Source organism: Shewanella sp. BF02_Schw, from assembly GCF_014596695.2.
Classification (GTDB): Bacteria; Pseudomonadota; Gammaproteobacteria; order Enterobacterales; family Shewanellaceae; genus Shewanella.
Genome location: NZ_JABKAW020000004.1, coordinates 115,343 through 173,013, shown reverse-complemented (window position 1 = coordinate 173,013; position 57,671 = coordinate 115,343). Strand labels below are relative to the sequence as shown.

The window sequence follows — 57,671 nt, the reverse complement described above, 5'->3', positions numbered from 1 at the left end:
TCTAATTGCTCAATGCGTATTGGACAAATTTCTGAGCACGACAAAAAGCCTAAAAATAAGTAGGTATATGTTCCCGCGGACGCAGGGTACTGGTGAACTTGTTGATTAACGTCTTGCCACCGAAAATGAATCTGTTGGCCGTCATTTCCGGTAATGCCATAAGCCTCTGTCTCTGAAGCCCACTGATTGATCAGCATCAATATAGGCATAAGACTCAAAGCGAGCAAGATTAATACTGACGCGATGACAATTTTTCTGAGTTTCATAAAAAATAAATGACAGCATGACGGCTTTTCAACGATAAACCCGTAGGCTTTTGTTAATGAAACTACATTTTTGAAAAGTAAAATTGGCATCAATCTAGATACTGGTTGTACTAATTATACGCAGTAAATACTTTTTTGGATTAATAAAATAACAACAAAACACAAAATAAAAAAACGCTTAATGAACCTTTAAATGTCAAAGGCTCATTAAGCGTTAAGTATGCGAATTCGTGGCGTTATCTAAACATCGATAAAATGATTAGAGTGCTATTGCATCAATATCAAGCTTAGCTTGGCTAATACCTGCTTCGGCTGCATCTGGGCCCATATTTAATGATTCAGCATAAATGGTTTCGACGTTGTTAATTCCAATGAAGCCCAACACAGTTGTTAAGTAAGGTACAACATGATCTGTAGACCCGCCTTTATGCGCTCCACCACGAGTCGTCACAATAATGGCACGCTTACCTTTGATTAATCCAACGGGTCCTGTATCGGTGTAAGTAAACGTTACACCGGCACGAGCAATAAAATCGATCCAATTTTTTAACGTTGTCGGTATGCCAAAGTTGTACATCGGCGCTGCGATAACAATGGTGTCATGATCGTTAATTTCAGCGACTAATTCATTCGATAGTGCCACTGCAGATAATTGGCGTTCGGAAAGATTATCGCCGCCACGTAAACCAGAAGCTAGCTCACCATCTAACATTGGCAAGGTATTTTCACCTAAATCACGCACTGTAATTTGTGCATCTTTACTGCTCCATTGCTGATTTAAATAATCAACTAATGCTGAAGACTGTGAATAACTGCCTAGAATGCTTGATTTTAAAATTAATACTTTTGCCATTGTTAAGTCTCACCCATATGTTTGTTGGGTCATATGCTATGTGCCTGACCAATGCAGCTAGTATATTGACCTATAAAAAAGAATAATAGCGCAATAATTATGCAATTATATTCGATAAAATCGAAATATATTCACTTGTTCAACGCGAATATGTTAATCAACGCGACCATTTTTTGGCGGTAAAGACACAAATTGGCCGGTAAACGTAGCACACATAATGTCATCACAATATAACGCCACTTCTAAGGTGATTTTGACTCGCCGGCCTCGGTTTAATGGGTTCAAATCAGTATAGGGCCAAATAACTTTGGCATAGGGCTGTTTAGTCACCGGTTTTAAATACCTGACTTTTGCATCAGCTAATACAATATCACCATGGGCTTGTGACAATTGCTGCTGTAACCACACCATTCCCCAGCCTGTTAATGTCATTAAGGTATAAATACTGCCAGCAAACATGGTGTGATGTAAGTTAACGTTGGGCTCTAAAGGTGCAGTGACTTGTAGGCTATCTCCATTAAACAACGCTGGTTTAATGGCCATAAATTGACTAACAGGAATCGTACTATGCCAAGTTTCACACAAGGTCTGCAGTAAAGCATTGACCTTGACATCTGATTGCGCTTCTGTGAATGAAATATCAAACATAACGGCATCCCTCCGATGATGACTGGTTAACCTCTACTGACAATAATAGAATGGTAATAAATTAAGGCCTTATACCTGCAGATTAAAGGTCACTGGGCCATCATTGACCAACTCGACCTGCATATCTGCACCAAATTGTCCTGTCTGTGTCATAACCCCTTGTTGGCGACAATATTCGACAAAAGCCAGATAAAGGCGATCGGCTTGTTCAGGAGTAGCTGCGCTCGAAAAACTGGGTCTTAAGCCTTTGCCGGTATCTGCTGCTAAGGTAAATTGTGACACCACCAATAATTGTCCACCGACTTGAGCCAGATTAAGATTCATTTTTCCGTTTTCATCACTAAACACCCGATAATTAATGACTTTTGTAGCTAACTTAACCATTTTATCAATATTATCTTCGCGCTCTATGCCTAGTAATACTAACAAGCCTTGGTCAATTTTGCCGACTATTGTATTGTCGACCGCCACTGACGCGCGTTTAACTCGTTGAATTAATGCAATCATAACTGCCTTAAACTATGCTATTTGGTGATGCTTATTGAAGAAAATAAAACAAACCCAACTGAGAGACCACAGGTAGCAACATAACTTGCTACCTGTGGCCCATACAGACTAGTTGTTACTGAATACATTGGCGTAGAACACCAATGCCACTTAAGATTTATCAGACGACGAAATGGATTTATCGATCACTAGAGGATCGTGCACATTATTGAGATTCTGGCTTTTAGTCTCAGTCTCTGTAAAAATTTCAGCTTTAAGATCATCCGCGATGACCGCTAAACTTTCCAGATACTCTGGCAGTGCGGCAGTAATTTCTGCACCGAGTAATACAATCATCCACGATAAATATACCCATACAAATAAAATCGGCACTACTGCCAGTGCACCATAAATGGCTTCATAACTCGGAAATTGGGTCACATAAAACGCAAAACCCTTTTTGCCTGCTTCAAATAATACCGCTGCTACAATCGCTCCCAATAGAGCATGTAAAAAATGGATTTTCTTGTTAGGCACGACCATATACAACAGTAATATAGATGCCACAGAAAACAGCAATGGTAGACGCTCAACAATCCACGGGACTAATCCAGACAACTCACTGCCTGTTACCACCTCTAATGAAACAACATAAGAGGTGGCCACTAGACTTGCACCAATGAGTACAGGACCTAGAGTTAACACCATCCAGTACATCGAAAATGACACCACGTAAGAGCGCTTTTCGGTAATTCGCCAAATGTTATTCAATGCTTTATCGATAGCTGAAATCAGCATAATGGCAACAAACACTAACGCAACAATACCGACAAAGGTGCCTTTAGATGCATTAGCGACAAACTCGTTGATATGCACTTGCACCGTATCACCCGCTGCAGGTATAAAATTATTATATATAAAGCCTTCAATATTGCCGCGAATACCTTTAAACACCGGAAAGGCCGATAACATCGACATGGTGACAGCCAACATAGGCACCAATGACAACAAGGTCACATAGGCCAAATGACCTGCTCGTATATTAATTTGGTCTTCAGCAAGCCGTTGTTTGAGATGGAGTAGAAACTGCCAAATCCCACTAAAAAAAGCCGCAATAGGGCTGTAATCAAACTTTTTGGGCATAATAATCCTTATTTCATACCACGTTAGTGGAGATAACATTTGTATTAAGTCACTAACTTCGTACAATGTTATAACATATTAGTCATCGAATAATGGAGCAAATTGATGTCACAACAAGGTTCGGCGGGTAATATACTCGCAGCTGTCGCGAGCTTATTTTTCCCAGGCCTAGGTCAGCTTTTACAAGGGCGCATATTAGCGGCTTTGTTATTCTTCTGCATTACTGCTGTTTGCTATTTCTTTTTTGTGTTGGTCATCCCAGCCATTATCGGTGGTTTATTCCATTTATGGAGCATCATCGACGCAGCAAAATTTAAATCAGGCAGTTAACTCATAAGGTAGTTAACCTCAACGAGGACACTTTTCGCCTCACACAATAAAAGAGACACATTGATGAAAAAATGGATATCACTGGCACTATTAAGTAGCAGTTTACTGTTGAGCGGTTGTCAAAGCGCCTATTACGGTGCAATGGAAAAAGTCGGCTACCACAAACGCGACATTATGGTCGATAGAGTTCAAGAGGCTAAAGAGTCGCAGGAAGAAGCACAAGAGCAATTTAGCTCTGCATTGGAAGAAATGCAGGCGCTTTTGGCATTTGATGGTGGCGATTTAGAAGATGCTTATAATAAAGCGAAAGATGAATATGAGTCAGCTCAATCTGCAGCAGATGAAGTGAGTCATCGCATCGAGAAAGTCGAAGATGTCGCGGATGCATTATTTGACGAATGGCAAACTGAAATCGAAGAAATCAGTAAAGCCAGTTTACGTCGTAACAGCACCAGCAAGCTCAATGAAACCAAGCGTTCATATAAAACGCTAGTGAGAAGCATGCGTCGTGCAGAAGCAAAAATGCCACCCATTCTAACTGCGATGAAAGATAATATGCTGTATTTAAAACATAACCTAAATGCGCAGGCTATTGGTGCAATTAAAGGTGAGTTTGCCAATTTACAGACTGATATCTCTAGCCTGATTAAAGAAATGAACAAATCGATTGCCGAATCGAACAAGTTTATTGCCTCAATGGAACAAGGTTAAACCTTACCTAACCTATCAACTTAACGCCCTTAGCGGTAACCTATGCTGTCATAGTCTATGACGGCCTAGGTGCTGCTTTTGGGTATTTATATGTGCCTATTTGCGTATTTGTGCTTATTCGATCGGTGACTGGTCCACTGGCAATGCCGTACGGCTAAATATTTGCTTCAAAACTACTGTAGTTTCAATGCTGGCGACAAACTTGAGGTTGCCGAGCGATTTTTTGATAAATTGCTCATAAGAAACCAAATCTTTGGCGACTATTTTGAGCATATAATCATAAGATCCAGTTACCACGGCGCATTCCATCACTTGAGGTAATTGTGCCATGGTTGACTCAAATAACGCTGTCGATTGATCAGTATGTTCCGTTAAGCGTATCGATGTATAAACCACAACATTAAGACCCACTTTAAAAGGGTCAACTTGGGCACCATAGCCTAAAATCACTTTATCTTGTTCAAGCTTTTTGACTCGTCGTAAACAAGGCGTATCCGACATATTAACCTTATCGGCTAATTCAGAAACAGCCATCCGGCCCTGACGTTGTAAAATTTCTAATAGCTTGAGGTCTTTCTTATCCATTGAACAAATCGCTTTTTAGTGAGTGATTAACGGTATAAATATCATATTCCTGAGTGAAATCCTCTACAAATTTACGTTAATCACAAATATTTCAAGCAAATGGGAGCCACAAAACAATAAATGCCATAAAGTTAACATGGCATTTGTCTAAAGAGGGTAATTTGAGGTGATACTCGCGAATAACAAGAGCACTTAACACTCGTCAATATCGACGACAACTAAAGGTGACTCTCCTGCAACTTGTGGCTGAGAGTATCTAATTTCACATTTATTCGCAGCATAATCCGCATTAGGACGAATACGTAACCCGCTTCGATTATTAACATCGTATGTTGTGATGTTAAATTCACCACCGCTACCGTTGTCGGCAATGTTAATCATCCTGATGATACCTGCTGAGGTATGACGCGGATATCCGTAAGCTAGAGTCACTGATTGGCCTTGTACTGTAATACTATTGCCCAAACCATTACTGGCTCCAGGGGCCGTTTCATCGCAACTGGCGCTTATCACGCAAGCTGAATAGACCAAAGTTTTACCGCTGTTAATTGCTGCTGCAACACCCTGCATACTGCTCGCGTAAGCATTACTTTTTAAATCGATAAATTTCGGAGCAACCACGACAGCAAGAATGCCTAAAATAATAATCACTACCACAAGTTCTATTAAGCTAAACCCTTGCGGCTTACGCCACGAAAAACAACCATGATTAAATGAGCATGTATGTATCAATTTAGACATCCTGCAGCCAAATAAAAAATAACATTAATCTCTATTCTAAAATATTAATCAGCCAGTATCACCTGACTTTTGCCGGCATGTTTAGCCTGATACATCGCAACATCAGCACGATGGATTAAGCTATCTGTATCGCTATCAACACCATTATAAATGGCAGCGCCAATACATGCACTAATGATTAAAGAATGTGAGCCTATTTGAAAAGGTTGTTTGATCAGTTTAAGAACACTGTTGGCAGTGGCCATAACAGCGTCACTGTCGATATCATTCGGTAAAAGTAATACAAACTCGTCACCACCATAACGCGCAAGAATTTCACTCGGAAACAAATGCTTACTTACCTGTTAACCAATTTTGACTAGCAAAGCATCGCCAATGCCGTGCCCGTAAGTATCATTAATGACTTTGAATCCATCGAGATCGATAAAAAGGATTGAGAACGGCTGTTTTTTATCCCGTAAACGCTCAGTTGCCTGCCTGTTCGACAACCGATTAGCGAGTCCAGTCACCACATCATGATTGGCTAAATGTAACGCTTTAGTTTTGGCAATAACTAAATCTGCAGTGCGATCTCTGACTCGTTGAGATAACTCTTCACGGCTGTTTATCACCTCTTCTGACATTTGCTGAAAACTATCATTCTCACCTCTTTTGAGCAAAAAAAAACCCGATAATCAATTATCGGGTTTTTTATTGGTTTGCTTGTTTAAGCAATTGTATTCAAGAATTACAAGCTGTAGTACATCTCAAACTCAAGTGGGTGAGTAGTACGTGCAACACGTTCTGCTTCAGCCGTTTTAAGTTGGATATAAGACTGGATAAAGTCTTCGCTGAATACGCCGCCTTTAGTCAAGAACTCATGGTCAGCTTGTAAATGTTCAAGTGCGTTTTCTAATGACGTTGCAACCTGTGGAATTTCAGCAGCTTCTTCAGGAGGTAAGTCATATAAATCTTTATCCATTGCTTCACCTGGGTGGATCTTGTTTTGAATACCATCAAGACCAGCCATAAGTAATGCTGAGAAACCTAAGTATGGGTTTGCATGTGGATCAGGGAAACGCGCTTCGATACGACGGCCTTTAGGGCTTGGTACCACTGGAATACGAATTGAAGCACTGCGGTTACGTGCAGAATATGCAAGCATTACAGGCGCTTCAAAATGTGGCACTAAACGCTTGTAAGAGTTAGTGCTTGGGTTAGTGAACGCATTCAATGCACGAGCATGCTTAATAATGCCGCCAATGTAATAAAGCGCTAAATCACTCAAACCAGCATACTTATCACCTGCGAATAAGTTTACGCCGTCTTTAGCTAAAGACTGATGCACGTGCATGCCGCTACCGTTGTCACCAACGATTGGTTTTGGCATAAATGTCGCTGTCTTACCATAAGCATGCGCCATGTTATGAACAACGTATTTTAGAATTTGAATTTCATCAGCTTTCTTAGTCAACGTGTTGAAACGTGTTGCGATTTCGTTTTGACCCGCTGTTGCTACTTCGTGGTGATGCGCTTCAACTACTTGACCCATTTCTTCAAGTACTAAACACATTGCCGAACGTAAATCTTGTGACGAATCAACTGGTGCAACTGGGAAATAACCACCTTTCACCATTGGACGGTGACCCGTGTTACCTTCTTCATAGCTCTTAGCTGAGTTCCATGATGCTTCTTTTGCGTCAATCTTAACAAAACAACCTGACATGTCGGTACCAAAACGGACATCGTCAAATAAGAAGAACTCTGGCTCTGGACCAATCAATACTGTGTCAGCAATACCAGTAGAAATTAGGTAAGCTTCAGCTTTTTTAGCAATTGAACGTGGGTCACGATCATAACCTGTCATAGTACCAGGTTCTAAAATATCACAACGAATAAGCGCTGTTGTTTCTTCTGTGAAAGGGTCTAATACGAAAGTGGTTGGATCTGGCATTAGCACCATGTCAGATTCATTAATGCCTTTCCAACCTGTAATTGAAGAGCCATCAAACATTTTACCGTCTTCAAAGAAATCTTCATTTACTTGATGAGAAGGAATAGAAACGTGCTGCTCTTTACCTTTAGTGTCGGTAAAGCGTAAGTCTACAAACTTAACTTCTAACTCTACAAGTTGTTTTAAAACTGATTCAACTGACATTCTCAAGCCTCCGGTAGGGTAAAGGGTTGTCCCTTAAATAATCTTGCTATTCGCCAGATGATGCACCTGGAAAACGAATCTTTTCATAATTATCAGCAATAAAGCGATATTCATGCCAGATCGCTAACTAATTGATTTTATGAAGATGAGAAAGTTTCCAAATCTTCTAAACCATAACCTTGCACCAACCTCGTGCATCACTATGTTTCATCATGGTGCAAAAGTCCATAATGGTGCGTCATGTTAATGTTGCTGTTTTAGCCAATGTCACAGTTTTGTCTTACACCATGGTTATGCTTCATATATATACGTTTTATGCTGTTTATTAATCCATAGCAAGCGATAGATTTACAAGTGTTCAAAAATAATCCTATCTACAAAAGCTGCTGTGAAGTAGAATGGCACGCTTTTTTACAGTAGCTATAATCTATAACTACTGTTAGATCCTTTTTTTTTATTTGCTGGTTTAGAGGTTTATCCGTGCTAGAGAATTTACGTAACATCGCCATTATTGCCCACGTTGACCATGGCAAAACAACCTTGGTTGACAAAATGTTGGCGCAGTCAGGAACCCTTGCATCTCGTGGAGAAGCTACTGAGCGGGTTATGGATTCTAACGATCTTGAAAAAGAACGTGGGATCACCATTCTGGCAAAGAACACTGCCATCCAGTGGAACGACTACCGTATTAATATCGTAGATACTCCTGGCCACGCCGATTTCGGTGGTGAAGTTGAACGCGTTCTATCTATGGTTGACTCAGTATTATTGTTGGTTGATGCAGTTGATGGCCCAATGCCACAAACTCGCTTTGTAACCAAGAAAGCATTCGCTCAAGGCCTTAAGCCAATTGTTGTTATCAACAAAATTGACCGTCCAAGTGCTCGTCCAGATTGGGTTATTGACCAAGTATTCGATTTATTCGTTAACTTAGGTGCCACTGACGAACAACTAGATTTCCCAATCGTTTATGCTTCGGCATTAAATGGTTTTGCAACGTTAGATCCAGATGTAGCAAGCGATGATATGACGCCGCTATTCCAAACTATCGTTGAGAAAGTAGCTTTCCCAGATGCTGATGCAGAAGCTCCATTCCAAATGCAAATTTCTCAAATCGATTATAACTCATACGTGGGTGTTATCGGTATTGGCCGTATTACTCGTGGTAGCGTTAAGACTAACCAACAAGTGACCATTATTGGCGCTGACGGTAAGACACGTAACGGTAAAATGGGCCAAGTATTAGGTTACATGGGTCTTGACCGTACTGAAGTGCCAATTGCAAATGCTGGTGACATCGTTGCTATTACAGGTTTAGGCGAGCTTAAAATCTCTGATACTATCTGTGCAGTGAATGCAGTAGAAGCAATGCCACCGTTAACTGTTGATGAACCAACACTAACGATGACATTCCAAGTAAACACTTCTCCGTTCGCGGGTAAAGAAGGTAAGTATGTTACTTCACGTAACATTCTTGAACGTTTACAGACTGAATTAGTTCACAACGTAGCACTTCGCGTTGAAGAAACAGAAAGTCCAGACCGTTTCCGCGTTTCAGGTCGTGGTGAATTACACTTATCGATTTTAATTGAAAACATGCGTCGTGAAGGTTATGAATTAGCCGTATCTCGTCCAGAAGTTATTCTAAAAACAATCGATGGTGAGCTACATGAACCATACGAAACTGTAACAGTTGACGTTGAAGAAGATCATCAAGGTACCGTAATTGAAAAATTAGGTGTTCGTAAAGGCGAAATGAAAGACATGCAGCTTGATGGTAAAGGTCGTGTACGTATCGACTTCGTTATCCCAAGCCGTGGCTTAATTGGTTTCCAAACCGAATTCTTAACAGCAACATCTGGTACTGGTCTAATTTATCATTCATTTGATCACTACGGTCCACACAAAGGTGGCGATATTGGTCAACGCGCTAACGGCGTATTGATTTCAAACGCAACAGGTAAAGCACTAACATTCGCTCTATTTGCTTTGCAAGACCGTGGTCGTATGTTTATTGGTCACGCTGCTGAAGTGTATGAAGGTCAAGTAGTGGGTATTCATGCTCGCTCTAACGATTTGACAGTAAACTGTTTGAAAGGTAAGCAGCTTACTAACATGCGCGCATCAGGTACTGATGAAGCACAAGTATTGACTACGCCTATCACATTGACTCTTGAGCAAGCTCTTGAATTCATCGATGATGATGAATTAGTTGAAGTAACTCCTAAGAACATCCGTGTTCGTAAGAGATTCTTAACTGAGAATGAGCGTAAGCGTAATAACCGCAGCTAATTACCATCAATGAGTGGCAACGTCTGCCACTCATTGAGACCTAAAAAGCCCAGATGCATGCATCTGGGCTTTTTGTTGTCTAGTCTATACAGGAGGCTAAAAATATTGGTAGCAAGCGGTGACGAGCGAAAGAGCCTAGGACGCTGCGCTGCTAGTACGCTCCGCGGCTAGAGGCTATAAAGTCAACAGCTTAGCAGCGAAGCTTTCTCTATCCCTGAGATGACAAGCGATGACGAGCCAAGAGCCTAGGTGCTAGACTGCACGCAGCGTTCGCTTATTATCGCTTGTTATCGTTTCTGAAGCTGTCTCTAGCAGCAAAGCGACTCTCGTGATACAACATGAAAACATTTAACTAGATATTTTACGTAAACGCAGATAGATTCAAACCAAGATCATTTTTAGGGAAAATATATGAGTATGTTGCAACAGGTAAGCGTCGCTAAAAAAGCCAATGTGTATTTTAACGGTAAAGTGATAAGCAGAAGCGTAGTATTAGCTGATGGTAGTAAACAAACTTTTGGTGTGGTATTGCCTGGTGAATATGAGTTTTCAACGGCTCAAGGTGAAATAATGCAGGTTATTTCTGGCAAATTTGACGTGTTATTACCGGGTAAAACTGAGTGGGTTGCATATGCTGAAGCAAGCCAGTTTGAGCTTGCACCAAATGTGAGCTTCAGTATCCGAACAGATCAAATTTCAGAATACTGCTGCCAATACATCTAGTGTTGTTGCACCTAAATAAACAATAGCGGTTTAATATCGCCGCTTCGATTCAGCTTAACTAAACAGTTTAAGCTGATTTTTTTTATAAAAACGTCTACTCTATTAAAACTGTCGTTTTATGGAGTACATCATGCGCCTTATCATACTTATTAGTTTGCTATTATTGAGCGCCCAAAGTGTTGCTACCGTATACCGTTGGGTAGATGAAAATGGCAAAGTTCATTACTCAGATGAACAAAAAAATAATGCCGAAGCTGTTGAATTAAATGAAAACACCCAAAACAACATGACGATTGACACCCCAACAAAAATCAATGTCATCCCAACAACAGAAGCATCAATTAACTACACGATTTCGATTACCTCTCCCCAAGAAGAAGCTACTGTGCGTGACAATAATGGCGCATTTACCGTGTCAGTGAGCGTCACCCCTCAATTACCTCGTGGCGTGCTAATGACATTATTAGTCGATGGTATTATCGCAGCCCCAGCTCAAGCATCGAATATATTCCAATTAACGGGCATTAATAGAGGTGAACACTCGTTGGTTGTTAACGCTGTAACACAAAGCGGCAAAGTCCTTGCATCAAGCTCTCCTAGAAAGATATTCCTTCACCAAGCATCTGTATTTGGACCTGCAAAAAAGTCTAAATGATTAAGATAAAAATCAGTTTATTCATTAGCTTATGAAATTTTGCGTGACTATTTATCTTACAAAGTGCTTGTGTGTTCCGGGTTGTGATATGCACCAAAGTGGTGCATTATAATGGTGCAACCCTATACTAGGACGGCTAATGGACACAAATAACCTTCTCAATCACTTAGTCACCGCAGTGCTTGTTATTAATAACGAGCTCAAGCCGAGCTATGCTAATGCCGCGGCCGCACAATTATTGGGAGTAGGTAACCATAAGCTACTCGAGCAAACGCTTCCTGAGCTTTATCAACTGATGGGGGTTGAGCCACAATTACTGCGCGATGCCATTAATGCCGCCCAGGGACTCACGGTCAATACCGCCGCATTAATAACCCTAGACGGCCAACATCACACCATTGATATCACCTTGATGCCAATTGAAAATGACAATAACCTCAGCATTTTAGAATTACGTCAAGTAGACCAACAACGTCGCATTCATCAGCAGCTTAATATGGACGCCCAACAACAAGCTGCACAGTTTTTGGTACGTAACTTAGCCCATGAAATTAAAAACCCACTGGGCGGCCTTAGAGGCGCTGCGCAGTTGTTATCGCGAGAGCTCGACTCGCCCGAATTAAAAGAATTTACCAGTCTTATTATCGAACAAGCAGATAGATTACGTAATTTAGTCGACCGTTTACTTGGCCCACAACGACCAACGCAGCATGCTGAACACAATATCCATCAAGTGATTCAAAAAGTGCTTAAGTTAGTCGAAATGGCACTGCCAGACAATATCTGCTTAAAACGAGATTATGATCCATCGATTCCAGATATTCAGATGGATCCAGATCAAATGCAGCAAGCTGTATTGAATATTGTCCAAAATGCGATACAAGCGTTAGAACATTGTGGTGGCGATATTGTCATTCGCACTCGCACTCAACATCAAGTCACCATTGGAACACAGCGCTATAAAGTGGTACTCGCCTTATCCATTATTGATAACGGCCCCGGTATTCCTGCTGAGTTAATGGATACCCTCTTCTACCCTATGGTCACCGGACGTGACGAGGGTTCAGGGTTAGGATTATCCATTGCGCATAACATTGCCCGATTACACGGCGGTCGCATTGATTGTGTTTCGGCACCAGGGCATACCGAATTTATTATTAACCTGCCATTACAATAACTAGCATGCCTTTGTAGGCAGAATGAGGTAGTAACATGAACATTAGTGAACAAGTTTGGATCCTCGATGATGATAGTTCGATCCGTTGGGTACTCGAAAAAGCCCTTAAAGGCGCATCACTGTCAACGGCTAGCTTTGCTGCTGCAGAATCCTTGTGGCAAGCTTTAGAAGCATCACAACCTCAAGTCATCGTTTCAGACATCCGCATGCCAGGTACTGATGGCTTAACCTTGCTTGATCGCTTACAACTGCATTATCCGCATATTCCAGTGATCATCATGACCGCCCACTCAGACTTAGACAGTGCCGTGAGCGCATATCAAGCAGGTGCATTTGAATACCTACCAAAACCATTTGATATTGATGAAGCCATTAATTTAGTTGAACGCGCACTCACACATGCAACAGAGCAAGCACCACAACCCGTTATTGATACCACCATAAAAACCCCTGAAATTATTGGTGAAGCCCCGGCAATGCAAGAAGTGTTTCGTGCCATAGGCCGATTATCTCGCTCATCTATCAGTGTGCTCATCAATGGCCAATCTGGTACTGGTAAAGAATTAGTCGCTGGTGCATTGCACAAACACAGCCCGCGTAAGGACAAACCCTTTATTGCATTAAATATGGCTGCCATCCCAAAAGATTTGATTGAATCTGAACTCTTTGGCCATGAAAAAGGCGCCTTTACTGGTGCCGCCAACGTGCGCCAAGGTCGTTTTGAACAAGCTAATGGTGGCACGCTATTTTTAGATGAAATTGGTGACATGCCAATCGATGTGCAAACGCGATTATTACGAGTCCTTGCCGACGGCCAGTTCTATCGTGTCGGCGGTCATCAAGCAGTGCAAGTTGATGTACGTATTATTGCTGCGACACATCAAAATCTTGAGGTGCAGGTGCAAAAAGGCACCTTCCGCGAAGATTTATTTCATCGCCTCAATGTGATCAGAGTACACTTACCGCCGTTATCGCAGCGCCGTGAAGACATTGCCCAACTCGCCAATCACTTTTTAAGCACCGCAGCGAAAGAGATTGGCGTTGAACCCAAAATACTCACTAAAGAAACCGCGGTAAAATTGGCTAACCTTCCTTGGCCGGGTAATGTTCGTCAACTTGAGAATACTTGTCGTTGGTTAACCGTAATGGCGTCCGGACAAGAAATTTTACCGCAAGATTTACCACCAGAATTGCTTAAAGACCCAGTAGCAACCCAGCAGAAACAAGCTGGAGCAAGTGACTGGCAAACCGCATTAACTGATTGGATTGATGAAAAGCTGGCTGCAGGTGAAAGTGATTTACTCACTGAAGTGCAACCTGAATTTGAACGTATTTTACTTGAAACAGCACTAAGACATACTCAAGGCCATAAACAAGAAGCCGCTAAACGTCTAGGTTGGGGTCGTAATACCCTAACGCGTAAATTAAAAGAGCTGTCGATGGACTAAAAACGAAACGACGCAGGGGAGCCATAATGATGTAATAACATTATGGCAATGACACTTTTATGAAAATGCTATGATCTTAACAACGGTAAGTGCGAAGATGATCTCATATTGCCGAGTTTACCCAGTTTACACATCACATCACATCAGGGTACAAATAACCAAAAGCGCTAGAATATTTATCGAGTAAAAATGCTACATTAAAATATAACATTCAAACAAGGAACGATTTTGGATTTTGATGCTCATTATGGTGTAGTTATTCATCAAGATTTTATACCACTTTATGCCGATGATAATTATGCAAAAATCTTCGGTTATAATACAGCTCAAGATATTTTAGCGCTAAAGAGTGTTCTAGAGTTAATCGATCCCGAACTACAGGATGTAGCCACACACACTTACTACGCATTAATGAGTGGTATAGAAAAACCTCAGGTACGCAGCTACGTTAACCGTAACCGTTTAGGTTTGAAACTCAATATATTAGCTATTGAACACATAGTTGAATGGCAAGGACGATCAGCCCTACAAATCACGATTGTGGATTTAACTGAATCTACAACACTTAAACAAGCTTTAGTACAAAGTGAAAGTCGCTATCAGCAATTAGTCAATGGATCTGTACAAGGCGTATTAGTACATCGCAACTTTAGCCCGCTATATTGCAATCAGACATTAGCACAACTATTCGGTTACCCTAATACCCAAAGTATTATGTCACTCGCCTCAATTTTGGATGTGATTGAACCAAGCTATCAAGAACAGCGCCTAGACGCTAACGCTGCGTTACTCGCGAATAAAGTTAAACCTCATCCTGTTGAAATCAAATGCCTACACCTTAGCGGTCGTATCATATGGGTGAAATTAATTGAGACGGTGATCAGTTGGGAGCAGCAACCCGCTATTCAAGTTACCATGATCGATGTCACCGAATCTTATTTATTAAAAGACAAACTCGATAAACAAATCTATGTTGATTACCTCACAAAAGCCCTTAATCGACGAGGGTTAATCCATTTTAGTCAGCAATTAATGACCCATAGCACCCTTGTGCATGAACACCTTTATTGTGTCTTAATGGGTATAGATGATTTAAAGCAAATTAACCATTTGTTTGGCCATGATATGGGTGATAAAGCGTTAATTCACTTTGCTCAGCATTGCCAAAGTAAGCTTGCTGAAACTGACTTAATCGCCCGTTGGAGCGGTGATGAATTTATTGCCATCATTCAAGCTAGCAGCAAAAATATTGCACTAAAAATAGCCGAGAGTATTCGTCATAGTATCGAACATACGGAGCTAATCGAACCAGAAAGCGGTAAGCACATTCGCTTTAGTGCCTGTGTCGGGTTATCTAACTGGCAAGCTGACGACACTATCGACCGCCTTATTTTGCGTGCAGATTCAGCGTTAGAACAAGCCCGATCACAAATCACTAGCCAGCTAGTGTTTGCATAACCTAGAGTCATAAATACACTAAATTAAGCCAATATTCTGGCTAACAAAATCCGCTATTGCGGCTTTGTTAGTATTAAAACGTCAATTCGTCACTGTTAATGATAACCGATTGATATTTAAAACAGTATGCTCAAGATACCAACAATGATAAAAGCTATGGTGCCGAGTAAAGTTTCCATCACTGTCCATGTTTTTAACGTGGTTTTCTCGTCCATTTCCATCAAACGCCCTACCAGCCAAAAACCGGAATCATTAAAGTGCGATAACACCGTTGAACCACCAGCAATGGCAATCACAATAAAACATAAATCAGCAGCGCTTAATCCAGCCGTTGCCGCAACCATGGGCGCAATTAATGCAGCTGTAGTGGTTAATGCCACAGTTGCAGAACCTTGCGCCACCCGCAAACAGGTGGCAATAACAAATGCGGCCACAATTAACGGCATACCGGTATCGGATAATGCATCCGCTAACGCTTGTCCTATACCACTGGCACGTAACACACCACCAAACATGCCACCAGCACCCGTGACTAATATCACCGCACAAATTGGCCCTAATGAATCGCCACACAGTTTTTCAAGCGGTTGCATGCCGTAGTCTTTAGCAAAGACCACCAAACACACTAATAAGGTAATCAGCAATGCGATGGGCGTCTTACCCAGCATTCGCAGTAATTGAACTAATGGCAACTTACCATCAATAACTCCTGCTACCGCTAAGGTATTTAATCCCGTATCCATAAAAATGAGTATCACAGGTAACACCAGAATCGACATCACTGTAGCAAACTTGGGGATCTTGTCGACATCGATAATAGGTGCGGTGCTGAAGAAAACTTTCGATACGGGAATATCAAATTTTTTGCCTGCATATAAACCAAATAAGTAAGCGCCGATATACCATGTAGGGATTGCTACCATCATGCCAACAAATAGCAATAAACCAATGTTGGCGCCAAGTAAGTCTGCAGCTGCTACCGGTCCAGGGTGTGGCGGTACAAAAGCATGCATCACCGCAAATGCACCCGCAGACGGTAAAGCATACTTAAGTGGTGAGTCGCCAAAGCGTTTAGCCACGCTAAAAATAATAGGCATCATTACCATTAAGCCAGCATCAAAAAATATTGGAAAACCAAACAACAGCGAAGCGATACCTAACGCTAGCGGCGCTTTATCTTCACCAAAGCGGCTAATCAAGGTATCGGCAAGCACTTTAGCACCGCCAGTGACCTCTAAAATCTTACCTATCATAGCGCCAAGGCCGACTAATAAGGCAACTGAAGCCAAGGTGCCACCAAAACCCGCCATCATAGTCGGCACTACTTGATCACTGCTAATGCCACTTGCCAGTGCAGTGGCCACGCAGACTAATGTTAACGATACAAAAGCATGCAATTTCATTTTAATAATCAGGATCAATAACGCGATAATGGCGAGTGCAGCTATCATCAACAAGTAGGTCGGGTCTGCGATTTGTACCATTGTGTCCATACTATATTCCAAAGTGATTAATGAGAGTGCTAATTCGAATTCACAAACCTTAATGAGATCAGTAAACTCAAGTTATAAACTGAGTTACGAAAAAATAAGCCTTTAATTATATAAGCTTATATTAAGGAATGGTAAGAGAATGACAGGAAAATGCATTATTGTAATGGGTGTGTGCGCATGTGGTAAAAGCAGCGTAGGTGAACTGTTAGCAAAAATGATGAATGCCACTTTTGTAGACGGTGACGATCTTCACCCCCAGGCCAACATAGAAAAAATGGCCCGAGGAGAACCTCTAAATGATGCTGATAGAGCACCTTGGTTATCGCGTATTGGTGATCTAGCTTTAGAATTTAACAACCAAAATAAAACCGTGATTATTGGTTGTTCTGCACTAAAAAAATCCTATCGGGATCTAATTCGGCAAGGTAATCAACAGGTCGGTTTTTTATATTTGCAGGGTAACTATGAATTGATTTTGGCACGCATAATGGCCAGAAAAGGTCACTTTATGAAACAAAACATGGTCGACAGCCAGTTTGCCACATTAGAAGAACCCACTAATGAGCCATTAGTGGTGACTGTCGATATTAACGCCAGTATTACAGACATAGTAAAGCAGGCTTTGGCGCAATTTAACGCTCTGGGATTTTAATCTCCATATCTAACCTGTGTCAGCTTAATCGCACGTATTGCTGAGCTGGCATTTGTCATCCCCATTCATCTCTATCACACCGGGTCTTGGTGAATAATCACTTCAGCATCATCAAACGCCGCTTTAATCGTCATACCCGCTTTATCTGCTATTTCATGAGCATCATGCAAAGACAAGTTACCGGCTAATTCCATGTGCAATTGAATAAATGTGGTTTTACCTGCTTGGCGAGTACGTAAATCGTGAATACCTTGAACCCGAGGGTCTTGCTTGGCCAAGGCTTTAATCTTGTCACGAGTCTCATTGTCTAACTCGCGGTCAAGTAAGCTCTGAATTGAACGATAACCTAAACCGAGTGCTTGATTACCAATAAACAACGCAATAAACACCGCAAACAAACCATCGGCCCACCACCAGCCATATTGCGCTAATATTAGCGCAAACAACACCGCTGCATTCAATAACAAGTCAGACTTATAATGCAATGAATCGGCTTCAACCAAAGAGCTATTGGTTTTTTTCAACGCATGTCGTTGCAGTAAAACGAGTGCAAATGTCAGCACAATGGCAATAATCGACACCACTATGCCACTCATCGCATTGGTGACTGCCACTGGATGAATAAGCTTTTCGCCGCCATACAATAATAATAACGACGCCGAACCTAAAATAAAGGCCGCTTGGGCTAACGTTGCTAATGGTTCAGCTTTGCCATGGCCATAACGATGATCTTTATCCGCGGGAACAATGGCATACCGAATAGCAATAAAGTTAACAATCGAAGCAAGTGCATCTGCAAATGAATCCGTTAATGAGCCCAACATACTGGCCGAGCCAGAGTACAACCAAGCGATTAACTTAATCACAATAAGACACAGCGCAGTAGCTACCGACGCGCGGCTAGCTAATTTGACCCAAAAGTCATATTCAGAAGAGGTACTCATATAAGAATTGTCGGCTCATTTAACTGATGATTTATCTGCTATTACTATAGCAAGTTCATTGCTCGATTAGGATAAAGTTTACTAAAGTCGCTGCTGGTCTTATGCAAAGTGTGACCATTAGCAAACTTGCATGAATAAAAAAGCCATTACCCCAAGGTAATGGCTTTTATCTATTTAACCTGATGTTGTATCAGTTAATCATTAACGGCGCGGTTTGTGGCCTTTGCCTAGCTTAAATTTATCTTGAAACGTTTGTTGCTGTTCAGGCGTTAATAATTGATAAATTTCGTTTTGCATTTTCAAATGCGTCAGCATCTTTTGTAAATGCTTTTGTTGCTGTGCTTCAGCCATTGCAGTTGCTTTTGCTTCGTCAAAACCAGCGGTAGTGATTAACGCTAACATTTCTGTACGGTGCTCAGCGCGCTGCTCTTTAGTTGGGCGCTCAGGACGGTTAGCTTTGTACTTATCGAAGATGGCTTTTACTTGAACTTTTTGGGCATCAGTTAAGTCCAGCTTACGAAGCATTTTATGCATGCTGCCTTTGTGACCATGATGTCGGTCACCTTTAGCGGCAACATTTTCAGTTTTTACAGTGTTATCAGCTGCATCAACTGCATATAACTGGCCAGCTAATAAAGACGAACTTGCCACTAAGGCAACTAAACTCGTTTTGATGATTGATGATGTTTTCATTGTTAAGTACCTCGGTATGAATGGGATTTATTTTCTGCCTTAGCAGATTTGATACTCAGTTTACCGAATGCAATGTCAATGAGGGTTAAGACTGAGTAAACCTATGTAAAGAACGTTTTCATAGCACTTTAGCGCCAGTAATTCATGATCAAGTTGGCATATTGAATGATAAAAATCGCAGTAATGCGAGCCAGTTAACGTAATTCAGACTTGATCCTTACAGTATTCATATTAGGGCATAAAATCTAACTATTAGCGCTTTAATGGAATACATTATGAACCGATTGATTGGCCAATTACTGTTACTTCTTTGTGTACTGATATTGGCACCCAGCTCAATAGCCAGTACCGCGGCCTCAACAGACGACTCACTTTGGTATACTCAGCAAAACCAGCAGCCTGTGGTTAAACTGCATTTCTTTTGGTCTAAAACCTGTCCTCATTGTCGTGAAGCGCATCCTTTTATTGATGCTTTAGGCGAACGTTTTGACTGGATAGAATTACACGACTACGCCATTAGCGAACCCGGCAATGTCGATAAACTCATGGAAATGGGCCAACACACTGGTGTTGAACCTAAATCGGTGCCCTACTTTGCCATTTGTGGCGAGGCCGTTGTTGGCTATAACAGCCATGATGTCACAGGGCGTTACATCCTAGAGCGCTTAGTTAACTGCTATCAACGCCAAGGTGGTAAAGCTGACATTGGTAATAAGCTCGATGATTTCTTAGGCGCTACGCCAGTGGTAAGCGCACCACTATTTGAAACCTGTAGTGACACAAGTGACGACCCAGAAGCCGAAGGTTCGTGTGGCATGTCATTTGACCAAGCCAGTGACATTACCCCTATACCAACTGTTCAGCCTGTCGACATTCCACTCATTGGTGCAGTGCACCCTGAAGAAATGTCATTGCCAGTGCTCACCTTAGTACTCGCTGGTGTCGATGCTTTTAATCCTTGCGCATTTTTCGTGTTGCTGTTTTTACTGAGCATCATGGTTAATGCAGGCAGCCGCAAACGTATGTTATTGGTAGGCGGTATTTTTGTATTCTTCTCAGGCTTTATCTACTTTATATTTATGAGCGCCTGGCTTAACTTATTCCAACTACTTGGCGGCGGTGATGGCGGTATCATTATCACTTGTGCGGGAGTATTGGCATTGATTGCAGCCATAGTGAATATAAAAGATTACTTTTACGGCCGCGGCGAGGTCAGCCTTTCAATGTCAGTTGAAAATCGTGGCTCGCTTATTAAGCGTATGGGCAAATTATCTAAAGCCAGCTCGTTACCGACAATGATTTTAGGCTCAACGATTCTGGCTATTTTAGCTAACACTTATGAACTGCTTTGCACCGCTGGTTTTCCAATGATTTACACCTCAGTGTTGTCGTTATCAGATCTCGATACCATGCAACGTTACTTATACCTCATCGCTTACAATGTGGTTTACGTTATTCCACTTGCCGCTATTGTGATTGTATTCTCAATGACCTTAGGTAAACGCAAACTGACCGAAAAAGAAGGCGAAGTACTTAAACTGATGTCAGGTATTATGATGTTAGGTTTAGGCAGCATGTTAGTGTTTAACCCTAACTCACTGCAAAATGCAGTCTTTTCTGTAGGTCTGATTTTGGGGTCTATTGTACTGACCTTTATTATTGCCAGAATTAAACGCTACATAGTGCAAAATAAAGCAGGATAAATGTAAAACTGTGCAATGTTGATATGATTTAATCTTGGCATAAGATAAGCTTAATTGATTGAAAAATCTGTATGTTAGCTTCAACATACAGATTTTCTTTGTGCCAGAGGAAAGTTATGAATCGTATTTTACTGATCGACGATGATATTGGTTTATCCGATCTACTCAGCCAATTACTTGAGTTGGAAGGCTTTGTATTAACCCAAGCTTATGATGGTGAGCAAGGGCTGATGATGGCGCAACAGCAAGACTTCGATTTAATCCTTCTTGACGTGATGCTGCCTAAACTGAATGGTTTTGAAGTCTTGCGTGCTTTACGCCAACGCAAGCAAACACCGGTATTAATGCTAACCGCTCGCGGTGATGAAATTGACCGGGTTGTCGGCCTTGAAATTGGTGCCGATGACTATTTGCCAAAACCCTTTAATGATCGCGAGTTAGTGGCTCGAATTAGAGCCATATTACGTCGAGCGCAAACCACTCAGCAAGATAGCCAAGCCAATGAAATGATGCAGTTTGGTGATTTACGTCTCGACCCTACCCGCCAAGAAACCTATTGCAATGAGCAACTAATCATTCTCACTGGCACCGAATTTTCACTGCTATTTCATTTAATCGAAAAGTCAGGCGAACTGGTCACCAAAGAATCATTAAGCGAAAACGTATTAGGCAAAAAGTTAATGCCATTTGATCGTAGCTTAGATATGCATTTGTCTAACTTACGCAAGAAACTACCAGAGCGCCAAGATGGCCGTCCACGCGTCAAAACCCTGCGCGGTAAAGGTTATATTTGGATACCGTAATGCTAAAGAACAATCCATTTAACGGGCTATTTTTTAAATTATTGTTAGGCTTTTGGCTATGCAGTTCATTGATTATTGCACTGGTGTCTTTATTGCCATTACTGCAACAAAACCATGATCGTTCGCCATTACCTGCCAGCCTTGAGCGAGTGCTTAAAAACGTTGCAGAACGGATACAAGAGCAACCTCAATTGCTCGAAGGTAAAAACCTTCAACGTCTGCACCGTAGCCGCAATAAAGAAGGTGATAGAAACCATAATGGCGGCCCATTGCGTTTATATTTAACTGATGGCGAAGGCCAAGTATTAAATACCAAACGAGTATCGCGTGGATTTAGACGTTTTCAACTCATGGCAGAAGAAGCAGACCAACCGATCAGCCATCAATTTAGAGATGAGCTTATTTTTGGCCCGTATTCTTTTGAAGTCAACAGCAAACCGTATCAATTATTTGGTCGTTTCCCCGATAATCATCCACGGCCGTGGTTCTTTTTCTTTGCCGACAATAAATTACTGACTGCAGGCTTAGCCATATTATTGTCAGGCTTATTATGCGGTTTACTCGCATGGTATTTGGGTAAGCCATTACGTTCGCTAAAACACAGTGCCAATGCCCTCGCTAGAGGTGATTTATCTAGCAGAGTTGATGCAGCTACCGCAAATCGTCGCGATGAAATGGGCCAATTGGCACAGGCTTTCAACGGCATGGCCGATGCCGTACAAACCATGATTAACAATCAGCAAAGATTAATGGGCGACATATCTCATGAACTGCGCACACCGCTCACTAGGCTGCAATTAGCCTTAGCGTTAGGTCGTAAAAAAGGGCTGCAAAGTGAAGAGCTAGAACGTATCGGCTATGAAGCACTACAACTTGAAGCGCTAATAAGCGAGTTGCTCACTCTATCTCGGGTAAGCTTGGCCAGCCATGAAAATAAAGTCGTACTCGAATTAGCAGAATCTTTAAGCCAAGTGTTAGATGACGCCGAATTTGAAGCCGAGCAGCAAGGAAAACTATTACAAATTGATATACCAGAGGCGCTGCTATTACCTTTTCACCCAAAGACACTCTCGCGCGCCATAGAAAATCTGCTGCGTAATGCGATTTACTATGCCAATAGTCAGATAACCATTAGTGCAGCCCAAGTTGGCAAGCACATATTGATAACGGTGGAAGACGACGGTCCAGGTATAGAGCCACAAGAACTCGAAGCTATATTTAAACCTTTCTATCGCCCCGACACTGCCAGAGATAGGCAAAGCGGCGGTTGGGGTTTGGGCTTGGCAATCACTCAAGCCGCCATTACGTTACACCAAGGCAGTATAGTGGCAGAAAACCTTATCGGCCCAACAGGAAAGCGCGAAGGCCTTAAGCTCAGTATCAGTTTACCGGTTAGCTAGTCGATATAAAAAGATAAACTTCAACCACTTATATTCTAATCGGACTGAGTAATGGCATTGTCCATAACCCCTGCATACGCAGGGAATAAACGAGTATCAATAAACAGCTAGCTCAGCTTAATAGACGACACAGCGTAAAGCACATTATTGATAAACATGTCATTACTAGGTAAAAATTACCCCTAACTGGCAACATTTTCCGATAAATGTGAGCAGCCTGAGCCGCTTCACCATTAGGGATAATCATCTTGGCAGCCACTAGCGCTTAGCAATCACCCATACCGCGTGCACTATCCCAGGAATGTAGCCTAGCAAGGTTAAAATTATATTTAATAATAAGGTCTTACTTAGCCCCACTTGCAGGAAAACCCCAAGAGGTGGTAGTAAGATTGCGATTAAAATACGTAATAAATCCATGATATTCTCCATTTTGAATGTGTTGAGGTTAGCAATTACCCCAGCGTGTATGAACTGATTTGTATTCACTTTCATAATATACAAAGCAATTACCAGACCACTATTTCTAATGTTGCTGTTCTAGATCTTAATCAGCATCGGTTTTTAAGCAACTACACGACCCCATATATTGACCTATTAGTATGCCTTTAGAAGTGAAAAAAGCCCTTTTTGCATACTCTAAAAACATTAGCAGATAACACTCACAACCTTTGGTGCCTTTGAAGTTTATTTGCTAATATTGAATAATGACAGGCTAATACCTTGCGGATAATCTTATGATTTGTCGATTTTTTTTAAACCGTTTTTCTCACTGCAATCAGCGATCATCCCCAAGATTAAGTCGATGGATTCTACTATGGAGTTTAGTCTCTGTTGGTTGCCTTACCAACTTTGTGTCTACTGATGCCCAGGCTGCGCCTTCGCCCAACACTGTGAAGCAACTGATACAGATTAACGACCCAAGCAGCGCAATAGACATTGAAATACAAGGCTCTGTCGTCAATCTAAACGGCTCTGCCACGGAGCAAGCGAGTAAAGAGCGCATACTGCAAACTATAGCCGCTTTACCTGGTGTAACTCAGGTTGTCGATAATATTCACTTGCAACCTATTGCGCCCTTATCTTTGGCTCCACTGAAGCAAGATGCTGAGCAATTTTGGGCCAAAGCCTTACTCTATTTACCGCGTTTGGCTTTAGGGTTATCGATTTTCTTACTCCTATTTTGGCTTTCACATCCTTTAGCTCGCTTATTGATTAGTCCCTTAGCTTGGGTGACAAAAAGTGAATTGATCCGTTTAGTGATGCAGCGCAGCATCAGCATATTAATCATATTGTTAGGGCTGTATATATTCTTGCGTCTCGCGGGCTTAACGCAGTTTGCGGTCGCTATTATTAGCAGCACTGGTGTCATTGGGCTGATTTTAGGTTTTGCCTTTAAAGACATCGCCGAAAACTTTATTTCCAGCTTATTACTCAGTGTGCAGCGTCCGTTCAAATTAGGTGATGTAATCTCCGTCGAAGGGAATTTGGGAGTGGTAAAGCAAGTCACAGCAAGAGCCACCACGTTAGTCGATTACGACGGAAATCATATCCAAATACCCAATGCCACTATCTATAAAAACGTGATTAAAAATCTTACCGCCAACCCGAGAATGCGTGGCAATTTTGTCATTGGCATTGGCTATGATGCAAGTATCCGTAAGGCTCAGGACATCGCTATGGAGATCATGGCCGATCATCACGGCGTACTCGCAGATCCCGAGCCGCAGGTGCTGATAAAAAACCTTGGTTCATCGACGATTAATCTACAAGTGTATTTTTGGGTCAATGCTGAAACTCACAGTGTTCCAAAAGTGGCTTCAATTTTAATGCGCTTGCTGGTGCGCGCTTATGAAGCGAATCAGATCAGCTTGCCTGACGACGCCCGCGAACGTATTTTCCCTCAAGGGATACAATTAGTCACCAATGGACATCAGCAAGGTGAAACACCTCTGAATACGATACAGAGCACTGAGCACAACAGCAACAAAGCCCAAGAGTCATTAGAAGATGCCCATAATGAAACTAGCGATGACATCAGCAGCGATACCGATGATATACGTCAACAAGCGGCACAATCACGAGATCCTGAAAGTGGCGCCAATATTATCTAAGCTCTTATGTTGGTTGAGGAATAAGCATGGAATTTTTATTTCTCGATATGCGAACTATAGCGCGAAGGCATCAATAAAATAGCCAGTATTTTATCAGGTTGTTATTGCCTATGTGTCAGCGCCCAACCAGCAATTATCATCAGGGCTGTATCGCCCATTTTGATAACGTCAGCATTGATAACGCCTCGCAGTCAAACCTTGGTTAGGGTATAATTTGCCACTCTTTTTATGCTTCGTACCTAAGGTTGCTATGTTTCATATTGCCCTTTATGAACCCGAAATCGCTCCAAATACCGGAAACATCATTCGTCTATGCGCCAACAATGGCTCGCAGTTACATTTGATTGAGCCGTTAGGTTTTGATCTCGAAGAAAAGAAATTACGTCGCGCGGGACTCGATTATTCGGATCTAACCAGTGTGACTCGCCATAAAAACTATGCCGCTTTTTTAGAGGCCATGGCAGGAAAGCGTATTATTGCTTGCACCACTAAAGGTAGCCGTCCTCATACGCAAATTGCTTTCCAAGAAAATGATGTATTATTATTTGGCCCCGAAACCCGTGGGTTACCAATGGATATTATTGATGCGACGCCACTTGCGCAGCGCTTACGTATCCCAATGACCGCCAATAGCCGTAGCTTAAACTTATCCAATTCAGTTGCCATTATTAGTTATGAAGCATGGCGTCAGCTGGGTTTTGCAGGCGCTGAGTAATGAAAAAGACGCTATCACCTGAAACCCAACAAGATGCTTTAGCCATTGCTAAAGCAACCCAAAAACCTGGGCAAGTTAAAGAACAAACCAAGCTGATTGCTGCGGGCGTTGAAAAGGGGATTGCTGAATACAAAAAACGTGAGAAGGCTAAGGCTCGTGAACGAGATAAAGCCCGTAAACAGCAGCAAAAATCTAAAAGCGCGACAAGCTCAAATGATGACGATTCCGATATGTCTTACATTGAACCAGAGAGTCGATTCAACCCTTTAACATGGTCGTTGCTGGGGTTACTGCTATTGAGTTGGGCATTGTTTGCCGCTTATTTGTTTTATCGCTAAGTCACTGTGGGTGTTAAGAAGCACTCATTTTATTCTGTCGGCAGAGTATTCTTTGCCGATGGTTTAAGCAGACTAATGGCTCTAATGACTTGATACTGCTCACTGTCGTCATCCAAATAGTGCGCGCTTTGCTGCCATTGCCATCCTGCTGTTGACGGTTTGGTATCACTCATCATGGGATCGAACTGCAATTGTACTAAGGCCGGACGTTGATTAATTTCCCCCTTGCCTAAAAATGAGTAACTGCCCGCTTGCTCATAAAGCGTTAACTGTTGCGAAATATCATCGGTAATCCCATTGGCATACACCAATAAAATATGATCTTGTTGTTGCCTAAACCACCAAGTTTCACTGTTCGAAAAGCGACTACCACGGCTAACACTAATGTATAAATTACGTTTATCTGCCGAGCACATCACCGAAGTGCTTACCTGCTTAGGCGCAACATTCGGATTGGCTGCACTGCCCTGCCACTCACCCGCTAGTTGGCTACAAAACGTATCTAAGGTTACTTTCGCAGCATAAGATGACGTTGAATGTGTCAGTAACAACATCGCCGTTAGCAGTAATATAAATCGGCATGTATGTATCATTAACCATCCTCTTATCGCAATCGCGTTTAACACTTAACGGATCACAAGCTCAACATAAGCAATTGTACCTGCATCTATTCTGGCTTAGCGAGCTCATTGAATCACTGAGTGACACCATGATATCTAGCCATAAAAATGGCCCACTTATGTGAGCCATCATACGATACTACAGTGCAATTAGCTGACTAAGTCATTAATTGAATAAGTCATTAACTGAATAAGCCATTAATTGCATAAGTCATTAACCCACTAATAACTACTGACCAAAACCCGTCGCAGTGATATCAACTTTAGTCACTTCACCGTATTGCGCCGCAATATCAGCAATGTTTTCAGCGTTGCCAATCAACACAAACTGTAGGTTTTGTTGTGGGAAATATTGCTTAATCAAACGTTGAGTGTCTGCAAGGGTAAGTCCATCTACTTTAGCTTGAAATTGATTAATAAAATCATCATTAAAGCCATACAGATACATGTCTGACAATAAACCGGCTAACTGTCCACTCGTCTCATACTTAGGTGGGAACTGGCCTTTAACATAAGCTTTGGCAGAATCTAAAGTGGTTTGATCAATGCCCTTTTCCCATAAACGAGCATAGGTTTTTAAGGCTAAATCAATGGCTTCTTTAGTGGTCGATGACTTAGTAAAAGTACTGATTTGGAATACCCCAGATTGAGCATAAGGGCTAAAACCAGAACGGGCACCGTAAGTTAATCCGGCATTGACGCGTAATTCATCATTTAACCATGAAGTAAAACGACCACCTAAAATGGTGTTCACTACAGTTAACCCAACATAATCAGGATTGTCATAACGGATCCCCACGCCACCAATTAAAAAGGTGGTTTCAATTGCGTCAGGCTTGTCGACCAACAGTACGTGAGGTTGGGTTAATGTTGGTAAATGTTGGCTTAAATCTGGCTGAACCACGGTTTCAGTGGTCTGCCAATCGCCAAAGGCTTTATTCAGTTTAGCGGTCATGTCGGCAACATCAAAATCGCCCACCACGTTAATGGTCATGTTGTTTGGTTGATAATAGCCTTTATGAAAAGCACGTAACTCCTCAACAGAAAGTTTACCAATGGTGTCACTATTGCCTGATACCGGATTGGCATAAGGATGATCACCAAAGACTAACTTATTGAAGTAGCGACCAATCACTGCTCGAGGACTCTCTTTTTGCTGTGATAAACCCACAATTTCGCGCTGTTTTAGTTTATCAAATTCAGCGCTATCAAAGTCTGGTTGGCGCAATACGTGGCTAAAAATATCGAGCACGGTATCAACATCTTTGCTCATCATATTGGCACGAATATAACTGCCTTCTAAATCAGCGTTGGTGTCTATGCTGGCGCCGATAAAATCTAACTGCTGCTCGATGTCGGCCTTTAATTGACCCGCGGCACCCAACATTAAACTTTGTGAGGTAATGTAAGCCATACCAGAAGTCATATCATTGACTGCACCCGCTCTCACTACGGCATCAATGGTCACTAATGGCACCTCTTTTTGCACCATCAGCTTAACCTTTAAGCCATTGTCTAAGGTAACAGATTGGTAGCTTGGCATAACAAAGCTAGTGGTAACAGGATTGGCGGAGTCGGCAGTGGTTTTCTGGGTCGTCGCACAACCACTTATCCCTAAGCTACAGGCCAATGCGATTGCTGATAATGATATTGTAATGCGTGTGTGAGTTACGGTTTTCATTTGTCTGACTCCTCAGTAGCAGCGAGCACACCGACAGTTCGATTCGCTTTAATTAAATAGGTTTGCGCCACACGCTGAATATCAGCAGGAGTGACCTTGTTATACGCTTCTGGGGCGTTAAACAGTTTTGCATAGTCGCCAAAATACAGCTCGTATGTGCCTAAAGTATTGGCTTTACCATTAATGGTTTCCATAGTGCGGTAAAAGTCCATTAACTTAATATTTTTAACTTTTTCAAGTTCTTGCTGAGTCACACCTTGCTCGGAAATTAGATCAATCTGCTCGATGAGGGCTTTTTCTAAAGTCTCGGCACTGACTCCCGCATTCGCTACACCCAAGATATAAAACAAGTTAGGGTCAAACGACATCGGCATGTAAGTGTCGGCAGCGACAGCTAATTGCTTGTCGACTAGCGCTTTATAAAAGCGCGAGCTATTACCTTCGCTTAACATCGACGTTAATAAATCCAATGCATAGTAGTCTGCATGGCTAGTTGCAGGTACATGATAAGCCAACATAATGTTTGGCGTGCTTACCGATTCTTTTTTAACAAATACCCGACGTTCGCCATTTTGTGGCGGTTCAACCGTGCGTACGGCTTTCGGTGGGGCTTGGGCCGGAATTGGCGCAAAATACTGATTAGCCAAGGCTTTCACTTCGGCTAGCTTCACATCACCGGTAATCACCACTAGCGCATTGTTAGGGGCATAGTAGGTTTTATGGTATTGCTGTAAGTCTGCTAATGTCCAAGCTGCAATGTCTGACTCATAACCAATAACCGACCAGCTATAAGGATGCGCCGCAAAGGCGACACTTTTAAGCGCTTCTTGAATCGTACGCCAGTTAGAGTTTTCAAGCCCTGTGGTACGCTCTGACTGCACCACACCGCGCTCACTCTCAACCATTTCAGGGTTGATGTCTAAATTGGCGATGCGGTCTGCTTCTAAATCAAAAATAGTTTCTAGACCATTGGCTGGAAACCAGTCGGTATATACCGTTAAATCTTCACTGGTATAAGCGTTGTTGGCGCCACCAGCCGCTTCCATCGTGCGGTCAAACATTTTAGGGCCAAACTTTTTAGAACCATTAAACATCATGTGTTCAAAAAAATGCGAAATACCGGTAATGCCTGGTACTTCATTGCGCGAACCCACTTTCCAAAAAATGTACATATTGGCATTAGGGATAGAACTATCCTCCAACACCATTATCTTCATGCCATTATCTAAGGTAAAACTATTAATATCTTCAGCTTGTGTCGCTGACACATTAGGTGCACTCAGTACACCTAACGTCATCAGCAACGCCATTATCTTGCGGGTCATATCTCGCTCCTTTTGAGCTATCGTCCAATGGTTTATTAAAATTGGTTTTTTTAAAATGGATTATTAAAATTGGTTTTTAAATAGGGCTATTGTGCCGCGCTTAATGCGGTTAAAGCAATTTGGGTCATGGTTTGTACGCCAACCTTTAGGGCACTTTCATCAACATAAAATGCCGGAGAGTGATTACTGGCGACGTTATTGATATCTTGGTCAGCAGGAGTCACCCCTAAGAAAAAGAACATCCCAGGTGTTTCTAATGCGTAATAAGAAAAGTCTTCCGCACCGGTAATCAGTCCTGGCTCAATCAACATATTGTCACCCACTACAGAGGCGATAACAGGGCGCATTTTACTGACTAATTCTGGGTTGTTAACCGTAACCGGATAACCAGGTTGGATCACGGTTACTGCAGTGGCGCCAACTGTTTTAGCGGCATTAGCTGCCACTTCGGCCAATTTAACTTTAATGTCGGCGCGCATATCTTGATCGAAAGTACGAATAGTACCGATAAGCTCTACTTCATCAGGAATAATATTCGATCGAATACCACCATTAATGGCCCCAAAACTCACCACGGCGGGTGCTTTGGTGATATCCACCTGACGACTAATAATGGTTTGTACACTATTAATAATTTGTGCCGAGGCCACGATAGGATCAACACCACTCCAAGGACGTGAGCCATGGGTTTGCTTACCCATCACTTTAATCGTAAATGAGTCTTCACTCGCCATTGCAGGGCCGGAACGTAGACCAATCATACCTGTAGGCATGCTTGAAGTAACATGCATACCAAACACTTGCTCAGGCTTGCGCTTGGCAAATAAGCCTTGTTTGAGCATTAACTCCGCACCGCCTTGTTCACCTTCTGGCGCGCCTTCTTCGGCTGGCTGAAAGATAAACATTACATCACCGGCTAGGCTGTCTTTTACTTTTACGAGGTTTTCAGCCACGCCCATCAGCATAGCCACATGGGTATCATGACCGCACGCGTGCATCACACCTACTGTTTGATTTCGATAAGTGTCAGTTACTTTAGAGGCAAAAGGTAAATCAACCACTTCGGTAACGGGCAGCGCATCCATATCAGCGCGTAAACCAATTAATGGCCCAGGCTTGCCGCCTTTTAGTATGGCGACCACACCGGTATGAGCAATACCCGTCTGCACTTCAAGTCCGAGAGATTTAAGATGTTTCTCAATCACTTTACTGGTGCGAAATTCGCGATTAGATAATTCAGGGTGTTGATGTAAATCGCGGCGCCATGCAATGACTTTGCTTTCAACTTGAGCGGTTAGTTCTGCAGCATTGGGCACGCTAGCCACGGTAGTCGTGCTGTAAACACTGGTGGCAAATACACTTGAAAGCAGTAAAGCAACAGACGTCAGGCGCATGTTTATTCCATTTATTATAGTAATTAGTGCAACAAAACTACCTTGAAATGACGCTTTTGTTAAATCTTTTACCGCTTTGCTAACAAGTCAATTGTATCTATTTATTAATACCCAACACTCACGACTAAACTGGCGACTTTGGAAGGTGAAAAAACACCACATCGCTGTCGATAATTTCAAGCTGCCAACCTTGCTGTAATGCTAACCATTGAAAGGTTTCTATAGAGTAGAAATTGATATGAGTTGGGTCAATTTTATAGTACCAATTGTTAAACTTATCTAAGCTGGGTACTTGTTTGGTCATTACTGCCAATATGCCGCCAGGCAACAATAATGTACTTAACTGCGTCATCAACGCCTGCGCATTGGCAATGTGCTCTATCACTTCAGTTAAGCAAACAAAATCATATTGCTGAGAGAGTACTTGAGTATCTGGGTGGTAAAATAAATCATAATTAACCACCTTAATACCTTGCGCTGCAGCCATTTGGCTTAATACAGCACCTTCTCCGCAGCCAAAATCTAACCCTGTTGCGTCGGGTTTAATACGGGCGATTAATGGCGTTAAAGTACGAGATAAAAATTGTTGATAACCCACATCGGCAACGTCATTATTGTGGCAATCATAATGGGCTTTTTCAGCTATTTGATCCAAATGAAATGCTGCAGGAACCGATACCAAAAAACATTGCGGACAACGGACATAGGGACGACTTTTATCTTGAGAAAAAGCAACTGTTTCATGGTGACACAAAGGACAAGACGACAAAGCGAACTCCAAAATAAACCGAATGGGTCAATCAACAGCAAGACTAATCAGATTGAACTGGCTCTATACTGGTGTCTTTAGGGATTTTACGGGTTTGAGTAGCGGCCTCTTGCGCCTGTTGTAAATACTTTTGCTGACGGGTTAAACGCTCATCCGATTGAGCACGGGCTTTTTCGAGCTGCTGCGCTTCCCAATCGTTTGGCTGCGACTTAGCTAATACTTCTTGCTCACGTTCCGAGGTAGCCTTGGCTGCCTCACGCGCTTTTTGCAATTGCGTTTGCTCAAGTTCAGCCGACTCTTGGCGCGCTTGCTCGCCTTTTTCAGCCAAGGTCATTGTTTTATGTGGCTTATCAGCAGCTACTGTAAAAAACGCCAATGAACTGGCAGTAACGAGCAAAATAAATGAGCCTATTAGCCGATGTTTCATCTTGTCTATCCTTTGATTTTATCGCCGTTATAACGCTCACGAACCACAGCAGGCATGGCCGTTAACTTATGTTGCACCATTGCGTTAAACACTGCAAATATTGGCGCGATTTCAGCAGCGGGATTTAACGCAATCAACGTGTGGGCAACCGCTTCCAGAGTCGACAAGCTGTCGCTACGTTTCGCTTTACGAATGATATATTGCGACTCATCTTCACATTCTAGATGCAATGACGGGTAATTAAGTAACCACGGATTGAGCTGCAACATTCGGTATGCTTTACGCCAAGTACCGTCGACTAAAATAATTATCGCAGCCTCACTCGCTCCAGCCTCGGCTACAGTTTGACTGTGCTCATTTGGATAAACCACATAAATCGGCTTCGTTTGCGCAGCTAAATAATGTTGCAGCTCAATAAAGTCCGCGGCAGATTCACCCACGTAAATTTTCATCTGCGGCATCACCAGTTTCAATAACCTCACGGTGTTCTTAGCATGATCCACTTCAGATGGATGCTGCATCACCACCACCTCGGTATTTGACGTCACCGGTTTGAGCGCATGACACACGCAAGCCGACTGTGGGTATTGACAATGGATACAATAACTTCTGCTCATTTTTTGTCTTATTTTGTTGCAAATCTGTTGTTGCAAATATGTAAAGTTGAGTTCAATATACTTCGCTCTACACCATAATACCTCAAGGAAGAACCATTACTATGACTAGAACAAAGATGTCTGTGGCATTAATGCTCGCATTGGCCACAATCCCTGCATATGCAGCCCAAGATAATACCTATCACCACGAAGCAGAAATCGGTTTTTTAGACTCATCAGGTGAAGCGGATGGCCTAGTTAACGCCAATTATCGCTATTACTTTAAAGCGGTTGAACAAGCAGATAAGCCATACGCATTGGCGGGATTCTTTAATCAAGGCTCAACTGTTTCTGCGCGTTATGCCACCACTGACTTCCAAGATTTATATCACATCGCTGGAGAATACGTTTTTGACTCAAAATGGTTTTTGGGGGCTGGAGTCAACCAGTTAAATGCAGATGATGCTGTATTTGACATCACAACATACGAGATTAGTGCTGGATATTTTTTTAGCGAACACTCAAAGTTATCCTTGAACTACACGACCAACTCAGAATCAGAATCTAACAATGGCGCATATCTAGAATATGAATTTGAATCATATTTTAGCCAAAATATTGATGCTATCACGTTAACTTACGAACATTTTATTCCATTACAATCAACCGCTGGAGTGTTTATAACTGGGGCTGTAGGTTATCAAAACCCACAATATATCAACAACGAAATGCTCACTCAAGTTGATGGCTCAACTCCGACTATAGTGCAAGATTCTAAAATAAACTTTGAAAATGACATTTATACTGTTGCAGTGTTTGCAGATTGGTATATCAATAACGCATGGTCAGTGGGTGCGACTTACTACCGGACAGATGTAAATACTGATTTCAGCAGCAGTAATATTGATGACTCAAATAAAAGTAGCCACAGCAACAACATCACTGAAACGGGTTTAAATACACGTTACTTCTGGCATTTTTCAGATGTATTCTCGGCTAAGTTTTCACTAGAACATTATTTCGATAATGGTGAGTATAATAGTGATTCAGAAACTAATGTTGGCATAGCAATTAACGCCCGTTTCTAAATTTCATCATATTGAGGCAAAAAAATACCCGCGGAATGTGGTTAGCATTCTGCGGGTTAAAGGTGATATTACTAAAGCTAATTAGTCATGTTGTAACTGTTCTTGATGCAGATGGCTTAAACGGTTCATTGCCATAATGATCAGCAATACTGCACTAAAGCCCCCCATAACAACCGCTATCGCATAAGGTGCAGGTATATCTGTTAGCTGGATCAACGCCGTCAGTATTGATGCCCCACTCATTTGAATGCAACCTAACATCGCCGTCGCGGTACCAGCGCGCTCACCGAAAGCCGACAACGCCATACTGGTTGCTGGGCCAAGCAAAATAGCAAAGCCAATACATAAAATCATCATCGGAGCCATAAAGGCTATTGCGGCGGCTAATCCTTCTTGAGGGCCAGCAAAGTACATCGCGGCTTCGATAACAGCAGCAATCAACATCAACGATAATGCCACTACTACTCCCGGACGGTTACCGATACGCTTAACCAACACTGGGGCAGCAAAACATGCGGCAATATTTACCGCAGCATTAAGGCCAAATAAACCGCTGAAAGTTAATTCTGAAATGCCTAAATGACCAATTAACCATACTGGTGAATAAGACACGTAACATAAAATTGATGCCATCGCGATCATGCAACAACTGGCATAAAACATAAAATGAGGGTCGCCAATAACCGGCTTATAGCGGCTCCAACGGTATAAAGGCCCTGTACTGTCGGTATTTAACGGACGTGTTTCCGGAAAACGGAACCCCACCAAAAACAACACAAAAATGGCATACAAAGCCATAAAAATGAAGGTAGAACGCCAGCCAAACTGTAATGCTAATAAGCCACCAAATGTAGGTGCCAGTGCCGGGACCACACAAATTGCACCATTTAGATAACTGTACATCGACACACTTTCTTTGCGCGAATAGCAGTCACGTACCGCACTAAATACCACAATAGAGGTGGAACAAGCCGCTAAGCCTTGAAACACACGGGCAACCTGCAACCATTCAAACTCAACCGCATAAGCCCCTAATAAACTGCTAATGCCATAAAGTACAATCCCAAATAATGCGACAGGTTTACGGCCAAAACGGTCCGCGAGTGGACCAATTAAAATTTGCCCTACGCCCATCGCAAATAAAAATAACACTAAGGTGGACTGTACTTCACTGTTTGATACACCGTACTCCAATGCCATTGCAGGCATAGACGGTAGATAAATATCAATAGCCAACGGGCTCAAAAGCACCATAAACATTAACAGTGGCAATAGGTTACGACGCATAAACTTCTTTCTCTCAAATTTTTAATGCACAAAGGTCACCCTTAATAGGGCACTATAATAAGTCAAATGGAGGTATGAATGAAAATGATATAAAATCCGAAGTGAATTTCCATTTGAGAATATCACATGAATTTAGACAACCTTGCTCGAATCGATCTTAATCTATTAGTCATTCTACAAGTATTACTTGAGGAGCAAAGCGTCACTCGGGCTGCCCATCGCTTGCATGTGAGTCAATCTGCTGTCAGTAAAAGCTTAAATCGGTTGCGAGAAACATTAGACGATCCACTGTTTCAACGCACAGCACACGGCTTAAAGCCAACCGCACATGCTGATGCATTAAGACAACAACTGCCGTTAGTATTACAAAACTTGTATCAACTCACGCAACCGCCAACTTTTCATCCGGCGACCAGTAACCGCCAATTTTCATTCTCGATGGTCGAAAGTGCTTATGAAACCTTAATTCCCTATTTTATCGGACCATTATTACAACAGGCACCGTTAATAAAATTAGATTCCTATGTTTGGACCGAAAAATCCATGCAAGACCTACAGCAAGGACAAATAGATTTTGGCATTGCAGGTCGAGATATTCTGCCTCAAACCGACGTCAATATTGACAACGTACCTGAAGGCATTGAATCACAAGTCTTATTTAACGACCATCAAGTTTGCTTAGTGCGTAAAAATCATCCTATTTTACAGGCTGTAAAAGATGGTCGCTGGGATCAAGCTCACTACCTTAACATGTCTCATGTACAGGTAAGATGTGAAGGTAACGATTGGTGGGCACTAGATTACCACTTAGCCAACTTGGGCTTACATCGTAACCTATCGACCACAGTGCCAGATTTTTATGGTGCTGCCAGCGTTTGTGCCAATACCGATTTAATTTTTACCTTGCCCTCTAGCTTTGCTAACCATGCACAAAAACTATATTCGCTGGTGCCCATTCCCTTACCCTTTGAGTTTATGCCTATGGCTTATGTGTTTTTATGGCATGAACGAAATAATCAAGAGCCGGGACATCAATGGTTTCGCAATATTATTTTCAGCAGCGTCGATAAAGCCATCGCGAACCAACATATTTAGTAAACACAACGGCTGACATTGAGCCTAAATTGAACTTTTAGCTCGCGCAACACTCAAATAAAACGACTAGATGACAAATAATCCATCAAGCCAACCTGATGGATTATGTAATAGGGTAAACCCTCGGAGATCAGAGGATGTTCAGTTCAATTTACACTCACAAAATAATGCAACGTCTGCAAAAAATGCGACCATTGGCAGCATTTACAACGGTTGCCACAGTCTTGATCGGCGGCTTGCTATTATTACCGTTAATATTACTGTTAATAGTACCGTTAATATTACTGTTTGTGTTTGTAGGTTTCATCGGTATGACACTGCTAAGACGCCAATACATGCGCCAGCATCGTACTGCATCATCACCCCTTTCAACAGCTAATCCCAAAGATGATATTTATCATGATCATCCAAATATTGAACGAGAAAACTCGAATCAGAAATCTCGTTTGAGTCATGCCAAATCTGCAGGACTATCGTAACTAAAGTTGAAAAATAACAGGTTAGTATTGACTAACTTATTGACCATCATGCAGCCGTTATAACATGACAGCGAAAGTAACCATCACTAAAAGCATTTTATAAACAGTATGCCTAAATCTAGTCTCGATTAACCCTTTGGCATTGTCTGTGTGGGCAATAACTTTCGCTCTCAAACTTAAAACATTAACTAGGTTTAACGTGACATATTATGTCAAAACGTTGCAGGCTGTATATTAAGTCATCGTTACTAATTTATAAGTAACGTCTTTAGACACCCATATTCAGACCAAGCGCATTCAGGAGCTACCATGAAATTTAATCAATCATTCCACACTGCCAATTTGAAAAGTCGATTCTCTGCTATGAACCCCATCTTGGCATTACTGATGTTTTTTAGCATCGCATTAACCACAATTGTGCTATTACCCTTTTTATTGTTACTAGGTTTATTAAGCTTTATTACTTTACAGCTATTAGGTAAAAAAATATTGCAGAGAAACCAGTCACAAGCCCAACAAGGTGATATCTACCAAGACCGCGCTGATGTTCAGCGCGAACAAGCAGCACCTTACGCAGATATGTTTAGCCGACCTAAATCGAATCAAACTGAACACACTGGTCGCACATTTGAGCATCAGGCAGATTAACTAACCGTTAAATGCGTTTAGTGACAACCTTACCGATTCTAGCCATTATTCTAAATTGGTATTGGCTATGTTTATCTTAAGATTACCGTCATTAGTCGTCATTCCTGCAAGCTATTAACGATATCTAAGCCGGTAAAACCTTAAATATTCGCCAAAAATATCGGCTGGCTATGTTTATTATTTATGTAAAACATAAAGAGCGGCTAAACACTAGTCACCTCTTAGGCATTGAATCGCGCAGATCAAATCCCAATGTTATTAGAAGGCGGGCAAATAGAGTAGCAAACGATGCTGCCACATTTGCCAGTAATATAAGCCAAAAATTCGATACTGAGGAGAAGATAAAATGAACAAGACACTCATTTTAGGCGCAAGCGGACAGATCGGTAACATGGCAACAAAGCAGCTATTAGCAGAAGGCCAATCAGTCATAGCGTTAGTGCGAGATAAAAATAAATTGGCTGATATCGCCAGCGATAAGAAGCTAGACATCGTTGAAGCGGATTTAGAACAGGACTTTAGCCAAGCATTTAACGATTGCGATCAGGTCATTTTCAGCGCTGGCTCAGGTGGTAAAACAGGTGCAGACAAAACTATGCTCATTGATTTATGGGCGGCCTGTAAAGCCATTGATTACGCAAAAGCGGCTAATGTGTCACATTTCATTATGGTCAGCTCTATCGGCGCTGACGATCCCGACCAAGGCTCAGAACAAATGAAGCCTTACTTAGTTGCCAAACACATGGCCGACGAATACTTGATCAGCAGTGGGCTTAACTACACTATATTTAGACCGGGTTCATTAACCGATGATCGTGCCACAGGTAAAGTCCAAACCCAACGGCCGAGCAGCAAAGAAAAAATGACCATTAACAGAGAAGATGTTGCTCGCGCACTGACTTACGCGGTAGGAAAACCACAGCTAGGCGGCAAAGTCTTTGAATTATTTAATGGCAGTAAATCCCTCACTGATATCCTAAATTAATCCATTCAGTAGGCATTCGCCTAACAACGCCATAAACACTTAAACAACATTAAGGCCAGCACAACGCTGGCCGTTTTTTTAGTATTTTTTCATAGCCTTAGATAAAACAAATCAGCTATATTCCGTGGTTGGGTGCACCACTATTTAGCGCTGAACTTTAAGCCTGAACTTTAAGCCTGAACTTTAAGCCTGAACTTTAAGCCTGAAATGACATTTCATCCATCGCACACTGCTAGATTACCGAACTGGCTGGCGATTATCTAGGTGTGGAAGAGTGACCATTGTGCAAATGATAAAAGCTAATACGCTTGCTGATTTTTGGACAAAAGTGTATTTAAGATATGGCCTGCGGCCACTAACGTCGTGGCGCTTCACCCACACCAGACCAAGAGGAAACCAACGGCAGTTCCCTCTTGGAACTCCCAGCCGCCCCGCAACATTTTCTAAACAGCGAAAAAATTGCCATGGGGATTGATCCAGCTTTTGACTTCGTCTGTAACCGTCTTCGGCCCATCTTGTAATAAAGAATGAAAATGCTAACGCTTCCGATGGTACATCCTGTACCGCGAAAGCTAGCCTGACGTCCTGTCAAGCTCACGCATTCTTTTATAAAGAGTCTTCAACGGCCACAAGTTCAGAGTTGAATTTATCCATTTTCAAGCAAGGTATTTAACGCATTTATGGACAAAAGTGCGTTAGATTCCTAACTCTAGTTCGTGAGTTTCGGATTAAAATTTCTATGGGTAACGTCCAAAGCACGCGCCAAATACCGGAGCTTTGTTTTTGTGAGAGCATTTTTCGGCACGAAAACGAAGTGAAGAGTATTTGGTCGCAGTGACTTTGTTTGTTAACTTTATAGTAGCTCTCGAGAAAAATTTATTACATTTTCACCAAACTGAGTAATTGCTTGCTTCTTGAGAGGGTTTAGCAGCAGCCGAACCTCAATGAGGTCATTTCCAACATCAGCAACCTCATCTTCATCTGCAGAGGTTTCGCAGATGGCAGTCATCTTGGCTTCCATTTCTGTCAGAGCCTCAAGAATAATTTTGGCTTCAGAAGCGGTTAAATCGAGTTGAATACTACTCATGCAAATTTGCCTTCTTTTTTGAACACCCGAGTGGCAATCAATGCCATTTCTTCAAGTAATCCTTTGTATTTATCAACAGGCATATTACACGCCGGTGAAATACAATAGTGATGGGGTTTATCCTGAACCATCTTTAAACCAACCGGAGGCCTAGTGTTAGGAGCGAATCGCCACGCCCAACCTGTCATTGGCGATTCGTTGATCCCAACCTTATCAAAGACGCTAATGCCTTTACCGTTTGCGATAATAACCTTAATACCGTTAATTTCGATTATATCTACGTCTCTAGCGCGTACATTGGCAAGCTTTGGACTTGTGGAATTACCTAGTCGGAAGAGCTCTTCAGGGAGGATGTAAAATTCCATTGGAAACATGATGATGTCCTTTTCATGATTAAGAGTTAACGTTTTAGTATTTATGAGTTGCGCTGTTTGCGACGCATAAATCGCTTGTTGGACTTGGTCGAAGCCACATCCAAGTTAACGGGTAACTTTTTTCTTAACGTAAGATGCTATAGGAATTCGCTTTTTAACGGTAGTGGTATTTTGTACAATCTTTTGGCTAATTTCCTGTTCTGATTACACCTTTTAAGGTGGGTTTTGTTAGCTTTCATCTTTTTCGATTATTGCCTTTCCCTGATGTACCTTGCTAACTCACTTTACTGCATAAATGATTTACATAACTAGCTTTGAAGTGGTCAGAACCAACTACGTTAGTGGCCGTAGCCAATAAAGAATAAACAGCCACTTCAAAGATTACCAGCTAAGCGAATACATGACTGGCAGTAATAGCGATAAACTCACCCAAACGATAATCGTTAGTGGGACGCCCACTCGGACAAAATCGGTAAATTTATAGCCGCCAGCATGCATTACCAGTAGGTTAGTCTTATAAGCCATAGGTGTGGCATAACTCATATTGGCACCAAACAGCACAGCAATAACAAAGGGTTCGGGATCAACCTGCAGTTGCTGCGCAATGCTGATAGCAATAGGAGTGCCTATGACTGCAGCAGCATTATTAGACACAATATTGGTCATAATGGCCATTAGCAACATCAGTCCAGATACAATAACCGCCGGAGAAGCCCCTGCGGTTAACGCGACAAAGACTTGTGCTAAATACTCTGCACCACCGGTTTTTAATAATGCCGCCCCCATCGCCAAACTCGCCGCCACAATCAAAATGACCTGAGTGCTTAGCGCCATAGAAGCATGGCGCCAGGTTAGGCAGCGTGTGACCAGCATAAGCAGCACACCCCCTACAGCACTTATCGCAATGGGAACATCCCCAAATGCAGACACAAGAATAATTGCCGCCATAATCAGTAAAGCCGTTACCGCTTTATCCGTGTACGGAAGATCTGCGGTGGCATCGAGCACTAATAGCTCACCAGCACGTTTAATTTCGCCAATGGTATCTTGATCTCCCTGCACTAAAAGAACATCACCAATGCGCAAACGGGCCTGTGCTATTTTTTCACGCAGCGTCTCTACTGAGTTTCCCTCTCGATGTATTGCCAGCACCATTAATTGATAACGATCATAAAAGTTAAGCTGCCTCAAGGTCATACCGAGCAAAGGTGAACCTTGCATGACAACTATTTCGGCAATCTGCTGTCCCTCACCGGATAATGGATGCTCTTCATCAACAGGCGTATCTCCAACATAGAGCATGGCATCCAGAGCACTTTCCAGTTCCTTCAAATTTTCCGGAGTGTCATTCACCATTAACCTATCTCCAGCCTGAATTTGCGCATCGGGCAACGGTACAACATAGGTTCCAGTGCCCCGCATAATGCGTGATACTTCCAGCAAACCTGAGCTCTTTTCAATCAGTTCGGTCAATGTCTTACCGACTGCAAAACCGTCTTCCAATATAACCAGTTGGGCAGTAAATATTCTTGGGGAGGTATCGCTGAGTATGGCCTTACGAGCAGGCAGTAAGCGTGGCGCAATCAACCATAAATAAACAATAGCAATAGCGGCAACGATTGCTGCCGGTACAAAAAAATCAAACATCTGCAGTCTTCTTAAGCCCATATCTGCAGCAACTGAAACAACTAACAAATTCGTCGAGGTGCCAATACTGGTGCTCATACCGCCCACCAGAGTGGCAAATCCCATTGGCATTAACATCCCCGAAGCTGGCTCTCCGGTTCGCAGCGATACACTGATTAGAATAGGCAGCAGCAATACGACTATCGGTACATTATTAACAAATGCACTCAGAAAAGCGCCAACCAGCAAGGTCAGCAACATACTCAATGCGGGGCTTACAAGCCATAAGCGCGCCAGAATTCGGCCAAGAGGTACTAGCGCTCCGGTGCGCACTAAACCATTTCCGGCAATCATTAGCGCACACACTGCCACCAGCGCTTCATGGCCAAAACCACTGAAAAACTGCAACGCCTCAAGATGTTGCCCCTGCGAATTGACGTAAGGAAAAACAGTAAAACCGATGCTCAGCATTGCCAGAATAAACAGACTCGACGTCTCAATGGCAATAGATTCTCTGGTAAATAGAAACAGGGCAAGCAACACAAGCAATAACACAGCCAGTGCATGCGCATCAGGAAGCGGTGGCAAAGTCGTTATATTCATTGCAGGCACCTGTCAGTTAACCTTTTCTATTGGTATGAGCATGGTAAGGCTAGGCTTGCTGTGAAGTTTTTCCACTAAGCGCTTCAAAGCAGGTTGAGATATGTTGAATATATATCAGTTAAATATTAGGCATTGTTTCTAACTAAAGCGAATTGAAGGTACGCGCGACAAACTTATCTGCGGTAAGTCCTTACTGGCTAATAACCCCCCAACGTAAAAACAACCCCAAAGTAAAAAAACCATAATAAAGCAAACGTAATTTACACGAGTAAGCACTTTGCCTGTTGCAAGGTCGCTAACTCATCTTCCGTTGGATTAAGCGCGATAACACTGTCAATTTGCATCAGTAACGACTGCCAAAGCGGTTCGATAACTTGGCGCTGAATCTCGTTGGCGTGCAAATTAGCTTGTTGTAATAAATACGCTGCTTGTACCACATCGATACGGCCTAAAATGCCGTCGGCTAAGGCGACACTCAGTTCAATCATCGCGGTGACATTACGGCCGTATTTAATCACTTCATGTAAATAGTGTTCAGCAATATTAAGTTGCTGTTGGCTAGCACCATCGTCGTGCAAAATATCACTGCCACAACGTAACATCGCATCTAATTGACCTTGCTCGGCGGCTTCTTGCATCCATTGCTGGCTCGTAGCGATATCAACCTGGCAGCCCTCACCTTGTTCAAGCATCAGCGCCAAATGATATTGTGCATGCGGGTAACCGGTTTGCGCGGCTTTATTTACCCATAAGTAAGCTTGTTCAAATTGTTGGTTTTGATAAAACAGCACCCCAAGGTTTGACATTGCTTCAGCATCTTCCGCATTAGCGGCTAATGTCAGCAATGTTTCGGCTTGATTAATATCCACTTCAAATTGATCACTGCCCACCAGATAAAAGAAACCTAATAAGGCCTGCGCATTAACAATACCTTGTGCTGCAGCTTGCGCAATAAACGCCTCGCCCGTCGCAGGATTTGCCGCACCACTATAGCCATGCAGTAAGCTCACGCCATGCTCAAACAATGCCGCTTGATGATGAACTGATGCAATATGAAACCAATGCGCTGCTTGGGCAAATACATCCGCTGACGTTTGCTCAACCGTGGTTGATATAAGGCTTGGAGTGTTTGATTCTGCTGAATTTGAACTTGACGATGTTGAGCGTGATGATGCTGAATTTGAACTTGAATGTGAACTTGAATTTGCTAAGAGTGAACCGTCTGTGGTTTGCGCCAACGCACGCTCTTGCTCTTGTAGCATTAATCCTTTGGCTTTAAGTGACATCCCCACTAAATACTGTGCTTCGGGGTCATTCTTCATCACTGCGCGATAACATAAGTCGCGGCCAGCATATGAATCAAATGCTTCAAATTGATAGCGCGGAGCAGCACCTTGATGCAGTGAAGGATATAGCTTTGCAATTATTTGCAGAATTTGATGGATCGACTTTTCTGCGATGCTAACAAGCTGAGTTTGAGTTAAATGATATTTTTCAGGATGCGCACCACGATTACCATCACTGCGCAATCGGTGTAACGCCCGCACTGCAGCAACATCAATAACGCGTCGAAGGTTTAGCTGCTCGATACGATCATACAAGTTTGCCGAGGTAAACGTTACATCATGCTGCACCGCTAATTGAGCGGCGAGTTTATGGGTAAAGCTGCGAATGTAAACTAACGCTTGGGTAGGAATATCGCGTACATAGCTTTTAGCTAAACGGTAATCATCGCCCAACTCAACAGAGAAACCATTAATAAACTCAATATCATTTAACAATGGTTTCTCCTTTTAGCATGTTGATTGAATATTTATCCCTCTGCTTTATCGGCATCCGGTGTTTTACGATTAACCATATACAATCTAAATAACGCAATATTAACAAACAAACCTAAGAACGAAAACGTTGCTTCAACCACCAGCTGCAATGGAAAACCAACTTGCATCGCGACTTGTGAAAACATGCCAGCTAATAGAGACAATGGCACGTACAGCATTAATACCGCAATGGTTTTAATCGTTATAGGGCCGCTAAATTTAAAGCTACTCTTAATCGCTTCTAAAGGTGTTAAACGTTCAACCACCACCATAAAGTTCACATAGGCGAGGCGAGAAAACAAGTACAAGCTCACGATTAAGCCAATCAACCATAGTGGGCCAAACGCAGCAAAGATCATCACCGGCGCTAAAATGGCTAAACCAGAAAATACTCCAGCCAGTAATAATGGCGGTACAAAAGGCAAACTAGCCTTTAATATTTGTGCCGGGGCAAGATCATGGCCTTGAGAGCGTAGCTCTAAATACAAAGTTAATGCGGCAATTAAAAACGAAAACACCAACAATAACACCATCATTGCTGCAGCGTGTACTGCACCGAATTGTGGGTTTTCAGCATCAGCCTGTAGCATTTCATTACCTAGCCAAAGTTGAATAGCGACTTGGATTAACAGTAATGGCAGCGTCAGTACGGCAAGCTGACGGATGTGGTTTCGAAAAAAGTTAAATGCTTCAGTCAAAATTGCAAACAATGACATGTGGGTTCCAGTAATCTATTAACAACGAATATTGCGCTTAGGATACCCAAAAAAAATGCATTTTGCACAAGTCTAATGTGTAAAAATCGCGATCATCTGTCGCATTTATGTAAATCAGGGTAAAATGATGCATAAGTTTAGACATTGAGCCACATCAAAGGACACTCATTATGAAATTAGCTTCTGCATTACCGGTACTGTTTACCGTCTTCGTATTCTCAGCGCCAGCAACTGCGGGCTGGTTAGACAACGTTGCTGAAATAACTAAAAAACCAGCAACTGAACAAGCCAAAACCATTGCACTGTCTGAAACAACTGAGCAATCAAGTGCTTTAGTGGGTAACGTTATGTCTCAACTTGGCTTATCTCAAACCCAAGCTGAAGGCGGGTTAGGCTCACTACTTAGCTTGGCTCAAACCAATTTAGGTGAAAATGATTTTAGCCAATTAAGCAACAGCATCCCAAATGCGGACGGTCTACTGGCTGCAGTTCCTGCTTTATCATCAGGCAATGGCATGTCAGGATTATTGTCACAAGCAGGTGATTTAGGCTCTGCGTTACAAGGTAGCGCAATGGTATATGATGCTTTTGAAAAGCTTGGTATCTCAAAAGAATATATTACCCCTATGGTTGATATCGCTAAAAACTATCTCCAACAGAGTGGTGGTGACGGTACGGTTGATTTATTAATGAAAGGCTTAGGTTCAGTCTTATAATCATTATTAAGACGGCTTAAAGCTACCCTAACACCCGCGTTAACATTATTTAATCCCAAGCCATTCGCTTGGGATTAGCATTTTTGCTAGCATAAAAATGAATAGTAACATTGGACAGAATAATTATGATCGCCAAACTAAAGCAATTTCTCCAATCGCATACTCAAGAAAGTAGCCCAGAAGAGAAACAGAAAAACCTCAACCTGGCCGCGGCAACCCTATTGCAAGAGGTTGTGTACGCCGACGAAAATTTGGCTGCTGCTGAAGCTGCTTTACTGCCCGAAGTGCTCATCAGCACTTTAGGCATTAACCCAGAAGAAGCGATAACCCTTATAGAAGAAGCAAATCAAAGCCGTAAAAATGCCACGTCTCTATTTGAGTTTACCGCCGAAATCAATGCTCAATTTAGTATTGATGACAAACAAAAATTACTGCTGTCAATGTGGCAATTAGCTTATGCCGATGGTGAATTGTCGCAATATGAAGACCAAATTATTCGCCGTACAGCTGATTTACTGCATTTAAAGCACAGTGAACTGATTCAAATGCGCAATATCGCCATGGAAACTCGCTAAATAATAGCCAATTAGCCTTGGCTATTATTGAGTAAATACTTACGCGTAAGATGAGCTTTTTGCCACCACATAAAAGGGGCGATAACCAACACCAATACAATGGCGTAAATCATATTACTGCCAAGCGCGATGCCCAAACCAACACAAAACAAACAACCTGCAATCACTAATGGTAGATACCGCTTGCTGAGTAACTTAGCTGCAGACAACATCGCCAATAAGTAAATAATCACAAACACGCCATTACTCCAAGCGATTAAGTCTTCTAATTCTTGAGTGCTATAAAAGGTCACGATGATCACCACCGCCATAGCCCCCAAAATGGCAAACAAGGCTCTAAAGGGTACACCGTGTGGGTTTAATTTATCAAAATAGCGCGGTAAAATGCCTTCTTTACTGAAGCTCCACAATAAACGCGCGGCGCTAGCAGCATACACATTCACGGTTGCTAACCCGCTGGCGATACCTAATACTCCGATGATATACGCGCCATATCCACCCAAAAAGGTGTTTGATAACAAATAATCAAATGCCGATATCATCGCTAAGCCGTCACCCTCGGTTGGTACCATTAGCAATAAAAAAGTACAGGCTAAATAAATAACACCCACTAATACGGTGCCCATCATCATTGCAGGCAGCAAATCTTTTTCGGGTTGGCGAAAGTCACTGGCAAGATGTGTCATGGCCTCAATGCCTAGAAAACTCCAAAAACCAATACCCATTGCTAGCATCACCCCACTAAACTGCGGATGACTGCCATGCGCAAAGGTTTGTAGCTGATCGACATTTAACCCGCTGGCGCCAAATAATATTGCGACTACCGATACAATCAACAAGGTTAATGCAAACTGTAATTTTGCCGACACCTGAATACCTTTAATATTCAGCAGCAATAACACAGCCACAATCAATAACTCTGCGACTAATTGACCTAGCCCAGAAATCGATATTAATGCTTCTAAAAATTGAAAGGTCATTAAAATTGCAGCAGGTGCACCAATGGGGATCACTAATAAAAAAATCAGCCCAATTGTTCGGCCTGCTGTAGCACCAAATGCTTTTTCAATAAAGTAAGCTGGACCCGCTGCATGCGGGAATCGACTCGCTAACAAACCAAATACTAATGCGACTGGAATAATGGCTACCGTTAATAACAACCATGCTAATAGCGAACCTGAGCCTGCTACCTCTATGGTCATTTGCGGTAAAATAAATACCCCAGTGCCTAGCAATGTGGTGGCCATTAAGCCAGCGCCTTGCCAGCGTCCTATTGTTGCGGTCATTTGATTCATTATCTTATTCTTACTGTGATATATTGCGATATTATAAGGCCAAACAGTAAAACATTCTGCGGGTTAATGAGCTCAAGTTGCTTTGCTAAACCGACAATATGACGGATAAAAGGCAACTTTCCGTCATAATGACAGTATGTAGGTGTGACACACAATTATCGGGATATAAATCATTGGATAAATTTGATAAAGCGATTATAAACGAATTACGCCACAATGCTCGACAGAGTATTTCGTTTATTGCTGAGCAAGTGAATTTATCGCGCAGTGCTGTCACCGAGCGAATTAAGAAATTAGAACAAACGGGGGTTATCCGTGGCTATCAGGTTTTACTGAGTGAGTCGCAAAACAAGGCGTGTCGGCATACTTTGAAATTCAGCATCGTTGCGCCCGTTGCGCCGAAGTCATCCATATTTTCACCACCATACCGGAAGTGATAACTTGCCAAGGCATTACCGGCGACATGGATTTATTGGTTTATGTGCATGCCAATTCTATGCAACGATTACATGAAATCCGCGAATTTATTGATGCTCAAGCTGACATCGTCAAAATTAAAACCCATGTGGTTATGAGCGAATGGATTAACAATCAAGCCTAAAAAAGCTCTGTATAGACAGAGCTTAATGGTTAAGTGTGTTAACTGTAACTAAGCTAATTGCTTACCTATTTCTAACCCTTTACCTCTTAACTCGATGAGCTTCTCGGCTAATCCGGCCATATCCATTTTGATGATACCGGCTTTGTGATTCGTTATATCTGCCAACCAAGCGGTAAAAGATTCGTCATCGCGTTGATCATCCCAATGGGCAAACACCTCGTGCGACAAATAGATAACGGCAGCCAGCTTAGAAACCGGCTTGGCATTAAGCGGTGCGCGTTGATGCTCGAGCCCTTGCACTAAAGAGGGAGTAAATTTCCATGCTTTAGCTAATAGAGCACCAACAGAGGGTGAGTCGAAACCTAATAAGCTCGTTTCAAGCTGTTGCTTATCAGCCCCTTCAGCGACAGCGGCTCTGATTTGTGCTGCGACCGAAGGCTCAACAACGGCAATCAGTAAATCACCAATATTGTGTAAAATTGCGCACGTAAAAGCTTCATCTGGTGCAACGCCACAACGTTTGGCTACTTCTTGTGAATACAGGGCGACCTCAAAAGTCTCACCCCAGAATTGGGCGAGATCAATCCCTTCAGCATTAGGAATTGCACCAATAACCGCAGAAGCAATCACTAACGTCCGCAACGTTTGCATGCCTAATCGAATCACAGCTTCGTCAATAGAACCCACTTCACGACTGCGACCAAAATGAGCTGAATTAGCTAACCTCAATACTCTAGCGCTAATAAGAGGATCTTGAGCCACTTTGGCTGCAATACTCTTTACGGTGGTATTTTCATTATTAACCGCATCTAACAATTCACTAACCGCTTTGGGTAAGCGAGGTAACTCATCAACTCTTTTTAATAATGCAGCAGATTCCATATTCCGAGAGTCCTTGTTATTATTTTTAATACAATAAATAAATCATATTAATAACATTAGCACAACATAAATAAAGCAAGAGAGGATGAGGCTGATATTTGATTGTAGCCTTAACAACTTATTTCGCAGATTTTGGATAAAAATCTGCGCTAAATCTTAGATATAACGCTAACTTGGCGTTACACTAATATTCGTTTATTTATTTGTAATATGAGCCAATATGCAACAACAGACCAGCGCCGATATGAATTTGTTATGGGGTCAATTGATCTTGGAAGAGCTTGCACGCTTAGGGGTTAAGCATGTGTGTATGGCACCAGGTTCTCGCTCAACTCCGCTAACATTGGCCGCTGCTAGTCAAACCCAGCTCACTCGTCATATTCATTTTGACGAGCGTGGTTTAGGGTTTATGGCCCTTGGATTGGCAAAAGCCAGCAATGCGCCAGTCGCCATCATTACCACCTCAGGCACCGCCGTGGCCAATCTTTATCCAGCCATTGTTGAGGCGTGGTTAACCCATGTGCCGCTGATTATTTTATCTGGTGACAGACCACCAGAGCTGATTGATTGTGGTGCGAATCAAGCGATAATTCAGCCCGCTATTTTTGCTCAATATGCTAAACAAGTTAACTTACCAACGCCTGATCTTGGTTATCCGGCTAATGCATTATTGAGTACTATCGATCATGCTGTAGCTAACCAACACCAGCCGGTTCACATAAACTGTATGTACCGTGAGCCGCTATACCCAACAGAATTGGTGACATTGGCTCACGTAAAAAAAACCGCGAGCTTTACAACTGCAACCTATCTTGCACCATTAAACCAGTGGTTTGAAAACACTAAACCACTGACGCGCTATGCTAGCCTAACGACTGCAGAGTTACCCACTACAGACACCTTAATGCGCTTTGTTCACGGTAAAGGCGTGATAGTGATTGGTACCTTAGCTCCTGAAGATAATCCACAGCAAATCGTCGCGTTAGCACAGAAGCTTGGCTGGCCAGTATTAGTTGATGCACAATCACAGTTGCGTCAGCATCCAGGCGTAATAGGCCACGTTGACCAGTTATTATTAAACCCGAAAGCCAACAAACAACTCGAGCAAGCTGAGCGGATATTAGTCTTTGGTGGGCGTTTTATTTCTAAACGTTTACTTCAATATATTGCCCAACAATCTTGGCATAGCTACTGGCATGTAAGTAAATACGGCGATCGTTTAGACCCGAGCCATCAATCTAAAGAATTTTATCAGGCAAGTGTTCAAGCGGTATGCCAATTACCTTGGCCACGCTCATCACAAGCCAACTGGGCATTACAATTATTACCGCTGAATGAGTCATTGGAGTCGCTGTTTAAACAACAAATCGACAATACAACCTTTGGTGAAGCCCAAGTTGTGCGTGCCATAGCATTGGCTCAAACAGATCAACATATACTGTTTATCGGTAATAGTTTACCTATCAGGCTCTACGATATGTACGCACCAATTGCCACCAATACACCGGCAATTTATACCAACCGAGGGGCATCGGGCATTGATGGATTAATTGCAACCGCTTGTGGCGTAGCCGCAGACAAAAATGCATCTACAACCCTAGTGATGGGCGACCTATCCTGTTTGCATGATTTCAATTCTCTGGCACTGTTAAAACAAATGACTCAACCATTTGTGCTGGTTATTATTAATAATGATGGAGGTAATATTTTTAATCTATTACCTGTACCCAATGAAAGCCTGCGCAATGATTTTTATCGATTAAGCCACGGTTTAGAGTTTGGTTATGGCGCTGCTATGTTTGGTTTAGCCTATCGACAAGCAGATGATATTGAGTCGTTTAATCAAGCGTATCAAGAAGCCTTTGAGTTTAATTGTGCCTCAGTGATTGAAGTCAATGTCAGCCCAACTCAAGCCAGCGACCAAATAGCACAAATCAGTCAATGGGTGAAACAACACTAATGGTAATGATCAGTCGCTTTGGCCAACCACAATTACCAGCATTATTAATGCTGCATGGTTTTTTGGGTAGTAAAGACGACTGGTCTATTTTAATGCCACGTTTAAGCCAATATTTTCATTGTATTTGCATTGATTTACCAGGCCATGGCGCTAACGTAGACACTTTAAACTCACCGGGATTACACCAAGCGGCAGAGCTTATTGTGAGTAAAATGCATAGCATGGGTTATATGCAGTTTCATGTATTGGGTTACTCACTCGGCGGACGGATAGCGCTGCATATTGCAGATGATTATGCTGATTCGCTCTTGAGCTTAACGCTCGAATCCGCTCATCCAGGCTTGCAAGATGCTCAGCAACAAGCCGCGCGAGCTAAAAGCGATAGTATCTGGGCGAAAAAACTCCAGCATATGCCCATAGCGGACTTTCTCAGTCTTTGGTATCAACAAGCGGTTTTTAATGACTTGCGTCAATCTCAAAAGCAGCAACTTATTGCAATACGCCGCAGCAATGATCCACAACGCTTAGCCAATTGTTACATAACAACGTCTCTTAGTTTGCAGCAAGACTGCCGCACTGTACTTGAGTCGCTAACGTGTCCATGTCATTTTATGTATGGGGTTGATGACAAAAAATTTGCTCAGGTGGCTATAGATTGGCAGGCGACACTGGCAGAGTCTGGTTTAGGCACTTTGCAGTTACATCCTTTGCACACCGCAGGACATAATATTCACAGCCTGCATCCTCAATTGTTTACCGACACCTTACTGGGGTTATTGTGCTTAGATCCGTTAACGGATCCAAAGGAGTAACAATGTCATCAGATAACTCAACGATAACCAGCTGTACTCTGTATCAATATCAAATTGAGCTCAATCCTAGTTTACCTGTAGGCATACAACGAATTGATTTTCGTAAAGGGTTAGTGCTTGCTATCCAGCTCAATAATCAACAAGTGGCTTGGGTTGAAATTGCCCCATTATCAGGCCTTGATATTGATAGCCAACCAATAACAGGGTTTAGCCAAGAGTCGCTTGATGAGGTGACATCACAACTGTTGTCAATATTACCGAGCTTGATCGATCAACCCTTAGCGATTTTAGCCAATATTGCCGAGCAGATGTCGCTGCCATCATTGGCATTCTCATTGAGCTTATTGGATGCAAAACTAACCCATCGATTGCCTGTTCGCATCGAAAATCCACAGACTCAGTTAGCTGTGGTGCCATTACTTTACGATGGAATGTCAGCACACGTTATTACTCAAAAGTTACAGACACTGACCAGCATCAACAGCGTAAAAATTAAAGTCGCTCAAACCAGTATGGAAAGCGAAATCCAATTTATTTATCAAGTGCTGGCAATCGCACCTCACGTAACATTACGCTTAGATGCTAATCGTGGTTTTAGTCTTGAACAGGCTATCGACTTTTTAGCGTGTTTACCAAAACACAAAATTGAATACATTGAAGAGCCATGTATTAACCCCAGTGATAATGCCCAAATACACCGGCAATTAGGAATAAAATATGCTTTAGATGAGTCATTAAATTCATCTCAATTTGATCTCGATTTAGCATTACAACAACCCGGCTTAGGCGCATTAATTATCAAACCCATGTTATTGGGTTCGCTGGAAAAATTGCAAAACATGATTAGCCAAGCTCATCTTGCTGGTGTGCGCGGTATAGTAAGTTCAAGCTTAGAAGCTGACCTCGGTATCAGCGACTTACGCATAGTGAGCCAGGCACTAACACCAGATGAACCACCAGGCCTTGATACATTAAGCGCCTTTGGCAAACCCTTGCTGTTAGCCACCTCTGGATTATCTCCACGGCTAAATCATCAAGTGTTGCAATTACTGACTCACATCGGCCAACCACAAAGCTCAAGCGAGGCTGATATATAATGATGTCACCTTTGCATCAAGCAGCATTAAATCATCCAGATGCTATTGCTATTGAAAGTAGCCATAAAGCCGTCAATCCGAGCATCACTACTGGTAATAAGACTTGCAACAATACTTGCCCCACGACTCGCGTCAGTTATGCTCAGTTAAGTGGTTTAGTTCACTGCGTAGTGCAACAATTGCAATCACAAGGTGTTAAGCATGGCGATATTGTAGCTTGTGTGTCACACAATAATATTGACATGATTTGCCTATATTGGGCATGCATTGATGCGGGATGGATATTTTTACCTTTGTCACCTCGATTGGCTGATGTGCAGATTAATCAGCTTATCAAACGCTTTGATCTCCAATGGTTATGGACCGATAACGTCAGCAGAAAAACCGCAATTGAGATTGCCTACTGGCTCGATATTGAACTGCCTCAAAAAGTAGATCAACTAAGCAACCAAGCTGTTGAGGTATCACCACATCAAGCTTCCAATATTATTCTCACATCTGGTTCAAGTGGAACACCCAAAGCTGCGGTACATTGCTTAACTAACCATTTGAGCAGCGCCAAAGGGGCTGCAACGTTTATTGCTTTAGCGCCGTCTGACGCTTGGCTATTATCGTTACCACTGTTTCATATTGGTGGGTTGGCCATTATTCATCGTTGCACTTTGGCTGGAGCCTGCATTGTATTGCGAGATCCCGCATTGACACTGGCCGAACAGCTAACAAGTAGCCATATCACCCATGTGTCATTAGTGCCAACCCAGGCGATACAGATACTCCAGCAACATCCCGCGGCGTTTACCAATGTAAGCGCATTACTGTTGGGTGGCGGAGCCATAGAACCGGCTCTTATTGATGCACTACAACACCTGCACATTAATGCTTACACCAGCTATGGTATGACAGAGATGAGCTCGCAAATTACCACCGCTAAAGCCAATTTATTAAGCCATCATGGTTGTCCTTTGCCTTCAAGACAACTGAGGTTAAAAGACGGGGTGATTTGGGTAAAAGGTGAGTGTTTATTTTTAGGCTATTTAACCGACCAGGGGTTAAGCTTGCCATTAGATGATCAAGGTTGGTTTTGTACCCACGACAAAGGACTATTAGATCCAGAAGGACAACTGAGTATTTTAGGCCGCATGGATAACATGTTTATTTGTGGCGGTGAGAACATTCATCCAGAACAACTTGAAGCAGTATTATTAACTCATCCCAATGTCGCGCAAGCGATTGTATTTGCCCTAGACGATACAATTTTTGGCCACTTACCTGCTGCCATTATTGATTATTGTGTCGCAGACAATAGTACTAATGCAATTGAACTCGAAACCGTTAATGCCAATCCAGTTGATTTCGAGACCGTTAACATGGAGGCTGTTGACTTAAAGACTGTTGATTTAAGAGCAATTGATGTCGACAACATTAACCTGCAGCTGAGTCAGTTAGTTGAATCAACACTGGCGCGTTTCAAGCGGCCTAGACAATTTTTTGGTTGGCCAAAAGACGTCGTCACCAGTGGTTTAAAAGTGCCAAGAAAAAGCATCATCAACGCCATTCAAACCCAGATAGACGCAGCAAAAATAGCACCATAATAATATTGATTGCTCAACAACGCTTAACCATCGGTGGCTTCGGGCTTATTTGATGGCACTAAATTCGCTTATTCGAAATTTGCCTATATACGACATTGACTGGCTCTAGAGTGAATGGGTCTGCATTGGATTGCTCTAAGTTCAACATCAATGAGTGCTGATAAAGCTTCGCAGCCAAATTATCAAATTATCAAATTCCAGCCATAAAAAAACCTGCCGTAGCAGGTTTTAATCTATCAAAATCGAATACTCTGGAGTGTTACTCCATACAAGATTTAAGCTTGTTCATGGCATTCTTTTCTAACTGTCTGATTCGCTCAGCAGAGACTTCATAAGTCGATGCAAGTTCCTGCAAAGTCACTTTAGTATCATCTAACCAACGCGCACGTAATATATGCTGACTACGTTCGTCTAAGGTTTTAATGGCCGATAATAAACGTGTTTGAGAGTCTGCTTCCCAATTGGCGTGCTCAACCTGATCCGCCACATCTGAAGAATGATCTTCTAAATATAATGCTGGGGCAAAATCATGATGATCGTCATCGCTGTCATTGGTTAAGTCGAAGGCCGGATCTTGGGCTGCCATCCGTGATTCCATTTCGGTCACATCAGCTTTCGATACGCCTAAATTCTCTGCAACCATGGTCACTTCAGCGTCACTAAACCAACCTAAACGCTTTTTAGACTTACGAATATTAAAGAATAATTTACGCTGTGCTTTCGTGGTAGCTACTTTCACGATACGCCAGTTTTTCAACACGTATTCATGAATTTCAGCTTTAATCCAATGCACAGCAAAAGACACAAGGCGAACACCAACATCGGGATCGAAGCGTTTAACCGCTTTCATCAAGCCAATGTTACCTTCTTGAATAAGATCTGCCTGTGGTAAACCGTATCCTGAATAACCTTTCGCAACATGCACAACAAAACGAAGATGTGACATAATTAATTGCTTTGCCGCTTGTAGGTCGCCATTTTCTTGTAAACGCTTGGCGATGTCGTACTCTGTATCGGCGTCCAGCATATTGATGCTGGTCACAGACTGGATGTACGCTTCTAGGCTACTAGCATTATGCGGAACCGCCAGCGCCATTGATTGCGTTTGATAAGTCATTCGCTCTCCTACTACATTCAAAAATATATTTCAGCTAACTCGGTACGATTATTCTGTACGATGAATAAGGTCTCTTGGTTCACAACACAAGAGAGCTAACTCGATTTAGCCGATAAACTATCAACTATATGACATCATATGTCAAATAAGGTTCTACTAGATGAACATTTTTACCGCAAGGCTATCGCAATGCAAGTGAACAAACGTTCATTATTAAGGCTTAAGCTTCATCATACGCCTGCAATTATGACGGTTCAATGCTACGTAAGTGTTGTCGTACAGATAAATATGAGCCAAACCAGCCTAAGAATGATGCCAATAACACCAGTTTAATCAACTCTGAAAATGTTAATGACTGGATGGTTAATTCACTGCCATATAATCCCAGTAACTCTGCTAAGGCACCATCGAGATACCACACTAACACATTAATAATGAGCCAAGCCAAAATGCCACCGATGACCCCATACCAAATTCCAGTATATAAAAACGGACGTTGAATAAAGGCTTCGGTTGCACCCACTAGCTTCATCACTTCAATTTCGGTTCGACGGTTCATAATCGCAAGCCGAATGGTATTGCCAATAACTAATACCACCGCAAGAACCAGCAAGGCAGCAATAGCCAACACCGTTTTTTCAAGTAATTTAAGTAATGCCTGCAGACGCTCTAACCATTCAATATCTAAACGACCAAAGTTAACTTCGGATTCACGTTCTAATTTTACCAGTAACTCACGCGCCCCTGTGGGACTAGAATACTTAAGCGAAGGCGTTACAGTAACAACTGCAGGTAGTGGGTTTTCATCTAAATATGACAACGCCTCACCAAAACCAGATAAGCGTTGAAACTCTTCTAATGCTTGATCGCGACTAATATAAGTGACCGATTCAACCTCGCGGAATGCTTTGATACGCGACAACAAACTTTGAATGGATTGCTCACTGCGGCCTTTATTAATAAATAACGAAATTTCAGCGGCACTGTTCCAAGATTGAGTGATGTTTTCAGCATTTTTTACCAGTACCTGCAATGCCGCCGGTAAACTTAAACTCACGCCCAATACTGCCATGGTCATAATGGATGAAACAGGGCTGCGCCAAAGTTCGCCCATACTCGACATGCCTTGTTGCACATGGCGAATAAAAAACATCACAATACGACCGCTTAAAGGTAATTTACTCTGAGTAATATTCACTTTTTTACTCATCGTATTGTCTCCCCACCAGCAGTAGAACGTTCTCCACCGAGCATACGTCCTTCACGCAGAGTAAAAGTGCGATATTTCATGCGCGCAATAAGGCCTAAATCATGGGTGGCAATTAGCACGCTAGTACCCGAGTCATTAAAGGCTTCGAATAAGCGTAAAATATCCATCGATAATTTAGGGTCTAAGTTACCCGTAGGTTCATCGGCCAACAACAGTGGTGGCTTGTTAACAATAGCGCGGGCAATGCCGACTCGTTGTTGTTCACCACCCGACAGCATTATCGGCAAATGCCGTTCTTTGCCATATAAACCCACCATGTCGAGTGCGCCAGCAACACGCTTACGAATTTCGCCATGGGTGAAACCTTCGATCACTAACGGCAAGGCAATATTGTCAAATACGGTTTTATCCATCAACAAGTGATGATTTTGGAAGATCACCCCAATATTGCGACGTAAATAGGGCACATGTTTTGGCCCTACATTGGCAATGTTATGCCCATTAATAGACACCTTACCTGCCGTAGCACGTTCAATAACCGTAATGAGTTTGAGCAAGGTACTTTTACCCGCACCAGAATGGCCGGTTAAAAAAGCCATTTCACCTTGTCGAAGGTGAAAGTTGACATCCATAAGGGCCTTTTGGCCTCCAGCATAGATTTTACTGACCTGCTCAAATTGGATCATAAA

Annotated in this window: 56 protein-coding genes and 2 pseudogenes (1 of these 58 cut by a window edge); 27 read left to right on the top strand and 31 right to left on the bottom strand. The window is 42.4% G+C overall.

The window, feature by feature from the left end:
* The 5 genes from HNW13_RS16055 to HNW13_RS16035 all read right to left on the bottom strand — a co-directional run.
* A protein-coding gene (locus HNW13_RS16055; RefSeq protein WP_192114041.1) for an SCO family protein crosses the window boundary here: on the bottom strand, positions 1–209 show its start. It extends 346 nt beyond the left edge of the window; the window shows 209 of its 555 coding nt (coding positions 1–209); its start codon is at positions 207–209; its stop codon lies beyond the left edge, outside the window.
* A 316-nt stretch (positions 210–525) separates the two neighbouring features.
* Positions 526–1,119 (bottom strand): FMN-dependent NADH-azoreductase, encoded by a 594-nt coding sequence (locus HNW13_RS16050; RefSeq protein WP_192114040.1) that lies wholly within the window; start codon positions 1,117–1,119, stop codon positions 526–528.
* Between the two features lie 153 nt (positions 1,120–1,272).
* Positions 1,273–1,767 (bottom strand): thioesterase domain-containing protein, encoded by a 495-nt coding sequence (locus HNW13_RS16045; RefSeq protein ID WP_192114039.1) that lies wholly within the window; start codon positions 1,765–1,767, stop codon positions 1,273–1,275.
* Between the two features lie 69 nt (positions 1,768–1,836).
* Complete coding sequence (dtd, locus tag HNW13_RS16040) at positions 1,837–2,274, bottom strand: D-aminoacyl-tRNA deacylase (RefSeq protein WP_101084946.1); 438 nt, start codon at positions 2,272–2,274, stop codon at positions 1,837–1,839.
* Positions 2,275–2,424: 150 nt separating this feature from the next.
* A complete protein-coding gene (locus HNW13_RS16035; RefSeq protein WP_192114038.1) occupies positions 2,425–3,396 on the bottom strand; it encodes a virulence factor BrkB family protein in 972 nt (323 codons plus the stop codon).
* Between the two features lie 105 nt (positions 3,397–3,501).
* Here HNW13_RS16035 and HNW13_RS16030 point away from each other — a divergent pair, with 105 nt between their 5' ends.
* Together HNW13_RS16030 and HNW13_RS16025 are read left to right on the top strand one after the other, a co-directional pair.
* Positions 3,502–3,726 carry a hypothetical protein gene (locus tag HNW13_RS16030; protein WP_101084944.1) on the top strand — a complete coding sequence of 75 codons (225 nt, stop codon included), beginning with the start codon at positions 3,502–3,504 and terminating at the stop codon, positions 3,724–3,726.
* 63 nt (positions 3,727–3,789) lie between these two features.
* The gene (locus HNW13_RS16025; RefSeq protein ID WP_011635819.1) at positions 3,790–4,437 is read left to right on the top strand and encodes a DUF2959 domain-containing protein; all 648 of its coding nucleotides are present in this window, start codon (positions 3,790–3,792) and stop codon (positions 4,435–4,437) included.
* A 114-nt stretch (positions 4,438–4,551) separates the two neighbouring features.
* Here the strand turns inward: HNW13_RS16025 and HNW13_RS16020 are convergent, their stop codons facing one another.
* The 4 genes and pseudogenes from HNW13_RS16020 to glnA form a co-directional block, all read right to left on the bottom strand.
* Positions 4,552–5,022, bottom strand: coding sequence for an Lrp/AsnC family transcriptional regulator (locus tag HNW13_RS16020; RefSeq protein WP_101084943.1), 471 nt, complete (start codon positions 5,020–5,022; stop codon positions 4,552–4,554).
* Positions 5,023–5,214: 192 nt separating this feature from the next.
* Positions 5,215–5,763, bottom strand: coding sequence for a prepilin-type N-terminal cleavage/methylation domain-containing protein (locus HNW13_RS23655; RefSeq protein ID WP_162022113.1), 549 nt, complete (start codon positions 5,761–5,763; stop codon positions 5,215–5,217).
* 44 nt (positions 5,764–5,807) lie between these two features.
* Positions 5,808–6,386 (bottom strand): annotated as a pseudogene (locus tag HNW13_RS23545) (GGDEF domain-containing protein).
* Positions 6,387–6,490: 104 nt separating this feature from the next.
* Positions 6,491–7,900 carry a glutamate--ammonia ligase gene (gene glnA / locus HNW13_RS16000; RefSeq protein ID WP_101084941.1) on the bottom strand — a complete coding sequence of 470 codons (1,410 nt, stop codon included), beginning with the start codon at positions 7,898–7,900 and terminating at the stop codon, positions 6,491–6,493.
* 480 nt (positions 7,901–8,380) lie between these two features.
* Between glnA and typA the strand changes: the two genes are divergently transcribed.
* The 6 genes from typA to HNW13_RS15970 all read left to right on the top strand — a co-directional run bounded on the left by typA (position 8,381) and on the right by HNW13_RS15970 (position 15,653).
* Positions 8,381–10,192 (top strand): translational GTPase TypA, encoded by a 1,812-nt coding sequence (typA, locus tag HNW13_RS15995; protein ID WP_101084940.1) that lies wholly within the window; start codon positions 8,381–8,383, stop codon positions 10,190–10,192.
* A 411-nt stretch (positions 10,193–10,603) separates the two neighbouring features.
* On the top strand, positions 10,604–10,915 hold the full coding sequence (locus HNW13_RS15990; protein WP_011635813.1) for a pyrimidine/purine nucleoside phosphorylase: 312 nt from the start codon (positions 10,604–10,606) through the stop codon (positions 10,913–10,915).
* A gap of 130 nt (positions 10,916–11,045) precedes the next feature.
* A complete protein-coding gene (locus HNW13_RS15985; protein WP_162022110.1) occupies positions 11,046–11,570 on the top strand; it encodes a DUF4124 domain-containing protein in 525 nt (174 codons plus the stop codon).
* A 139-nt stretch (positions 11,571–11,709) separates the two neighbouring features.
* Positions 11,710–12,747: a nitrogen regulation protein NR(II) gene (gene glnL / locus HNW13_RS15980; protein WP_192114037.1), complete on the top strand. Its 1,038-nt coding sequence runs from the start codon at positions 11,710–11,712 to the stop codon at positions 12,745–12,747.
* 35 nt (positions 12,748–12,782) lie between these two features.
* Positions 12,783–14,195, top strand: a complete 1,413-nt coding sequence (gene glnG / locus HNW13_RS15975) for a nitrogen regulation protein NR(I) (RefSeq protein ID WP_101084937.1) — start codon at positions 12,783–12,785, stop codon at positions 14,193–14,195.
* Positions 14,196–14,423: 228 nt separating this feature from the next.
* Positions 14,424–15,653, top strand: a complete 1,230-nt coding sequence (locus HNW13_RS15970; protein WP_182743305.1) for a sensor domain-containing diguanylate cyclase — start codon at positions 14,424–14,426, stop codon at positions 15,651–15,653.
* Between the two features lie 116 nt (positions 15,654–15,769).
* Here the strand turns inward: HNW13_RS15970 and HNW13_RS15965 are convergent, their stop codons facing one another.
* Positions 15,770–17,146: a GntP family permease gene (locus tag HNW13_RS15965; RefSeq protein ID WP_162022108.1), complete on the bottom strand. Its 1,377-nt coding sequence runs from the start codon at positions 17,144–17,146 to the stop codon at positions 15,770–15,772.
* A gap of 139 nt (positions 17,147–17,285) precedes the next feature.
* Here HNW13_RS15965 and HNW13_RS15960 point away from each other — a divergent pair, with 139 nt between their 5' ends.
* Positions 17,286–17,798 carry a gluconokinase gene (locus tag HNW13_RS15960; RefSeq protein ID WP_192114036.1) on the top strand — a complete coding sequence of 171 codons (513 nt, stop codon included), beginning with the start codon at positions 17,286–17,288 and terminating at the stop codon, positions 17,796–17,798.
* Between the two features lie 74 nt (positions 17,799–17,872).
* On the opposite strand, the gene HNW13_RS15955 is transcribed toward HNW13_RS15960, so the two are convergent.
* Both HNW13_RS15955 and HNW13_RS15950 read right to left on the bottom strand, forming a co-directional pair.
* Positions 17,873–18,742 carry a cation diffusion facilitator family transporter gene (locus tag HNW13_RS15955; RefSeq protein ID WP_101084934.1) on the bottom strand — a complete coding sequence of 290 codons (870 nt, stop codon included), beginning with the start codon at positions 18,740–18,742 and terminating at the stop codon, positions 17,873–17,875.
* A 201-nt stretch (positions 18,743–18,943) separates the two neighbouring features.
* Complete coding sequence (locus tag HNW13_RS15950; protein WP_192114035.1) at positions 18,944–19,435, bottom strand: Spy/CpxP family protein refolding chaperone; 492 nt, start codon at positions 19,433–19,435, stop codon at positions 18,944–18,946.
* Positions 19,436–19,710: 275 nt separating this feature from the next.
* Between HNW13_RS15950 and HNW13_RS15945 the strand changes: the two genes are divergently transcribed.
* The 3 genes from HNW13_RS15945 to HNW13_RS15935 all read left to right on the top strand — a co-directional run bounded on the left by HNW13_RS15945 (position 19,711) and on the right by HNW13_RS15935 (position 23,341).
* The gene (locus HNW13_RS15945; protein WP_243756313.1) at positions 19,711–21,138 is read left to right on the top strand and encodes a thioredoxin family protein; all 1,428 of its coding nucleotides are present in this window, start codon (positions 19,711–19,713) and stop codon (positions 21,136–21,138) included.
* A 116-nt stretch (positions 21,139–21,254) separates the two neighbouring features.
* Positions 21,255–21,941 carry a response regulator gene (locus HNW13_RS15940; RefSeq protein ID WP_059745835.1) on the top strand — a complete coding sequence of 229 codons (687 nt, stop codon included), beginning with the start codon at positions 21,255–21,257 and terminating at the stop codon, positions 21,939–21,941.
* A complete protein-coding gene (locus HNW13_RS15935; RefSeq protein WP_192114033.1) occupies positions 21,941–23,341 on the top strand; it encodes an ATP-binding protein in 1,401 nt (466 codons plus the stop codon). Before HNW13_RS15940 ends, HNW13_RS15935 begins: the two co-directional genes overlap by 1 nt.
* Positions 23,342–23,599: 258 nt before the next feature.
* Here the strand turns inward: HNW13_RS15935 and HNW13_RS15930 are convergent, their stop codons facing one another.
* The gene (locus HNW13_RS15930; RefSeq protein ID WP_011635799.1) at positions 23,600–23,758 is read right to left on the bottom strand and encodes a YqaE/Pmp3 family membrane protein; all 159 of its coding nucleotides are present in this window, start codon (positions 23,756–23,758) and stop codon (positions 23,600–23,602) included.
* A 317-nt stretch (positions 23,759–24,075) separates the two neighbouring features.
* On the opposite strand from HNW13_RS15930, the gene HNW13_RS15925 reads away from it, so the two are divergent.
* The 3 genes from HNW13_RS15925 (at position 24,076) to HNW13_RS15915 (ending at position 26,505) form a co-directional block, all read left to right on the top strand.
* On the top strand, positions 24,076–25,452 hold the full coding sequence (locus HNW13_RS15925; protein WP_192114032.1) for a mechanosensitive ion channel family protein: 1,377 nt from the start codon (positions 24,076–24,078) through the stop codon (positions 25,450–25,452).
* Positions 25,453–25,702: 250 nt separating this feature from the next.
* Positions 25,703–26,167, top strand: coding sequence for a tRNA (uridine(34)/cytosine(34)/5-carboxymethylaminomethyluridine(34)-2'-O)-methyltransferase TrmL (gene trmL, locus HNW13_RS15920; RefSeq protein WP_059745837.1), 465 nt, complete (start codon positions 25,703–25,705; stop codon positions 26,165–26,167).
* Positions 26,167–26,505 carry a DUF2956 domain-containing protein gene (locus tag HNW13_RS15915; protein WP_101084929.1) on the top strand — a complete coding sequence of 113 codons (339 nt, stop codon included), beginning with the start codon at positions 26,167–26,169 and terminating at the stop codon, positions 26,503–26,505. The genes trmL and HNW13_RS15915 overlap by 1 nt, the downstream gene beginning before the upstream one ends.
* 29 nt (positions 26,506–26,534) lie before the next feature.
* On the opposite strand, the gene HNW13_RS15910 is transcribed toward HNW13_RS15915, so the two are convergent.
* From HNW13_RS15910 to HNW13_RS15880, 7 genes are all read right to left on the bottom strand, one after another.
* Complete coding sequence (locus HNW13_RS15910) at positions 26,535–27,098, bottom strand: hypothetical protein (RefSeq protein ID WP_101084928.1); 564 nt, start codon at positions 27,096–27,098, stop codon at positions 26,535–26,537.
* A 256-nt stretch (positions 27,099–27,354) separates the two neighbouring features.
* The gene (locus HNW13_RS15905) at positions 27,355–28,806 is read right to left on the bottom strand and encodes a pitrilysin family protein (protein ID WP_192114031.1); all 1,452 of its coding nucleotides are present in this window, start codon (positions 28,804–28,806) and stop codon (positions 27,355–27,357) included.
* A complete protein-coding gene (locus HNW13_RS15900; RefSeq protein WP_192114030.1) occupies positions 28,803–30,131 on the bottom strand; it encodes a pitrilysin family protein in 1,329 nt (442 codons plus the stop codon). The genes HNW13_RS15905 and HNW13_RS15900 overlap by 4 nt, the downstream gene beginning before the upstream one ends.
* An 86-nt stretch (positions 30,132–30,217) precedes the next feature.
* On the bottom strand, positions 30,218–31,525 hold the full coding sequence (locus HNW13_RS15895; RefSeq protein WP_192114029.1) for an amidohydrolase: 1,308 nt from the start codon (positions 31,523–31,525) through the stop codon (positions 30,218–30,220).
* Between the two features lie 124 nt (positions 31,526–31,649).
* Positions 31,650–32,294 (bottom strand): class I SAM-dependent methyltransferase, encoded by a 645-nt coding sequence (locus HNW13_RS15890; protein WP_192114028.1) that lies wholly within the window; start codon positions 32,292–32,294, stop codon positions 31,650–31,652.
* Between the two features lie 43 nt (positions 32,295–32,337).
* Positions 32,338–32,721, bottom strand: a complete 384-nt coding sequence (locus HNW13_RS15885) for a hypothetical protein (protein ID WP_192114027.1) — start codon at positions 32,719–32,721, stop codon at positions 32,338–32,340.
* Positions 32,722–32,726: 5 nt separating this feature from the next.
* Positions 32,727–33,338: a tRNA-uridine aminocarboxypropyltransferase gene (locus HNW13_RS15880; RefSeq protein WP_192114026.1), complete on the bottom strand. Its 612-nt coding sequence runs from the start codon at positions 33,336–33,338 to the stop codon at positions 32,727–32,729.
* A gap of 101 nt (positions 33,339–33,439) precedes the next feature.
* Between HNW13_RS15880 and HNW13_RS15875 the strand changes: the two genes are divergently transcribed.
* On the top strand, positions 33,440–34,405 hold the full coding sequence (locus HNW13_RS15875) for a putative porin (RefSeq protein WP_192114025.1): 966 nt from the start codon (positions 33,440–33,442) through the stop codon (positions 34,403–34,405).
* Positions 34,406–34,486: 81 nt separating this feature from the next.
* Here HNW13_RS15875 and HNW13_RS15870 read toward each other — a convergent pair whose 3' ends face one another.
* Complete coding sequence (locus HNW13_RS15870; RefSeq protein ID WP_101084920.1) at positions 34,487–35,692, bottom strand: multidrug effflux MFS transporter; 1,206 nt, start codon at positions 35,690–35,692, stop codon at positions 34,487–34,489.
* Between the two features lie 126 nt (positions 35,693–35,818).
* Between HNW13_RS15870 and HNW13_RS15865 the strand changes: the two genes are divergently transcribed.
* The 4 genes from HNW13_RS15865 to HNW13_RS15850 all read left to right on the top strand — a co-directional run bounded on the left by HNW13_RS15865 (position 35,819) and on the right by HNW13_RS15850 (position 38,899).
* Positions 35,819–36,787 (top strand): LysR family transcriptional regulator, encoded by a 969-nt coding sequence (locus HNW13_RS15865; RefSeq protein ID WP_192114024.1) that lies wholly within the window; start codon positions 35,819–35,821, stop codon positions 36,785–36,787.
* Positions 36,788–36,924: 137 nt separating this feature from the next.
* Positions 36,925–37,266 carry a hypothetical protein gene (locus HNW13_RS15860; RefSeq protein WP_192114023.1) on the top strand — a complete coding sequence of 114 codons (342 nt, stop codon included), beginning with the start codon at positions 36,925–36,927 and terminating at the stop codon, positions 37,264–37,266.
* A 309-nt stretch (positions 37,267–37,575) separates the two neighbouring features.
* Entirely contained in the window at positions 37,576–37,914 is a 339-nt protein-coding gene (locus tag HNW13_RS15855) for a hypothetical protein (protein ID WP_192114022.1), read from the top strand.
* 346 nt (positions 37,915–38,260) lie between these two features.
* Positions 38,261–38,899: an SDR family oxidoreductase gene (locus HNW13_RS15850; protein WP_192114021.1), complete on the top strand. Its 639-nt coding sequence runs from the start codon at positions 38,261–38,263 to the stop codon at positions 38,897–38,899.
* An 853-nt stretch (positions 38,900–39,752) separates the two neighbouring features.
* On the opposite strand, the gene HNW13_RS15845 is transcribed toward HNW13_RS15850, so the two are convergent.
* The 5 genes from HNW13_RS15845 to HNW13_RS15825 form a co-directional block, all read right to left on the bottom strand.
* Positions 39,753–39,986, bottom strand: coding sequence for a hypothetical protein (locus HNW13_RS15845; RefSeq protein WP_123778767.1), 234 nt, complete (start codon positions 39,984–39,986; stop codon positions 39,753–39,755).
* On the bottom strand, positions 39,983–40,360 hold the full coding sequence (locus HNW13_RS15840) for a hypothetical protein (protein WP_011635781.1): 378 nt from the start codon (positions 40,358–40,360) through the stop codon (positions 39,983–39,985). Before HNW13_RS15840 ends, HNW13_RS15845 begins: the two co-directional genes overlap by 4 nt.
* Positions 40,361–40,741: 381 nt before the next feature.
* Entirely contained in the window at positions 40,742–42,589 is a 1,848-nt protein-coding gene (locus HNW13_RS15835; protein WP_192114020.1) for an SLC13 family permease, read from the bottom strand.
* A 260-nt stretch (positions 42,590–42,849) separates the two neighbouring features.
* Entirely contained in the window at positions 42,850–44,370 is a 1,521-nt protein-coding gene (locus HNW13_RS15830; RefSeq protein WP_192114019.1) for a DUF4145 domain-containing protein, read from the bottom strand.
* Between the two features lie 32 nt (positions 44,371–44,402).
* Positions 44,403–45,125: a hypothetical protein gene (locus HNW13_RS15825; protein ID WP_101084911.1), complete on the bottom strand. Its 723-nt coding sequence runs from the start codon at positions 45,123–45,125 to the stop codon at positions 44,403–44,405.
* 170 nt (positions 45,126–45,295) lie between these two features.
* Here HNW13_RS15825 and HNW13_RS15820 point away from each other — a divergent pair, with 170 nt between their 5' ends.
* Complete coding sequence (locus HNW13_RS15820) at positions 45,296–45,841, top strand: DUF2780 domain-containing protein (protein WP_182743340.1); 546 nt, start codon at positions 45,296–45,298, stop codon at positions 45,839–45,841.
* A 125-nt stretch (positions 45,842–45,966) separates the two neighbouring features.
* The gene (locus HNW13_RS15815; protein WP_101084909.1) at positions 45,967–46,416 is read left to right on the top strand and encodes a TerB family tellurite resistance protein; all 450 of its coding nucleotides are present in this window, start codon (positions 45,967–45,969) and stop codon (positions 46,414–46,416) included.
* An 11-nt stretch (positions 46,417–46,427) separates the two neighbouring features.
* On the opposite strand, the gene yjeH is transcribed toward HNW13_RS15815, so the two are convergent.
* Complete coding sequence (gene yjeH, locus HNW13_RS15810) at positions 46,428–47,711, bottom strand: L-methionine/branched-chain amino acid transporter (RefSeq protein WP_101084908.1); 1,284 nt, start codon at positions 47,709–47,711, stop codon at positions 46,428–46,430.
* Positions 47,712–47,884: 173 nt separating this feature from the next.
* Between yjeH and HNW13_RS15805 the strand changes: the two are divergent.
* Positions 47,885–48,312 (top strand): annotated as a pseudogene (locus HNW13_RS15805) (Lrp/AsnC family transcriptional regulator).
* A gap of 48 nt (positions 48,313–48,360) precedes the next feature.
* Here the strand turns inward: HNW13_RS15805 and HNW13_RS15800 are convergent.
* The gene (locus HNW13_RS15800) at positions 48,361–49,194 is read right to left on the bottom strand and encodes an HDOD domain-containing protein (RefSeq protein WP_192114018.1); all 834 of its coding nucleotides are present in this window, start codon (positions 49,192–49,194) and stop codon (positions 48,361–48,363) included.
* Between the two features lie 220 nt (positions 49,195–49,414).
* Here HNW13_RS15800 and menD point away from each other — a divergent pair, with 220 nt between their 5' ends.
* The 4 genes from menD to menE are packed head-to-tail and all read left to right on the top strand — an operon-like array spanning position 49,415 to position 54,655.
* Positions 49,415–51,154 carry a 2-succinyl-5-enolpyruvyl-6-hydroxy-3-cyclohexene-1-carboxylic-acid synthase gene (gene menD, locus HNW13_RS15795; protein WP_192114017.1) on the top strand — a complete coding sequence of 580 codons (1,740 nt, stop codon included), beginning with the start codon at positions 49,415–49,417 and terminating at the stop codon, positions 51,152–51,154.
* The gene (gene menH / locus HNW13_RS15790; RefSeq protein ID WP_192114016.1) at positions 51,154–51,966 is read left to right on the top strand and encodes a 2-succinyl-6-hydroxy-2,4-cyclohexadiene-1-carboxylate synthase; all 813 of its coding nucleotides are present in this window, start codon (positions 51,154–51,156) and stop codon (positions 51,964–51,966) included. Before menD ends, menH begins: the two co-directional genes overlap by 1 nt.
* 2 nt (positions 51,967–51,968) lie before the next feature.
* A complete protein-coding gene (gene menC / locus HNW13_RS15785) occupies positions 51,969–53,063 on the top strand; it encodes an o-succinylbenzoate synthase (protein ID WP_192114015.1) in 1,095 nt (364 codons plus the stop codon).
* Entirely contained in the window at positions 53,063–54,655 is a 1,593-nt protein-coding gene (gene menE, locus HNW13_RS15780) for an o-succinylbenzoate--CoA ligase (protein ID WP_192114014.1), read from the top strand. The genes menC and menE overlap by 1 nt, the downstream gene beginning before the upstream one ends.
* Positions 54,656–54,914: 259 nt before the next feature.
* Here menE and rpoH read toward each other — a convergent pair whose 3' ends face one another.
* From rpoH to ftsE, 3 genes are all read right to left on the bottom strand, one after another.
* Positions 54,915–55,772 carry an RNA polymerase sigma factor RpoH gene (gene rpoH / locus HNW13_RS15775; protein WP_011635768.1) on the bottom strand — a complete coding sequence of 286 codons (858 nt, stop codon included), beginning with the start codon at positions 55,770–55,772 and terminating at the stop codon, positions 54,915–54,917.
* A gap of 244 nt (positions 55,773–56,016) precedes the next feature.
* Positions 56,017–56,982, bottom strand: a complete 966-nt coding sequence (ftsX, locus tag HNW13_RS15770; protein ID WP_101084901.1) for a permease-like cell division protein FtsX — start codon at positions 56,980–56,982, stop codon at positions 56,017–56,019.
* A complete protein-coding gene (ftsE, locus tag HNW13_RS15765; protein ID WP_101084900.1) occupies positions 56,979–57,668 on the bottom strand; it encodes a cell division ATP-binding protein FtsE in 690 nt (229 codons plus the stop codon). The genes ftsX and ftsE overlap by 4 nt, the downstream gene beginning before the upstream one ends.
* Positions 57,669–57,671 lie beyond the last annotated feature (3 nt).

Excerpts from the sequence above, each read along its gene's own strand:
- HNW13_RS15895 (WP_192114029.1), bottom strand. The coding sequence starts at position 31,525 with ATGCGCCTGACGTCTGTTGCTTTACTGCTTTCAAGTGTATTTGCCACC.
- HNW13_RS15940 (WP_059745835.1), top strand. The coding sequence starts at position 21,255 with ATGAATCGTATTTTACTGATCGACGATGATATTGGTTTATCCGATCTA.
- menC (WP_192114015.1), top strand. The coding sequence starts at position 51,969 with ATGTCATCAGATAACTCAACGATAACCAGCTGTACTCTGTATCAATAT.
- dtd (WP_101084946.1), bottom strand. The coding sequence starts at position 2,274 with ATGATTGCATTAATTCAACGAGTTAAACGCGCGTCAGTGGCGGTCGAC.
- trmL (WP_059745837.1), top strand. The coding sequence starts at position 25,703 with ATGTTTCATATTGCCCTTTATGAACCCGAAATCGCTCCAAATACCGGA.
- HNW13_RS15840 (WP_011635781.1), bottom strand. The coding sequence starts at position 40,360 with ATGTTTCCAATGGAATTTTACATCCTCCCTGAAGAGCTCTTCCGACTA.
- rpoH (WP_011635768.1), bottom strand. The coding sequence starts at position 55,772 with ATGACTTATCAAACGCAATCAATGGCGCTGGCGGTTCCGCATAATGCT.
- HNW13_RS15930 (WP_011635799.1), bottom strand. The coding sequence starts at position 23,758 with ATGGATTTATTACGTATTTTAATCGCAATCTTACTACCACCTCTTGGG.
- HNW13_RS15915 (WP_101084929.1), top strand. The coding sequence starts at position 26,167 with ATGAAAAAGACGCTATCACCTGAAACCCAACAAGATGCTTTAGCCATT.
- glnL (WP_192114037.1), top strand. The coding sequence starts at position 11,710 with ATGGACACAAATAACCTTCTCAATCACTTAGTCACCGCAGTGCTTGTT.
- HNW13_RS15945 (WP_243756313.1), top strand. The coding sequence starts at position 19,711 with ATGAACCGATTGATTGGCCAATTACTGTTACTTCTTTGTGTACTGATA.
- HNW13_RS15860 (WP_192114023.1), top strand. The coding sequence starts at position 36,925 with ATGTTCAGTTCAATTTACACTCACAAAATAATGCAACGTCTGCAAAAA.
- HNW13_RS15800 (WP_192114018.1), bottom strand. The coding sequence starts at position 49,194 with ATGGAATCTGCTGCATTATTAAAAAGAGTTGATGAGTTACCTCGCTTA.
- HNW13_RS15845 (WP_123778767.1), bottom strand. The coding sequence starts at position 39,986 with ATGAGTAGTATTCAACTCGATTTAACCGCTTCTGAAGCCAAAATTATT.
- HNW13_RS15820 (WP_182743340.1), top strand. The coding sequence starts at position 45,296 with ATGAAATTAGCTTCTGCATTACCGGTACTGTTTACCGTCTTCGTATTC.
- HNW13_RS15865 (WP_192114024.1), top strand. The coding sequence starts at position 35,819 with ATGAATTTAGACAACCTTGCTCGAATCGATCTTAATCTATTAGTCATT.
- HNW13_RS16035 (WP_192114038.1), bottom strand. The coding sequence starts at position 3,396 with ATGCCCAAAAAGTTTGATTACAGCCCTATTGCGGCTTTTTTTAGTGGG.
- HNW13_RS15855 (WP_192114022.1), top strand. The coding sequence starts at position 37,576 with ATGAAATTTAATCAATCATTCCACACTGCCAATTTGAAAAGTCGATTC.
- ftsX (WP_101084901.1), bottom strand. The coding sequence starts at position 56,982 with ATGAGTAAAAAAGTGAATATTACTCAGAGTAAATTACCTTTAAGCGGT.
- glnA (WP_101084941.1), bottom strand. The coding sequence starts at position 7,900 with ATGTCAGTTGAATCAGTTTTAAAACAACTTGTAGAGTTAGAAGTTAAG.
- glnG (WP_101084937.1), top strand. The coding sequence starts at position 12,783 with ATGAACATTAGTGAACAAGTTTGGATCCTCGATGATGATAGTTCGATC.
- HNW13_RS15905 (WP_192114031.1), bottom strand. The coding sequence starts at position 28,806 with ATGAAAACCGTAACTCACACACGCATTACAATATCATTATCAGCAATC.
- menE (WP_192114014.1), top strand. The coding sequence starts at position 53,063 with ATGATGTCACCTTTGCATCAAGCAGCATTAAATCATCCAGATGCTATT.
- HNW13_RS15885 (WP_192114027.1), bottom strand. The coding sequence starts at position 32,721 with ATGAAACATCGGCTAATAGGCTCATTTATTTTGCTCGTTACTGCCAGT.
- menD (WP_192114017.1), top strand. The coding sequence starts at position 49,415 with ATGCAACAACAGACCAGCGCCGATATGAATTTGTTATGGGGTCAATTG.
- HNW13_RS15910 (WP_101084928.1), bottom strand. The coding sequence starts at position 27,098 with ATGATACATACATGCCGATTTATATTACTGCTAACGGCGATGTTGTTA.
- HNW13_RS15900 (WP_192114030.1), bottom strand. The coding sequence starts at position 30,131 with ATGACCCGCAAGATAATGGCGTTGCTGATGACGTTAGGTGTACTGAGT.
- HNW13_RS16050 (WP_192114040.1), bottom strand. The coding sequence starts at position 1,119 with ATGGCAAAAGTATTAATTTTAAAATCAAGCATTCTAGGCAGTTATTCA.
- HNW13_RS15965 (WP_162022108.1), bottom strand. The coding sequence starts at position 17,146 with ATGGACACAATGGTACAAATCGCAGACCCGACCTACTTGTTGATGATA.
- HNW13_RS16045 (WP_192114039.1), bottom strand. The coding sequence starts at position 1,767 with ATGTTTGATATTTCATTCACAGAAGCGCAATCAGATGTCAAGGTCAAT.
- yjeH (WP_101084908.1), bottom strand. The coding sequence starts at position 47,711 with ATGAATCAAATGACCGCAACAATAGGACGCTGGCAAGGCGCTGGCTTA.
- HNW13_RS16020 (WP_101084943.1), bottom strand. The coding sequence starts at position 5,022 with ATGGATAAGAAAGACCTCAAGCTATTAGAAATTTTACAACGTCAGGGC.
- HNW13_RS16030 (WP_101084944.1), top strand. The coding sequence starts at position 3,502 with ATGTCACAACAAGGTTCGGCGGGTAATATACTCGCAGCTGTCGCGAGC.
- HNW13_RS15825 (WP_101084911.1), bottom strand. The coding sequence starts at position 45,125 with ATGTCATTGTTTGCAATTTTGACTGAAGCATTTAACTTTTTTCGAAAC.
- HNW13_RS16025 (WP_011635819.1), top strand. The coding sequence starts at position 3,790 with ATGAAAAAATGGATATCACTGGCACTATTAAGTAGCAGTTTACTGTTG.
- HNW13_RS15850 (WP_192114021.1), top strand. The coding sequence starts at position 38,261 with ATGAACAAGACACTCATTTTAGGCGCAAGCGGACAGATCGGTAACATG.
- menH (WP_192114016.1), top strand. The coding sequence starts at position 51,154 with ATGGTAATGATCAGTCGCTTTGGCCAACCACAATTACCAGCATTATTA.
- HNW13_RS15935 (WP_192114033.1), top strand. The coding sequence starts at position 21,941 with ATGCTAAAGAACAATCCATTTAACGGGCTATTTTTTAAATTATTGTTA.
- HNW13_RS15835 (WP_192114020.1), bottom strand. The coding sequence starts at position 42,589 with ATGAATATAACGACTTTGCCACCGCTTCCTGATGCGCATGCACTGGCT.
- HNW13_RS15960 (WP_192114036.1), top strand. The coding sequence starts at position 17,286 with ATGACAGGAAAATGCATTATTGTAATGGGTGTGTGCGCATGTGGTAAA.
- HNW13_RS15950 (WP_192114035.1), bottom strand. The coding sequence starts at position 19,435 with ATGAAAACATCATCAATCATCAAAACGAGTTTAGTTGCCTTAGTGGCA.
- HNW13_RS15880 (WP_192114026.1), bottom strand. The coding sequence starts at position 33,338 with ATGAGCAGAAGTTATTGTATCCATTGTCAATACCCACAGTCGGCTTGC.
- HNW13_RS15985 (WP_162022110.1), top strand. The coding sequence starts at position 11,046 with ATGCGCCTTATCATACTTATTAGTTTGCTATTATTGAGCGCCCAAAGT.
- HNW13_RS15875 (WP_192114025.1), top strand. The coding sequence starts at position 33,440 with ATGACTAGAACAAAGATGTCTGTGGCATTAATGCTCGCATTGGCCACA.
- HNW13_RS15955 (WP_101084934.1), bottom strand. The coding sequence starts at position 18,742 with ATGAGTACCTCTTCTGAATATGACTTTTGGGTCAAATTAGCTAGCCGC.
- HNW13_RS15815 (WP_101084909.1), top strand. The coding sequence starts at position 45,967 with ATGATCGCCAAACTAAAGCAATTTCTCCAATCGCATACTCAAGAAAGT.
- HNW13_RS23655 (WP_162022113.1), bottom strand. The coding sequence starts at position 5,763 with ATGTCTAAATTGATACATACATGCTCATTTAATCATGGTTGTTTTTCG.
- HNW13_RS15990 (WP_011635813.1), top strand. The coding sequence starts at position 10,604 with ATGAGTATGTTGCAACAGGTAAGCGTCGCTAAAAAAGCCAATGTGTAT.
- HNW13_RS15870 (WP_101084920.1), bottom strand. The coding sequence starts at position 35,692 with ATGCGTCGTAACCTATTGCCACTGTTAATGTTTATGGTGCTTTTGAGC.
- ftsE (WP_101084900.1), bottom strand. The coding sequence starts at position 57,668 with ATGATCCAATTTGAGCAGGTCAGTAAAATCTATGCTGGAGGCCAAAAG.
- HNW13_RS15925 (WP_192114032.1), top strand. The coding sequence starts at position 24,076 with ATGATTTGTCGATTTTTTTTAAACCGTTTTTCTCACTGCAATCAGCGA.